This is a genomic window from Anabaena cylindrica UHCC 0172, from assembly GCF_034931625.1.
Taxonomy (GTDB): Bacteria; Cyanobacteriota; Cyanobacteriia; order Cyanobacteriales; family Nostocaceae; genus Anabaena; species Anabaena cylindrica_A.
In genome coordinates this window covers 115,344-155,911 of the sequence record NZ_JAYGGY010000002.1, presented here as the reverse complement: position 1 = coordinate 155,911, position 40,568 = coordinate 115,344, and the positions used below count along the sequence as shown (strand labels likewise).

The 40,568-nt window shown below is 40.3% G+C and carries 34 protein-coding genes and 2 pseudogenes (1 of these 36 only partly in view); 28 read left to right on the top strand and 8 right to left on the bottom strand.

Translation table 11 applies throughout. The features are described 5' to 3' along the window. Positions 1-466: 466 nt before the first annotated feature. The 26 genes and pseudogenes from VB713_RS01270 to VB713_RS01145 form a co-directional block, all read left to right on the top strand. Positions 467-1,006 (top strand): annotated as a pseudogene (locus VB713_RS01270) (oleate hydratase); the annotation flags it as partial. Further along, positions 1,003-2,559, top strand: coding sequence for an NAD(P)/FAD-dependent oxidoreductase (locus VB713_RS01265; protein ID WP_323309773.1), 1,557 nt, complete (start codon positions 1,003-1,005; stop codon positions 2,557-2,559). The pseudogene VB713_RS01270 and the gene VB713_RS01265, both read left to right, overlap by 4 nt. 146 nt (positions 2,560-2,705) lie before the next feature. Next, positions 2,706-3,980 carry an FAD-dependent oxidoreductase gene (locus tag VB713_RS01260; RefSeq protein WP_323309772.1) on the top strand — a complete coding sequence of 425 codons (1,275 nt, stop codon included), beginning with the start codon at positions 2,706-2,708 and terminating at the stop codon, positions 3,978-3,980. Between the two features lie 331 nt (positions 3,981-4,311). Continuing rightward, on the top strand, positions 4,312-5,913 hold the full coding sequence (locus VB713_RS01255; protein WP_323309771.1) for a pyruvate kinase: 1,602 nt from the start codon (positions 4,312-4,314) through the stop codon (positions 5,911-5,913). Between the two features lie 24 nt (positions 5,914-5,937). Continuing rightward, positions 5,938-6,924 carry a 2-hydroxyacid dehydrogenase gene (locus tag VB713_RS01250; RefSeq protein ID WP_323309770.1) on the top strand — a complete coding sequence of 329 codons (987 nt, stop codon included), beginning with the start codon at positions 5,938-5,940 and terminating at the stop codon, positions 6,922-6,924. A gap of 26 nt (positions 6,925-6,950) precedes the next feature. Then, positions 6,951-8,060, top strand: coding sequence for a ferrochelatase (locus tag VB713_RS01245; RefSeq protein ID WP_323309769.1), 1,110 nt, complete (start codon positions 6,951-6,953; stop codon positions 8,058-8,060). Between the two features lie 108 nt (positions 8,061-8,168). Then, positions 8,169-9,041, top strand: a complete 873-nt coding sequence (locus tag VB713_RS01240; RefSeq protein ID WP_323309768.1) for a hypothetical protein — start codon at positions 8,169-8,171, stop codon at positions 9,039-9,041. A 197-nt stretch (positions 9,042-9,238) separates the two neighbouring features. Beyond that, positions 9,239-9,865, top strand: a complete 627-nt coding sequence (locus VB713_RS01235; RefSeq protein WP_323309767.1) for a PspC domain-containing protein — start codon at positions 9,239-9,241, stop codon at positions 9,863-9,865. Between the two features lie 2 nt (positions 9,866-9,867). After that, positions 9,868-10,482 carry a hypothetical protein gene (locus VB713_RS01230; protein ID WP_323309766.1) on the top strand — a complete coding sequence of 205 codons (615 nt, stop codon included), beginning with the start codon at positions 9,868-9,870 and terminating at the stop codon, positions 10,480-10,482. Between the two features lie 175 nt (positions 10,483-10,657). Beyond that, entirely contained in the window at positions 10,658-11,320 is a 663-nt protein-coding gene (locus VB713_RS01225; protein ID WP_323309765.1) for a GIN domain-containing protein, read from the top strand. Positions 11,321-11,401: 81 nt separating this feature from the next. After that, the gene (locus VB713_RS01220; RefSeq protein WP_323309764.1) at positions 11,402-12,211 is read left to right on the top strand and encodes a type II CAAX endopeptidase family protein; all 810 of its coding nucleotides are present in this window, start codon (positions 11,402-11,404) and stop codon (positions 12,209-12,211) included. A gap of 75 nt (positions 12,212-12,286) precedes the next feature. Then, on the top strand, positions 12,287-13,096 hold the full coding sequence (locus tag VB713_RS01215) for a CPBP family intramembrane glutamic endopeptidase (RefSeq protein WP_323309763.1): 810 nt from the start codon (positions 12,287-12,289) through the stop codon (positions 13,094-13,096). Then, the gene (locus VB713_RS01210; protein ID WP_323309762.1) at positions 13,093-13,785 is read left to right on the top strand and encodes a DUF6064 family protein; all 693 of its coding nucleotides are present in this window, start codon (positions 13,093-13,095) and stop codon (positions 13,783-13,785) included. Before VB713_RS01215 ends, VB713_RS01210 begins: the two co-directional genes overlap by 4 nt. Positions 13,786-14,149: 364 nt before the next feature. Beyond that, positions 14,150-14,989, top strand: a complete 840-nt coding sequence (locus tag VB713_RS01205) for a DUF6920 family protein (RefSeq protein WP_323309761.1) — start codon at positions 14,150-14,152, stop codon at positions 14,987-14,989. A gap of 56 nt (positions 14,990-15,045) precedes the next feature. After that, complete coding sequence (locus VB713_RS01200) at positions 15,046-15,777, top strand: zinc/iron permease (RefSeq protein WP_323309760.1); 732 nt, start codon at positions 15,046-15,048, stop codon at positions 15,775-15,777. Between the two features lie 377 nt (positions 15,778-16,154). After that, positions 16,155-16,460: an ATP synthase subunit I gene (locus tag VB713_RS01195; protein ID WP_323309759.1), complete on the top strand. Its 306-nt coding sequence runs from the start codon at positions 16,155-16,157 to the stop codon at positions 16,458-16,460. Beyond that, a complete protein-coding gene (locus tag VB713_RS01190) occupies positions 16,450-17,133 on the top strand; it encodes a F0F1 ATP synthase subunit A (RefSeq protein ID WP_323309758.1) in 684 nt (227 codons plus the stop codon). Before VB713_RS01195 ends, VB713_RS01190 begins: the two co-directional genes overlap by 11 nt. Beyond that, on the top strand, positions 17,120-17,428 hold the full coding sequence (locus VB713_RS01185; RefSeq protein WP_323309757.1) for a F0F1 ATP synthase subunit C: 309 nt from the start codon (positions 17,120-17,122) through the stop codon (positions 17,426-17,428). The genes VB713_RS01190 and VB713_RS01185 overlap by 14 nt, the downstream gene beginning before the upstream one ends. A 4-nt stretch (positions 17,429-17,432) precedes the next feature. Then, the gene (locus tag VB713_RS01180) at positions 17,433-18,218 is read left to right on the top strand and encodes a hypothetical protein (RefSeq protein WP_323309756.1); all 786 of its coding nucleotides are present in this window, start codon (positions 17,433-17,435) and stop codon (positions 18,216-18,218) included. A gap of 191 nt (positions 18,219-18,409) precedes the next feature. Continuing rightward, on the top strand, positions 18,410-19,987 hold the full coding sequence (locus VB713_RS01175) for an alternate F1F0 ATPase, F1 subunit alpha (protein WP_323309755.1): 1,578 nt from the start codon (positions 18,410-18,412) through the stop codon (positions 19,985-19,987). A gap of 2 nt (positions 19,988-19,989) precedes the next feature. After that, positions 19,990-20,907, top strand: a complete 918-nt coding sequence (locus VB713_RS01170) for a F0F1 ATP synthase subunit gamma (protein WP_323309754.1) — start codon at positions 19,990-19,992, stop codon at positions 20,905-20,907. Between the two features lie 157 nt (positions 20,908-21,064). Continuing rightward, positions 21,065-22,462, top strand: a complete 1,398-nt coding sequence (atpD, locus tag VB713_RS01165; RefSeq protein ID WP_323309753.1) for a F0F1 ATP synthase subunit beta — start codon at positions 21,065-21,067, stop codon at positions 22,460-22,462. 146 nt (positions 22,463-22,608) lie between these two features. Continuing rightward, a complete protein-coding gene (locus tag VB713_RS01160; RefSeq protein ID WP_323309752.1) occupies positions 22,609-23,019 on the top strand; it encodes a F0F1 ATP synthase subunit epsilon in 411 nt (136 codons plus the stop codon). After that, the gene (locus VB713_RS01155) at positions 23,016-23,396 is read left to right on the top strand and encodes an AtpZ/AtpI family protein (protein WP_323309751.1); all 381 of its coding nucleotides are present in this window, start codon (positions 23,016-23,018) and stop codon (positions 23,394-23,396) included. Before VB713_RS01160 ends, VB713_RS01155 begins: the two co-directional genes overlap by 4 nt. A gap of 42 nt (positions 23,397-23,438) precedes the next feature. Next, entirely contained in the window at positions 23,439-24,383 is a 945-nt protein-coding gene (locus VB713_RS01150; protein WP_323309750.1) for a DnaJ C-terminal domain-containing protein, read from the top strand. Next, the gene (locus VB713_RS01145) at positions 24,380-24,676 is read left to right on the top strand and encodes a chaperone modulator CbpM (protein WP_323309749.1); all 297 of its coding nucleotides are present in this window, start codon (positions 24,380-24,382) and stop codon (positions 24,674-24,676) included. Before VB713_RS01150 ends, VB713_RS01145 begins: the two co-directional genes overlap by 4 nt. A 331-nt stretch (positions 24,677-25,007) precedes the next feature. Here VB713_RS01145 and VB713_RS01140 read toward each other — a convergent pair whose 3' ends face one another. From VB713_RS01140 to VB713_RS01105, 8 genes and pseudogenes are all read right to left on the bottom strand, one after another. Further along, positions 25,008-26,687 carry an ABC transporter ATP-binding protein/permease gene (locus VB713_RS01140; RefSeq protein WP_323309748.1) on the bottom strand — a complete coding sequence of 560 codons (1,680 nt, stop codon included), beginning with the start codon at positions 26,685-26,687 and terminating at the stop codon, positions 25,008-25,010. A 291-nt stretch (positions 26,688-26,978) separates the two neighbouring features. Beyond that, complete coding sequence (locus VB713_RS01135) at positions 26,979-29,009, bottom strand: alpha-amylase family glycosyl hydrolase (RefSeq protein WP_323309747.1); 2,031 nt, start codon at positions 29,007-29,009, stop codon at positions 26,979-26,981. A 248-nt stretch (positions 29,010-29,257) separates the two neighbouring features. Continuing rightward, positions 29,258-30,289: a class I SAM-dependent methyltransferase gene (locus VB713_RS01130; protein ID WP_323309746.1), complete on the bottom strand. Its 1,032-nt coding sequence runs from the start codon at positions 30,287-30,289 to the stop codon at positions 29,258-29,260. 62 nt (positions 30,290-30,351) lie between these two features. After that, a pseudogene (locus VB713_RS01125) lies at positions 30,352-31,146 on the bottom strand (polyprenol monophosphomannose synthase); the annotation flags it as partial. Beyond that, a complete protein-coding gene (locus tag VB713_RS01120) occupies positions 31,143-31,616 on the bottom strand; it encodes a GtrA family protein (RefSeq protein ID WP_323309745.1) in 474 nt (157 codons plus the stop codon). The gene VB713_RS01120 and the pseudogene VB713_RS01125, both read right to left, overlap by 4 nt. 39 nt (positions 31,617-31,655) lie before the next feature. Continuing rightward, positions 31,656-33,299 (bottom strand): glycosyltransferase family 39 protein, encoded by a 1,644-nt coding sequence (locus tag VB713_RS01115; protein ID WP_323309744.1) that lies wholly within the window; start codon positions 33,297-33,299, stop codon positions 31,656-31,658. Positions 33,300-33,494: 195 nt separating this feature from the next. Then, a complete protein-coding gene (locus VB713_RS01110; protein WP_323309743.1) occupies positions 33,495-34,835 on the bottom strand; it encodes an MFS transporter in 1,341 nt (446 codons plus the stop codon). Between the two features lie 96 nt (positions 34,836-34,931). Beyond that, on the bottom strand, positions 34,932-35,696 hold the full coding sequence (locus tag VB713_RS01105; RefSeq protein ID WP_323309742.1) for an SDR family oxidoreductase: 765 nt from the start codon (positions 35,694-35,696) through the stop codon (positions 34,932-34,934). Positions 35,697-35,968: 272 nt separating this feature from the next. Here VB713_RS01105 and VB713_RS01100 point away from each other — a divergent pair, with 272 nt between their 5' ends. Beyond that, positions 35,969-36,541 carry an aspartyl/asparaginyl beta-hydroxylase domain-containing protein gene (locus VB713_RS01100; protein WP_323309741.1) on the top strand — a complete coding sequence of 191 codons (573 nt, stop codon included), beginning with the start codon at positions 35,969-35,971 and terminating at the stop codon, positions 36,539-36,541. A gap of 155 nt (positions 36,542-36,696) precedes the next feature. Beyond that, positions 36,697-40,568, top strand: the start of a protein-coding gene (locus tag VB713_RS01095; protein ID WP_323309740.1) for a non-ribosomal peptide synthetase. Its footprint extends 5,290 nt past the window's final position; 3,872 of the gene's 9,162 nt are visible here — the first part of the coding sequence; the start codon lies at positions 36,697-36,699; its stop codon lies off the right edge, out of view.

Below are 40,568 nucleotides of genomic sequence, written 5' to 3'. Positions count from 1 at the left end.
AGTTTATTAAACTGGCACTTTAGTATTAATTCTCCATAAAAGAGACGCAAGAGCCAAAATAATTAGGCGATTGCTGTAGAGTATACTATATAAAAATTCATAAATACAAGAGTATTACCTTATCCAAATTTGTCATTTTTAGATGAAGTTTTCTTTGCAAAATTAGCCAGAGACTCATTCTAAGCAAAGCGCGAATTAAATTACTATTCCTAAAGGATTATCCTTACAGATATGCGTGACATAAATTAGTTTAAATCTGCCTAAATCGCAGGATTAAACCATTCAAAAGGTAGAGGTTATGTTGATCGAAATTTGTAACCATTAAATGTGCGGCTAAACAATATCAAGAGTAAATTCAATCTTAACTTGATAATATATAGAGCCAAGCTTAAAAAATTCAACATACTAGAGTAATTATCATGAGTGCTGCAATTGATAACTTCACTAAAAACGCAATGAAGCAGGGACTGGCGGACTGATCACGTTTAAAGACTCAAATTGGCTGATGTCCATTGTCCTCGCCTATCAACCCCACTTTATCAACCAGCCAGCTGATGTCCAAGTCTTCTGGGGATATTCCCGTTTAGGCGATCCCTACGGGGGGCTACGCCTACGCGTGGGTAACTTTGTTCCCAAACCGATGAGCGACTGCAACGGTGAAGAAATTCTGCGAGAACTCTGCGGTCATTTACGATTCGATTTGGACATTGTGGAATCGGCAAACTGCATTCCTTGCAGAATGCCGTACATCACAAGTATGTTTATGCCTCGTTTACGTAGCGATCGACCATTGCCGATCCCTCGTAGCTCCAAGAACCTCGCTTTCATCAGCCAGTTTGTGGAAATTGCTGATGATGTCGTCTTTACAGTTGAATATTCGGTGCGATCTGCTCAGATAGCAGTCTATGAATTCCTAAATATCGATCGCCAGATCCCACCTATCTCGCCTCATGATAAGTCACTGCAAGTCCAGTTTATTTTTATTGTTCTAGGAACTCTCTTATGAAACCGGATTACCTGATTGTCGGTAGTGGTTTATCAGCATTAGTCTTTGGCGCTTTGATGGCAAAATCTGGCCAGACTGTGCAAATTCTCGAAGCCCATGAGCATCCCGGAGGTTTTGGGCATACGTTTACAATGGCTAAAAAGTATACGTTTAACGCTCAATTTCACTACGTTTGGGACTGCGGTGAAGGGCAAACCGTCAATCGGGTACTCAAAAAACTAGGGTTAGAGCAAGAAGTAACTTTTGAACGTTATGACCCAGATGGCTTTGATCATATGCGATCGCCAGAGCATAAGTTGGATATTCCCTCAAAGCCAGAGGAACTAATCCAGCGATTGTCTAATCTGTTTCCGGCTCATGGCGTTGGCGAAGCCTCTCGATCAGAGAATCGCATTCGCAAATTCGTCAACGAAGTGGAAAAGACTGGTGAAGGTTTGAAAAAACTCTCTCCACCGATCAAGCCAATTGAACTGCTAAAACATCCAAATCAGGTATTTTCTGCCGTCCAGTATCTCAACAGCACACTTCAGGATGTCTTTGACAAGTTCCAACTACCCCAAGCTGCTCAAACCTTATTAGCCTTGCAATGGCCTGATTTTTTGCTGCCTCCCAATCAACTCTCTTTCTATGCTTGGGTGATATTGTTTCGAGGCTATCAAGCGGGCGCATTTTATCCAACTCAGCATTTTGAATATGTGATTAATTCCTTGGTTAAGATCATCGAATCACATGGGGGACAGGTATTGCTCAACCATGAAGTCACCAATTTTAGAGTCACAGACAGAACAGTTACGGGAGTCCAGGCGATGGATCTCACCACCCATCAAACCCATGAATTTACAGGCGACACCGTAATTTGCAATATTGACCCCAAAAAAGCCGCCAAGATGATCGGGGAATCGCAGTTTTCTAAAAGTGTACGCCGAAAACTCAACTATGAATATTCGGCATCTAACTACATGGCTTATTGCGTCGTCAAAGATATCGACCTCCGAGACTATGGATTTGGCAAGTGGAATCTCTTTCATACAGGGCATCACGATTTAAATGAAGCCTTTGCACAGATGTACGATCGCAATGACTTTTCTAATCCTAGTTTTGCGATCACAACGCCTACTTTATTAACTACAGCAAGTCGGGACTGCCCAGAAGACTGCCAGATTGTGGAATTTCTCACCGTTGCTAATTATAAATACTTCCAGGAATTACGGGATAATGACCGCAAAGCTTACAACCAGAAAAAACAAGAAATCTTAGATTCCATCCTCGATATTGTGGAAAAAAACTATGTACCCAACTTCAGAAAATACATGGTCTTCCACATCACAGGTAGCCCCACTACTAATGAGCGTTTTTGCTGGTGTCCCAATGGGAATTCCTACGGCTCTAGTATGACACCAAAGAATATGGGACTGGGGCGACTGAATCACGAAACCTCGCTTAATCATTTCTATTTCTGCAACGCCTCATCTGGCTATCCGGGGTTTGCTGCCACATTTTGGACAGGTGCATTGCTGTATCAACGATTATCAGGCGACGTGATTTTAGGCTAAGGCTAAACAGGCGATTTCTACAATGGGCTATGACGCTCATGGACTCGCTAACGCTTCGCACATTTCCGTTCTTTTCATTCTTTTCTTTGCGTCTTTGCGCCTTTGCGTGAGGCAAAAAAATATTTATGCAACTTGAGAGGTAAATCATGAGAATAGCGATCGTTGGGGGGGGAGCCAGTGGCATGGTGACAGCTTACCTGCTAGATAAAAAAGGGCATCATGTCACTGTGTTTGAACGGCAACCTACTTTAGGTGGACATATTCGGACACTCAACAAGAATGTTCAGCCGAACCAATCCGATTGTCAGGAAATTTTAGAAAATGGAGTTCTGGAATTTCCGACTGTGTTTCACAACTTCATCGCCCTCATGGAAGAGTTAGGGGTGGAATTAGAACCCGTCAAGATAGGTTCAGCGCTGTTTCTCAAAAATGGCAGTCATTATCTATCGGGAGTCACAATCCAGAAGAACTTCACAGGTATTCGCCGCCTGATCGAATATTTACGCCTCGATACCCTCTATGCCCGTTCTGCTGGATTATGGCTAAGAATGCGATTTGCTCACCAGCAAGATTTTTATAATCAACCTTTGTCGCAATACTTGAAACGCGCCTGTATTCGCAATACTTGGCTAAAATTGCTAGTCATGTATAGCTATTCAATGCCGTTGGAACTGATTGATGATTTTCCGGCAGAATTAGCGATGCCTGTTTTACGCAACGATGTCGCAGTCAACTGGGTCAGGATTAAAGGCGGTGTGTATTCTTACATTGAAAAAATTCTGGCGCGATTCCAGGGTGAGGTTGTGCTGAATGTAGAGATTGACCGGATTTTCAGAACCTCGGATGCTGTGAAAATTGTGCGAAGGACGGGTGAAATTCAGGAGTTTGATAAAGTCGTGTTTGCTACGCCACCAGACCAAGTAATGGCGCTGTTAGCAGATCCAACTGATGCCGAAATCAAACGGTTTTCTGCTTGGAAAGCCAATTATGCGACTACCTTACTGCATACAGATAGTTCCATATACAACCGCTATGGCATTAAACAACCATCAGAATTTGATTTTTTTCAAGCAAAAAGCCGGTGGGGTTATAACAGTTGCCTGAATCAGATTTGTGATATTTCATCGCCACCAAATTATTTTCTCTCGTTCCAACTAGAGGAGTTAATTTCTAGGGACAGGCTCATTCACATTGAAAAACATCACACCCCGTTATATACCACTGAATCTTTTAGATATCGAGATGAAGTAGTTGCTACTAATGGCGAGAACAACACTTACCATGCAGGAGCTTATCTTGGTGATGGCTTGCATGAAGGAGCTATAACTTCTGCCTTTCGAGTCGCTCAACTGGTTGGGTTAAGCCAAGGCTCGATTGATATCACAAATCCTAAATTGTTACCACAATTTGTACAAAATTGAACAATCAAATTCTTTATATAAATTTAAAAGGAGATGAACATGAGAGTTATTGAGTCTGAAATATCTCGTTCCTATGCAGAGCATGGGAATGCCCCTCGTTGAGGCTCTACCTCCAGTCTGGCATTGAGTCAGAGACTCAATGAATGCATTCCCATTCGGAGACTGGGAACGAGGAAAGTCTTACCAAGCTAGGGTTTTAGGACTTGTGTGTACACCGTAGCCTTTATAAGGGGAGGGTTAGGGTGGGGTAAAGAAATATTGGATACATCAATTATGACTTTTCAAACATCCTTTAAAGCTTTGAACCAACAAATAATAGGGAAAAACTTTAATGCAGCTTAAAACTTCAAACCCGAACGCTAAAACAGAAAGAGAAAACAATCAAGATACTCAAGAAATTCAGCCGTTTGGCACACTTCTCAATCTATCAAGTCCACAGAATTTGTTATCAACTCTGCAAGAACTTCGCCAGATTGTTAAAAACGAGGGACAAGCCACCTTTAATCAGTGGAAATTGCACATTCAGCGGACTGAGTTTCTTTCTAGTGCCTTGAATTTAGCTGAATATCTAGCTTTACGTCGGCATGATCTTCGCTCCGTCCAAGCTGCACTAATTCCTTGGGGTTTATCCTCATTAGGAAGAATTGAAGCACGGGTGATGCCTAATCTCGATGCTGTCATCACTACCTTGGAACTCATTTGTGGCTATGAGTTTGCCCAGTATCTCAACCGTCCACCCATCGAGTTCTTTTTTGAGGGCGATCGCTTACTACAACAGCATACCGAAGAATTGTTTGGTCAGTCTCCATCCCAGCGTCGGGTCAGAATTATGGTGACACTACCCACGGAAGCTGCCACTGACTATGAAATGGTGCGAGAAATTATCCAACGCGGGGCAACCTGTGTGCGAATTAACTGCGCCCACGATACAACCGAAGCTTGGGAAAAGATGATCGATCATACCCGTCGAGCCGAACAGGAAACAGGAAAGTCTTGTAAAGTCATGATGGACTTAGCTGGGCTGAAAATCCGCACGGGACAGGTACTTGCACCACTTGATAAAAAACGGGTATTTAAAGGAGATCATATCCTGCTGTCGCGGTGTGAGCCGGAACTCGAAAGTAAAGCAGGTACATCACCTGTAGACATTTTCCAAACTTGCTGTACGGTTCCCGAAATTCTCGATTTGTTAACGGTTGACACCCCCGTATATATCGACGATGGCAAGATTCGGACTTGTGTAGTTGATACCCAGTATCCAGTAGCCGATGGACAACCAGGGCTTTTACTAAAAGTAACGAATGCCAGCCCCAAAGGAGTTAAACTCAAATCTGAAAAGGGGTTGAATTTCCCAGAGACAGTGTTACCTCTTAGTCCACTAACTGAAAAAGATTTATCCGACTTGGATTTTGTCGCCCTCCACGCAGATATTATTGGCTACTCTTTTGTACAACGTGCTGCCGATATTGAGTTACTCCAACAAGAATTGGACAAGCGATCTGAGGGACGAGTAACCCGACCGGCGATTGTGGCAAAAATTGAAACCGCGATCGCAGTTTCTAATCTACCAGAGTTAATTATCTATGCCGCCGGGAAGCAATCATTTGGTGTGATGATTGCCAGAGGTGATTTAGCAGTTGAAATTGGCTACCAGCGTTTAACAGAGATCCAAGAAGAAATTCTCTGGATTTGCGAAGCGGCTCATGTTCCTGTGATTTGGGCAACCCAAGTTCTAGAAAGTTTAGTAAAAAATGGCACGCCTTCGCGGGGAGAGATGACGGATGCGGCAATGGCTGAACGGGCTGAGTGTGTGATGTTAAACAAAGGCAAGTTTATTGCCGAAGCGATCACTATTCTAGATGATGTTCTCACACGCATGGAAGCCCATCAATTGAAAAAAACGCCACAGTTGCGGGCGCTCCATTCGTGGTAATTTTTTTAACCAGCAATACAAACTATGAAAGTTGCTATTTTTAGTACCAAGTCATACGATCGCCAATTTTTCACAGTCGCCAATGAGCAGTATCACCATGAACTGATATTTTTAGAACCACGGCTGAATCGTCAAACTGCCCTTCTCGCCACAGATGCAATCGCTGTTTGTATCTTCGTTAATGATCAAGTCGATCGAGCCACGTTAGAGGTTCTTGCTAAAAATGGTATACGCCTCATTGCCTTGCGCTGTGCCGGGTATAACAATGTCGATGTACAGGCAGCAAAAACGCTAGGCATCAAACTAGTGCGAGTTCCAGCCTATTCTCCTTATGCCATCGCCGAACATACCGTTGGACTAATATTGGTACTTAACCGCAAATTGCATCGGGCATACAACCGCGTCCGCGAGGGCAATTTTTCATTGGCAGGATTACTCGGATTCGATCTACATGGACGCACGATTGGCATTATCGGTACAGGCAAAATTGGACAAGTCGTCGCCCAAATTATGACGGGATTCGGCTGTAAAGTTATTGCCTACGATATCCACCGCAATCCCGAATGTGAAGCGATCTCAGTCGAATATATGGATCTGCCCCAACTATTTTCCCAATCAGATATTATTACCCTCCACTGTGCATTAAATCCACAGACCTATCATTTAGTCAATAAGGATGCGATCGCTCAAATGAAGCCTCACGCGATGCTCATTAACACGGGTCGGGGAGCATTAATCGACACAGAGGCAATCATTACTGCACTCAAATCATCACAAATCGGGGCATTAGGGCTAGATGTATACGAACAAGAATCAGAACTATTCTTTGACGATCACTCAGATCAAATTCTTCTAGATGATACCTTTGCCCGACTGATGACCTTCCCCAATGTGATGATTACGGGACATCAGGCGTTTTTTACTGAGGAGGCGATGCACGCGATCGCTGAGGTGACATTATCAAATATCACGCAAGTAGAACAAGGACAGACCTGCGCCAATGAAATTTAGAATACAAAAGCGAATCAAGGAATCAAATGATTAGTCATCAATCTCAAGCGACGCAACCCGTCGAAAACCAAAATAGTGAGCGTGTTGCAGTTTTACTTGCAGGGTATGGTGAAGTCCAATCTTACCGCGCTCTGAGTATTTACAACCAAGCCGCAACTAAATACATTGCATCTCAGTTTGTGCCGATTCCAGAATGGCTATATCCTCTTGCTGGTTGGTTTCTTTCACTTCAAGATTTATACAATTTTGGAGTCAAGCATGATCATTTTATATCACCCGAAAATGAGATTTTTGAGAAACAACGTTTTGGTATTGAGGAACAGTTACAAAACCAATGGGGAAATCGGGTAGAAGTGTTCAAAGGCTTTTATTTCTGTCAACCCTTTGTGCAAAAAGTTGTCGCAAATATCATTGAGCAAGGTTTTCAGAATTTGCTAATTTATCCCATGCTTGTAGTCGATTCTGCATTCACAGGAAAAATAGCTGTAGAGCAAGTCAATGAAGTGATTGCTGCAAAAGTAACTCATAATGAGCCTCAATATTTTCCATTCCAAGAAATTCGATATATTCCAGCTTTTGCAACTGAACCTGCTTACATTGATTTGATGGTGCGTCGGATTAAGGAAACTCTGAATCAGCTATTTGTTGATCGCTTTATGAAGTCTCAGATTGGCATTATATTAACGGTTCATGGTGGCCCAGAAAAAGCGCAAGGACTGTTAACTGGAGTAATTGATGGACAAGCCCTTTATGATGCCGTGGCAGCACAGTTGCAACATGAATATCCCCTAGTCTCCATCGGTTGGGTGAATCATGACACACCTTTCATTAATTGGTCACAACCGGATCTAAAACAAGCCGCTAAAAGCTTGATTAAGGCAGGGGCTAAAACCATTTTATTTAAACCCCTTGGTTGGGCAACTGAGAATTTTGAAACCATTCTTGATGTCGAGGATGCAATTCAATCTTTACAGCGTCAATATCCAACGGTGACTTACACAAGACTCGATTGTGTCAATGATGATCCTGATTTTCTGAAAATAGCCGCAGAATGGGCAAATCCTCATATTGAAGCCATGCTGTCAGTGCCGCAACACCATGAGCATCTTGAAACGAGAAGACTTGATTTTGATTGAACTTGATCGTGATTCATCTAAAAAACAGGTGACAAAAATCCGGCGGAATTGTCCGTAATATCATGTCCGGTTAATCTCAGATGTTGATCGTTCTGGAGGATGAAATCTATGAAATGGCAACAATTAATTTTGGTTTTTATAGCCAGTATTTGCTTAATATTTGCAGGCAATGCCCTGGCGCAGACTGATATTAATATCAATAACACCAACCTGATTCGCTTTGGTGGAAGTGTAACTGTACCAGAGAATCAAGTTGTGGAAAACGCTGTGGCTTTTGGGGGGAATGTTACCGTATTGCCTAATGCGAGAGTTTTAGACACTGCGATCGCTTTTGGGGGAGATGTCATCCTCAAAAAAGGAGTGCAGGTAGAGGGTGATGTTTACTCCTTTGGCGGCAAAATCGTCAAAGAAGAAGGTGCGAACATTGGTGGTAGATATACAACCAATGATCGACCAGGGATGATGGATAGTTCCCATCGAGGTAGAGGTAGCTTTTCCTACACTATTTCTTTCAGTCCCATTTTTAGAATTGGTAACGCCGTACTAGCAGCTATTCTCGGACTGATTATTTTACATACCAATCCACATTTTCTGCCAAATTTGGCTACGAAATTGCGTCAACAACCCACTTTGGCTGTTTTCTGGGGAATGGGGGCGTTTGTCGCCATTATCTTTCTCACGGTGTTTCTGGCGATTACGCTTATTGGTATTCCTCTGATTCCACTACTAAGTCTGACTGTGATCATTACTTCTCTAGTCGGATCATTAGCCGTGGCACTTTCTGTCGGTCAACGCCTATTTAGTAATCGTAATTGGTCGTTACAGCAGCAATTTTTAGTAGGTTTAACAATCCTGACAGTTCTGACACTAATTCCATTTTTCGGAGGGTTAGTAATTTTCTTAGTCAATCTCTTCGGCTTGGGTGTCGTCTTGCTGTGGAAATTTGGTAAAGAAAAACCTCAAATAGTTATCACTGATTGAACTGATTTAAGGATTTCACGGAATGAAGCGCAAAGTGCGGTCTTGGGGTCTCCCCAAGAGGAGCAACTTTGTAAGACAGGATATGACAGTAAATGAAAAGGTTAAATCCCCATTACGTTAGCGTTCGCGTAGCGTGCCGTAGGTATAGCTCTCCCGAAGGGAGCATTACGAATTATTTAATGAATGAGTAGGGTGACATGAATATTCATCCTGCATTTGACCTTAATTTAAGTTTAAGAAAAGCCATGATTTACTTGCCTTTGATTTCAATCTTGTTCCTTGTTGGACCAGCACTTGCAGCGATCGCCATAACGCGATCGCTCGCCACCCGTGGACATTTAGTTTTGTTGGGCGTGTGTATCCTCTACGGAATTTTTCCATTCTTGGTCACTTGGGGAGGGATGGGTTTAGCTGAACGCTTTGGTTGTTCATCGGAAGCAGTTCGCTTTATTTGTCCTTCCTCATCTTGGCTGGGAGATGTGATTTCCGGGATGTTCTTAGCTCACTGGCTGGCGATTTTCACGATTCCATCAGCCATTTTAGGTGCGATCGGACTCCTGATTTCTTTGATTATTAAGGCCAAGCCATCGGATGCCAATACTCCCGTCATACCAAGGATTGTATTTCATCGCAGTCGTCATAAAGTTTTCGCCGGGGTGTGTTATGCCCTTTCTCAGCTATGGAATTTACCAGTCATGGGTGTCAGGATCGTTACCGTTATTTTAGCGATCGTCATCCCTGGATTTATTTTTCTGTACTTTTGGTGTTGGTTGGCATTCCCGATTGAGCAGCGATCGCAACAACAGCCTGTAGGAGATGCCTAAATATGAGTTTACGCAACGATCATCAAATATCCCACCTCCCAAAAACCACCTTTGCGGGAAAGTTAGTTTGCCCCCATTGCCAAACTGCTTTTCCCGTTACGTGGCGGCGATATTGGTCTGCACCGTGGGGAAATTACCGATGTCCTGAATGTCGGCAAATATCCCAGGCCACAGCAAATTTCTGGTGGGTATTGCCCCTCACGATCGTCGCCATGATGACGGGTGCAATCCTTGGTGTTGTGTTCGCCGCTTACGTTTTTCATATCGGATGGACGGGGATAGTTTTCCTCTTAATCGGTGGCTTGGCCGTTGGTTTACCACTTGATAAATGGATGGATGGGCATTTAAGACGGCTTGAACCAAGGGAGGCAAATTCTGCATCGGTACTTATTAAATATTTAAAGGCGCTTCTCTTTTTCCTGATAACGTATTTATTCGTTGCTATATTTTGCAGCCTCATCATCACTTCTTTATTATTCGGCAGACTAATAATCTATGTTGGTACCAGTGATGACTGGCGCATTTGGCCGGCAAACATCTTAGGTATCTTGGCTGGCATCTATGCGGCGGAAGCAGCACTTAATCCAAAACCAAGGAAAAACAAAAATAGAGGGTAAGGAAGTTTTATCATGGGTCACTTTATTTAGCTCCTGACAAGAAAGTTATATCGACTATCCAAATTGAAAATTGTGCGGACGTTGACGTAGCCTCTCTCTTGGCGGAGCGTTCCCCAGGAAAAGAGAATCGCGCCCAGTTATTTAAATTTCAGTTTGAACCAAGGGAGGCAAAACAATGAGATCAAAGCTATACAGTTTGGCTGCGTGCTTGGCAACTTTGAGTATGCTTTCAGGCTGCTATTTTAACTTGGGTAAGCTCAGAGGATCTGGAATCGTCAAAACTGAATCTAGAGAAGTGGCTGAATTTTCATCCATCTCCTTTAAATCTGTGGGTAGGGTCAAGGTGCAGCAGACGGGAAAAGAGTCTTTGACTATTAGTGCTGAAGACAATATCTTGCCGCTTTTAGAGAGTCGCGTGAAAGATCGCATTCTGTATCTGGGCATTGCAAATGATTCGTCTTTAGCTCCAACCAAGCCGATTGAGTTTGTTTTGCAGGTCAAGAGTCTGGAAAGCTTGAACGTGGATGGAGTCGGCAGTATTGAAGCTAAGGGTATTCAAGGCAAACAGTTATCAGTTTCTCTCGATGGCGTGGGTAGTACGACGATCGCAGGCAGCGCTGATGTACTAGACCTTACCCTTTCTGGGGTCGGAAGCTTTCAGGGGGAGAAATTCAAAACTAAACAGGCTACGGTTCGCAATAGTGGCGTGGGGAGTGCGGTGGTCAATGTGAGCGATCGCTTAGATGCAACTGTATCTGGTGTGGGATCAATCGAGTATATTGGTTCTCCCCAAGTTCAGAAGTCTGTGAAAGGGGTGGGATCAGTCAAGAAACGGTAGCTAAAAAATATTTACAGCCGAAGGGTTTGAACTCAGAAAATAATTATTACACCTGATTAAAAGTTCAGGAGAAATAAAAATATGAACCAAAAGAAGCAATCTTTAAAGCAAATTATACTTTTTCTACTTTACACTTTTTCCATAACATGGTTTTGTTGGTTAACTATTATCATCGGCAACAAATATTTTAATACTCTTTGGTATGGTGAGTCTTTATTTTGGATACCGATGTTAATTGGCGGTTTAGGACCAACCATTAGTTCATATATTATTTACCGCCAATTCAATGAAGATTTTAGTGAAAAATCTTTTGTGAAGTTTGTCTTTGGTAAAAAAATAGATACAAAAGTGTGGCTGATATTTGGATTGTTTTTAATTTGGCGTTTATTTATGGTTTGGATTGCTTTTGGCATCAAGAATCCTATATCCATTCTCTATATATTTATTAATTTACCAGGACTTATAATTGCAGGTGGATTAGAGGAATTAGGTTGGCGTGGGATTTTGCAACCTAAATTAGAAAAGGTAATTAATTATTTACCTTCTGTCCTGATTGTGGGAATTATATGGAGTATATGGCATTTGCCATTATGGTTTATAAAAGGGACACTTCAAAGTTCATTCCCATTTGGATTATTTTTATTTTCAGTCATAATTGTAAGTTCCAGCTTTACAACTCTCTATAAATACACAAATAACTTATTTTTCTGTGTATTAAGTCATGCCTGGTTTAATGGATGTATTGGGTTAGCTTTATATATAGGTAATAATGGAGTCTTGCAGCTAAATTTGAATTGGAAAGGAATTGTAGTTTTTTCCGTTGAGCTAATAGTGTCTATCATTTTAGGAATAGCATATAGTCGTAGAAAATCTCTTCGGTTTAATCTGTAATAAGTAATATTTGCAGAACGCAAAAAGATATTTTCTAATAAAAATTATCAAAAATATTGAAGGCAAAGCTCAAGTATGAACAACCTCAAAAAACCTTTTTCGCTGAGAACTTATTTATTGGTTGTTGTTGCGGTATCTTGGCCATTTCAAATCGCCTATTTGCTGTGGGCAAAAACACTATTTATGCGCTATGCCTTAAGCTCGTTACCAATGATTATGGTCGCAGTTGGTACATACATTGCAGGTCGCTATATATTCCGTGACGGTTTCTCTAAAGCAGGTTGGAATTGGGGTCAACCAAAACATTATGTAATAGTCTTTTCACTAGCAATCTTTGTCTGGGTTGTTCCCACAATCCTCGAATTAGTTTTAGGAATGCGGAGTATTCCTAAAGGAGTTATGGTTCTGGATATTCTCGGAAATTTTCTACTTCGTTTTGTCGGTACTTTAATTCCAGCCTTTGGTGAAGAGTTTGGTTGGCGCGGCTATCTGCTACCGCACCTGGTCAAACAATACGGACTAAGAACAGCACTGCTACTTCATTCATTTATTTGGTGGGCATGGCATTTGCCTGTACTGATTGGCATGGGTATAACAGAAAAACTTACTGATAATATAGGGACTTCAATCGCCATTATGCTGGCAGTAAGTCTAATTCCTAGCATGATGCACGCGATCATTTATGCCTATATTTGGACTTTTACGCAGAGCCTTGCTGTTGTAACTGTCTATCACGCTGCATTTGATGAAATTCGGGATGCGATCGAAACCTCAATTGGGTTTGGTTCTCTGGTACAGATCTGGCAGATGCTGACGTTGACAATATTAGGCGGACTGCTGCTGTGGAAGGGGAATTGGAAGCAGTTAACGGTGAGGAAAACATGAGAAATTTACTGCTTGCTTCTCCCACAAACGAACAACTGGGAATCCCTTTTACTACCGAACAATTTTTTCAGGTTTTCGAGAAATACAATCAAACTATATTTCCAATGCAGTTTGCACTAATTTTAGTAGCTATCGCATCGGTTGCACTAGTAGTAAGTCGAAAACCATTTGCAAATAAAACCATTTCGGGTTTACTCGGTTTCCTCTGGCTATGGGCGGGTGTTGTTTACCATTTGACTTTTTTTACAGAAATCAGTCCACCTGCTTATCTTTTCGGCGCGTTGTTCGTTTGTCAAGGCTGGTTATTTTTATACGAAGGTATAGTGAGAAATCGTTTAAGTTTTTGTGCTAACCAGAAAATTTACGGTATTCTCGGTGCAGTTTTAATTGTTTATGCCCTAGGGATTTATCCGTTAATCGGTTACGCGCTAGGACGAACTTTTCCTTCATCACCAACATTCGGCGTACCTTGTCCAACAACCATTTTCACCTTCGGTTTGCTGATCTGGACAAACAAAAAATTTCCGTCGAGTTTATTGATTGTTCCGATTTTATGGTCGCTCGTCGGAACTTCAGCGGCGTTAAATTTCGGGATTAAAGAAGATTTTGGATTGCTCGTTGCGGGAACGCTCGGAACGGCTTCTATCATTTGGCGCAATTTAACACCAAAGATGGAGAAATTATATTGAAACAATATGGAAAATGAAACTAAATTAACGCTGATTAAAATTATTCACACGTTGATATGGGTATTCTTCAACTTTGTGATTTTCTATATGCTTTATGCTGTAATCGCAAATAAACTCGATGTCTGGCTCTGGATTGGTTATGGATTTGTATTTCTAGAAGGTATAACCCTACTAACGTTTAAATTACATTGCCCATTAAATCTGCTTGCCCGAAAATATTCAAATTCCCAAAAGGACAATTTTGATATTTATCTGCCAAGTTGGTTAGCCAAATATACCAAGTCGATCTATACCTCTATTTTTGCAATCATTTTTATCATCACAATCTATCAAATTCTAAATCAACAACTATAGGATAAGTATCATGTGGATTGCAATTATTGGTGTTTTAATCATAGTATCCATTGGACTTGCTGCAATTTATGGTAGGTATCGCTGGCAGTCAGATACTGATAACTTACGAGCCAAATTAATAAATGGAAGGCGAACAATTAAGCCCCAAATGTATGACCAAAAAGAAATCGAAGGCTTACCAGAACCCGTACAGCGATTTTTTCGGACAGTACTCAAGGATGGACAAGCGATCGCATCTGCGGTCAAACTATCTCAGCAAGGACAGTTCAATCTGAATGAAACTGAAGATAAGTGGAGTCCGTTTACTGCCACTCAGCTTATCGTCACTCAACGTCCAGGGTTTGATTGGGATGCACGAATTCAGATGGCTCCAGGAGTGAATGCCTTTGTTCATGACACATACCTGTTAGGAGAAGGCAGTTTGCACGCATCATTGCTAGGTCTTTTTACTGTTGCCAAAATGCACGGTGCGCCTGAAAACAATCAAGGTGAATTATTGCGGTTTTTTGCTGAGGCTACTTGGTATCCTACTGCCCTATTACCCAGTCAAGGTGTGCGCTGGGAAGCGATTGATGATACCTCCGCTCGCGCTACTTTGACGGATGGTGCAACAACTGTTTCCCTAGTGTTTCAATTTAATGCTGAGGGAGCTATCGCTACTTGTCGGGCTGAGGCTCGTTATCGTGACAAGCTGACTGCTATGCCTTGGGTTGGTCGATTCTGGGAATATTCAGTTTGTAATGGGATGCTTATTCCCTTAGAAGGCGAGGTGGGATGGGAGTATCCAGAAGGCATTCGGCTTTATTTTAAAGGAAGAACTACAGAGATTCACTATGAGTTCGCGTCTTGATGGACTGCAATCGAAACAAACATCAAAAAGTATGTTACGACTAGCGGAGCATGACTATGCAGGAATTTCTATTTGCTCTCACATTATCAGCTTTGCCCGTTGTCAGCAACTTCATGGGAGCAATGATTGCTGAAGCTTTACCATCATCAAAACAAACATTAGGACTTGCACTGCACGCTGCTGCTGGGGTGTTGTTGGCGATCGCATCTACTGAACTAATACCAAGAGTTGTAATTGCTAAACCTGTTTGGGCAGCTATTCTAGCATTGTTTTTAGGTGGAGCTTTTTTTGTCTGGATTAATCAGCTTCTCAATTTAAGCAAAAATCGACTGCGTGGCGTTGATCATAATAGTGTTAGTTGGGTCATTTTTCTGAGCATTGCCATCGACTTATTTGGTGATGGCTTAATGATTGGCACTAGTTTGACAATCGCGCCTCATCTAGGTGTAGTGCTGGCATCGGGGAGAGTTGTGGCTCACATTCCCGAAGGATTTGTCACCAATGCAGAGTTTAAAAGTCAAAATATGCCGCGATCGCAGCGATTTTGGTTACTTGCGGCGTTTCTGATCCCTGTTTGGCTGGGTGCGACGCTGGGCTATTGGGGGTTGCGCGGACAATCTGATCTGCCCAAATTAATTGTACTGGCATTTACAACAGGCACTTTGATGGTAGCGATCGTTGAAGAAATTCTACCGGAAGCCCATCAAACTCAAGATACAAACTTATCTACATTGACGTTTATCGGGAGTTTTGCACTTTCAATGCTGTTCTCATCTTATCTTGAATAGCTAAAATTTGTAACGTAATTTATTTAACTTTTTAAGTATGCTTTCTCTACCTTCAGTAGGATGTTTAAGTTATAAAATGTATCAGAATATAAGTAGTCGTAATATATGTACCGCACATCTCACCCTTTTAATCAGGACATAAGGGATTTCTAAATAAAATAGTAGTGAATATTCAAGTGGGTGCAATAGGATTTGGTTAGCTAAAAATTGGTAATGATTCAGAATACAGAATATTTGATATAGCAGGGAACAGAAGAGAAAAATATTCTTCTTCCTTCTTCCTCCGTTCGGCTGACGCTCACGGCGAAGTCTGACTGGTCACTGAGCAGTTCGACAGGCTCACTGTATCACTTGTCGAATCTATTAGGAGATTTAATATGAACAGCCTCTTCTTTTTACCTGTTACTTTAGTGTTAGGAATTTTGCTGGGAAATCTCTACTTTCGTAGCTTGTGGATGACGGTGCAGAAATTACCTACAGCCGAAAGTCCAATTCTATTAACATTAGGCAGCTTTTTTGGAAGGTTTGCGATCGCCATCAGTAGCTTTGCTTTCGTGCTAGTGATCACCCAAGAAAACGCAATTTGGCATCTGCTCGTTTGCTTAGGTGGGTTCATTTGGGTACGCAATCGCACCATTGAAAAGTTGCCGCAGACATGGATAAGGAGACTCCATGCACATTAGTCTTAGTCCAGATGATATCGTGTTTTGGCAGTGGGAATTTGTATCAATTAATGCTACTTTGGTATTTACATGGTTAATCGTGCTACTGCTGGGTATTGGGGCTTGGTTAGTGACGCGCAAACTTTCCACTGATACGCAAATATCCCACTGGCAAAACCTGCTGGAAGTTTTAGTTGTCAATTTACGCGATCAAATTCAGGAAACTAGTGGACAAAATCCCGATCGCTATTTACCCTTTGTCGGCACTCTGTTTATTTTTATTGCTACCTCGAATATATTAGTAATCATTCCTGGTTATCATCCGCCCACCGCCTCACTTTCCACCACTGCTGCCCTCGCAATATGTGTATTTTTTGCCGTCCCCGTTTTCAATATTAGTGAGCAAGGAATCTGGAAATATCTGCACCATTACCTAGAGCCAAATCCTCTCCTATTTCCCTTTTATATAATTAGCGAACTCTCCCGAACTTTAGCTTTAGCAGTGCGTTTGTTTGGGAATGTGATGAGTGACGGAATGATTGCGGCAATTTTAATCTCCATTGCGCCATTTTTCTTTCCAGCAATTATGCAGGCTTTAGGTTTATTGACAGGCTTAATTCAAGCATATATTTTCGCAATTTTAGCAGTTGTTTATATTGGTTCTGCCAGGAATGAAAACTATGAATCAGAATGAATCGCTTTCACTTTTACTTGGCATTATTGGTCCTGTGTCAATCTTAACAGCAGGGCTGACTATGGCGGTTGGCTCCATTGCCCCATCCCTTGGTGAAGGTAAATCTGTTGCCCAGGCACTTAGCTCGATTGCCCAACAACCAGACGAAGCTAATACAATTACCCGCACCTTATTTGTAGGATTAGCATTTATCGAATCCGTTGCCATTTATTGCTTTGTAATCGCGCTTATTCTCCTGTTTGCCAATCCATTTTGGAACTATGTAGTTGGTGCGATCGCCAAAGTGGGAGTCTAATCAAGTGGAGATTAATTGGTTTACCTTCTCTGCCCAAATCCTCAACTTTTTTGTGTTGATCTTTGTGCTGCAACGCTTTCTCTATAAACCGATTACGAAGGCAATGGCACGCCGCGAGCAGACAATTAGCGATCGCTTGTCATCGGCATCTAAGCAAAAAGAAGCAGCACAACAGGAGGTTAAGCATTATGAAGAAATGCAGCAGAAATTCATAGACGAAAAAACAGAATTGCTCACTCAAGCAAAATCAGAAGTAGAGCAAACCCGCCAACGCTTGTTAAAGGAAATGCAGGAATCAGTAGCGACAGAGCGATCGCAATGGCAAACCAGTCTGCAACGCCAAAAAGATGATTTTTTCCACGATGTGGGCGATCGCACCATGCAGCAATTACAAGTAACTGTACGGCGGGTGTTGACAGACTTGGCGGAGTCAGAGCTAGAAACACAGATTGCCAGGGTGTTTTTGCAGAAGCTGCGCGATCTCAACGAAACAGAACGTGTCGAACTGGTGACAACTTTAACTGCTGCGACAAAAGATAGCATTCCCTTAACCTTGGTCAGTACTTTTACCCTATTGCCGGATATTTGTGCTGCGATCGCTTCAGTTTTGCAAGACTACTTTAACGCCGTAGGTTCAGGGAACATCGAATTGAGCTATGAAATTGAACCTAATCTAATTTGTGGGATTGAACTACGCGGCACAGGCTACAAACTAGCGTGGAGCATGGATGCTTACTTAGATAGCATCACCGAAAATTTGGTTACGGTTTTTGCAGAAGAAACTGGGTGAATGAACTACATTTTTTTGTCTCACGCAAAGGCGCATTAGCGAAGCGAAGTACGAAGTACGTTAGGCGCAAAGGAAGAAAGGAATATAGAAATCAGAGTGTGGTCTAAATACATGAAAATTGCTGTAAATTTTGAATCCTCAATCCAAAATCCAAAATTTAAAATCTAAAATTCGCTCAGAGGAAACATGATGTGAAGAAAGAAGAAGGTTTACAGACAGTTGTAGAAAATAATTTTGCACTTTATACTCAAGTTCTTGATCGGCAGGAAGCGAAATTGCGATCGCACGAGATTGGAATTGTCCAATCAATTGGGCAAGGAATTGCCAAAATTATTGGTTTGCCCAATGTGCAGTCAGAGGAAATTGTTCGTTTTACTGGCGGTAGTCTGGGGTTGGTGTTTAACCTCGATCCCGAAGAAGTTGGAGTAGTTTTACTGGATTCTAGCGATCAACTCCAGTCAGGTACTGAAGTGCGGCGGACTGGTAAAGTGCTTGATGTGCCTGTGGGCGAAGCACTATTAGGAAGAGTGATCGATCCTCTCGGTCGTCCCCTCGATGGCAAAGGTATAATCCGAACTTCACAACGCCGCCCCGCCGAGCGCAATGCCCCAACGATTATGGATCGTGCGCTCGTAAATGTGCCTTTGCAAACAGGTATCAAAGCCATTGATGCCCTGATTCCCATAGGACGCGGACAGAGAGAATTGATTTTAGGCGATCGCCAAACGGGTAAAACTGGTATTGCCCTCGATACGATTATCAATCAAAAAGACAAAAATATTCTCTGTGTCTATTGCGCCATTGGACAGCGTAGTGCGGCTGTTGCCAAGCTAATTGCTGACCTCGAAAACCAGGGGGCAATGCCATACACAACAGTTGTCATGGCAGCAGGAGAAGATCCACCGGGATTACAATATGTCGCTCCTTATGCGGCTACGGCGATGGCAGAATATTTTGCCGATCAAGGGCGCGATGTACTAATTGTTTACGATGACCTTACTAATCATGCCCGCACCTATCGAGAAATATCCCTCTTAATGCGTCGCCCACCTGGACGTGAAGCTTATCCAGGGGATATTTTTTATATTCACTCGCGCTTACTGGAACGCTCTACGCATTTTAATGATAAACGAGGTGGTGGTTCCTTAACTGCGCTGCCGATCATCGAAACAGAAGCGCAAAACATTGCTGCATATATCCCAACAAATCTAATTTCCATTACCGATGGACAAATTTATCTTTCACCAATCCTCTTTCAAAAGGGAGTGTTACCTGCGATCGATATCGGTAAATCGGTTTCGCGGGTAGGTGGCAAAACTCAACTTCCTGCTTATCGCGCTGTTTCTGGAGATTTACGTCTTTCCTATTCTCAATTTGAAGAATTAGAGGCTTTCTCTCGCTTTGGTACGCGCTTAGAAGAATCCACCCGGCTGACTTTAGAACGCGGGCAACGGGTGCGCGAGATGCTCAAACAAAAGCAATATGCACCAATGCCGGCGGCTGTGCAAATAGGGGTGATGCTTTCGGTGACAGCAGGATTGCTCGATGCCGTCCCCACCGCTAAAATTGCCATTGCCGAGCAAGCGATCGCTCAAGCCATATCCACCCAGTTAGCCGATCTTTGTCTGCAAATCGAAAACGGATCTGTATTAACTGATAGCGATCGGGATCTCTTATTAAAGACTGCCAAAACAGCAATCTCTATAGTTGTAAAAGATTTACCAAAAGATTCAAAAGATATAAAAAATTCAAAAAATATAAAGGAGTAGCTATGCCATCTATTCAGCTTCTCCAACGCAAAATTCACACTGCCCAAGAACTGCAAGCCGTGGTGAAAATGATGAAAGTATTAGCGGCGCTGAACATCCACCAATATGAACAAGCGGTTACTTCCCTGGCTGAGTATAACCATACAATCGAAATGGCTCTGCACGTCGTACTGAAGGCAACACATGAGAGGCAGGGGGCAGGGAGAACGGAGCAGGGGAGACAAATATGGGGACTTGATACCCCTACATTGCCCTCTACTTCCTGTGGTGTGATTATCTTCGGCTCTGATCAAGGAATGTGCGGTCAATTCAACGAACAAATTAGCCGCTATGCGATCGCAGAATTAGAAAAATTAAACATCTCACCCGAACAATTGGCAATTTTTGCTGTTGGATCAAGAATTATTTCCCATTTAGAAACCGCAGGTTATGCAATCAAGCAAACTTTCCCTATGGCAGGTTCGCTAACTGAGATTACATCAATGGTTCAAGAAATCTTACTACAAATTGCCGAATGGCGAGATAGCCAGCAAATTGTGCGAATTTTCTTATTCTACAACCACTTACATTCCAATACCTTATGTGAGCCGTACAAACTGCAACTGTTGCCACTTGATCGCCGATGGCTACAACATATCGAAAGCAAAAAGTGGCGATCGCGGACTCTACCAACATTTACAATGCCGAGCGATGTTTTGATTGCGTCTCTATTACGACAATATTTCTTTATTCTGCTATATCGTGCTTTTGGTGAATCCCTCGCCGGCGAAAATGCCAGCCGCCTCGCTTCCATGCAAGTTGCCGAGAAAAACATCGCAGAACGACTCACAGAATTTACTAGCCAGTTTCAGCAACAACGCCAAACTGCCATTACAGATGAATTACTAGAAATTACTTCAGCCTTTGAATTAAGCCATTAAAAAAGGGACTGGGAAAACTTGCAAGAGGATGTTCTAAATACATAATTTCACAAATTCCTAGCAAAAAGAATTGCCTTAATTAAACCTTTGCGTTCCTCTGCGTTAACCTTTGCGTTCCTTTGCGTTTAAATTTCCACCCTCAATTCGCCACGAATTTATGCAAAATTCTACATCTTCCCAAGAGCAAAATATTGGTTCCGTCCTCTCCGTGCGGAGTAGCATCATTGATATCCATTTTCCTAAATGGTTGCCAGATATACATACACAGTTACAAGCAGGGAAAACAGGTAATATTGCCATCGAGGTGGTTTCACATCTGAGCGCCCAAGTAGTGCGGGGTGTGGCACTTGTCCCTACCGCAGGTATGACACGCGGCGAGATTGTTATTGATACTCAGCAGCCATTACAAGTTCCCGTAGGCGATCGCCTTTTAGGGAGAATGTTAAACCTATTTGGCGAAGCAATTGATGAAAAAGAAGCGATCGCAGGTGGCGAATGGCGATCGATTCATGCCACGCCCATCGCTATGTCAGAGCGAGTCACCAAAGCCGAAATCCTCAAAACTGGCATCAAAGTCATTGATTTGCTCACACCTTTGGAACGGGGCGGCAAAACAGGTTTGCTTGGCGGTGCAGGTGTTGGCAAAACCGTGCTAATTACCGAAATGATCCATAACATGGTTAAGCAGCACCAAGGCGTAAGTTTATTTTGTGGCATTGGCGAACGCTGCCGCGAAGGTCTAGATTTATATCAAGAAATGGCAACAACGGGCGTTCTGGAAAATTCCGTCTTAGTCTTTGGACAGATGAATGAACCGCCAGGAGTCAGATTTTGGGCAGGACACGCAGCACTGACAATGGCAGAATATTTCCGCGATCGCTCCCAAAAAGATGTATTGCTTTTAATTGATAATATCTTTCGCTTTATCCAAGCGGGTTCAGAGGTATCGGGACTGATGGGAATTATCCCTTCGCGGGTGGGATATCAACCAACTCTCGCTACTGAACTTGCTCAACTAGAGGAGCGCATTTGCAATACATCGGCGGGGGCGATTACTTCCATTCAAGCGGTTTATGTCCCAGCCGACGACTTCACCGATCCCTCGGCTGTGGCTGTATTTTCCCATCTGTCAGCAGCAATTGTATTGTCACGCAAACGGGCGAGTGAAGGGTTTTATCCCGCCGTGGATTTGATGCAATCGAATTCCAAAATGCTGATGCCTCATATTGTTGGCGATCGCCATTATCAGATTGCCCAAGCAGTCCGCAAAACCATCACCACCTATGAAGAACTGAAAGATATTATTGCCATGTTGGGCTTAGAAGAATTATCGGTAGGCGATCGCCAAGTGGTATCCCAAGCGCGACGTTTAGAACGGTTTCTGACTCAACCTTTCTTTTCCACTGCTCAGTTTACAGGTTTGACAGGGAAATTAGTTGAATTAGACGATGTACTAGATGGATGCGATCGCATTCTCAATGACGAGTTTGCTGAGACACCAGAGCGATCGCTCTACATGATCGGCTCAATTGATGAAGTGGTAAATAATTCGTAATTAAGTTTTGTAATGGCTATTAAACCCTTTAATTTACCGTCATAATCCTGTCTTACAAAGTTGCTCCTCTTGGAGAGACCCCAAGACCGCACTTTGCGCTTCATTCCGTGAAATCCTTAAATCAGTTAAATCAGTGATCAAAAATCATGACTGAGCCATCCTCAGAAATGCGGTTCAAAGTTGTCTTACCCACCAAAATCCTGATCGAAACAGCCGCGATCAAAGTGATTGCCGAAGCGGAAAATGGGATATTTTGCTTACTACCTCGCCATATAGATTTTGTCGCAACCCTAATACCAAGTTTGTTATCCTTCGTCTCGCCACAAGGACAAGAACAATTTTTAGCGATCGACCAAGGAATTTTAATCAAACATGGGGATAAGGTAACAGTTGCCACTGAAAACGCCGTCCAAGGTGGCGATTTGGGAATGTTGAAAAAAACCGTTGAGGAGCAATTTTACTTAATTGATGAACGCGCAAAAACAGCACGTTCCGCTTTAGAAAAACTAGAGATAAACACCATTCGGCACTTTATTCAGTTAGGTGAAGATGTATGAAAACTCCCTCCCGCAAGTCACAATCGCAAACTCATCTTGTTGCTAAAGCGATCGCTAATAAAGAACGTCGCAAACTTTATGCCCGTCAAACGAAACCTTATGGTAGCGTTTTGCTTGGTTTAGGTTTTGCTGGCTTAGTCGGTTGGTCAATCACCGCACCAACTTTATTAGCGATAACACTAGGCATCTGGATCGATTTCCGATTTCCCAGTCCGTTTTCATGGACATTAGCCTTGATGCTGGCAGGTTTAACCATTGGTTGTTTGATTGCCTGGGAATGGGTATCGAAGGAGCAGAAACGTATGGCAAAATCTCAACCACCCGATGATTTTCCTCAATCTCCAGCAGATTCTCCCAACCAGGAAGAAGGAGAATAACAATTCAAAATTCAAAAATAACCTGCAATCGAGAGGTCACTGATGCCAACTGCAACAGACTTTAAAGACTACTATGCCATCTTGGGAGTGAGCAAAACTGCAACCCCTGAAGAAATCAAACGGACTTACCGCAAATTTGCCCGCAAATATCATCCTGACCTCAATCCTGGAGATAAGGAAGCAGAAACAAAGTTCAAAGAACTGAATGAAGCGAATGAGGTATTATCTGATCCAGAAAAGCGGCAGAAGTACGATCGCTTTGGTCAGCATTGGAATAACCCTGGTTATACTGAAGCACCCACACCTAGCGGAACTAATGTTGGTACAACTGACTTCGATCAGTACGGTGATTTTGATTCGTTTATCAACGATCTGCTAGGTCGAGCGAGACGTAAAAACTCCACTGGTGGCTATGATAATTTTAATGGGGGATTTCGTTCTCAAGCACCTGCACCGGATACGGAAGCTGCGATCGCTCTCACATTTTCTGAAGCATTTCACGGAGTCCAAAAGCGGTTAAAACTCGACGACGAAACCATCAACGTCCGCATTCCCGCAGGTGCAAAACCAGGTAGTAGAATTCGGCTCAAGGGTAAAGGTCGTCCTAGTCCGTTCTCTCAACAGCGCGGCGATTTATATTTAACTATTGAGGTTTTAAATCATCCTTTCTACCGATTTGAGGGCGATAACCTCCTTTGTGACATTCCCATCCGACCGGATGAAGCGGTTTTAGGGGCAGAAATTAGCGTGCCTACCCCCGATGGTAGCGTGATGATGAAAGTTCCTAAAGGGGTGCGATCAGGGCAATCGCTGAGACTGCGCGGTAAAGGCTGGACATTGCCAAAAGGGGGACGAGGTGACTTATTTGCCAAACTTCAGATTGTCATACCAAAAGACCTGAGTGCGATCGAACAAGAATGCTACGAAAAAATCCAGGCAAATACAAGTTTTAACCCACGTACCCAGTTAGAGGAGATTAAATTATGACCTTCAGCCTTTCAAAAACCGTCGTTTCCCTCGAAGGTGAACAACTTTACAGCTTTGAATATGCTGCGTTAATCACTAAGACTTCGATTACGGTTGTGCAGGTTTACGTTGAGTTAGGTGTAATCGAACCCATTGGTGATTTGCTGCATTCCCGCGAAATTACACGAATTGCTCAAATTCAACGCTTGCGTCAAGATTTGGGGCTAAACTTAGTCGGAGCCGCAATGGTGCTAGATATGACGGCTGAAATTGCCCAATTACGCGCACAGTTAAAGGTGTATCAGTCTCATTGAGAGAACTAATAGACGCGCTGATTTATCGGCTGACTAGTACCGCAGGGTGGAAGTCAAAAGTCAAAAGGAAGACAGCATAAGATTGTCGGAGATTTAGAATGGTTGGTTTATTTACGCCGTGCTGTACTAGAGGAACAATAAGGTATGACATTTGTATAAATCCTAAATTATACTAAAAACGGGTTAAAAGTGTCATTCTGTAGCTTGCTTCCCGCAGGGTACGAAGTGTTCGCGTAGCGTGCCGTAGGCTCTAGAATCTCCGAGATACTTCGCTGCACTACGTTACGCTCAGTATGACATAAGTCCAAATTTCACCAGTTTGCAGTATAGTCTAAACTTCAATGGCATAACCTGATGCTGAAAGATTAACAACAATTTGATGATATTTTTTGAGAGTCGGGCGATGTCCAACACTAATAAAAGTTGTCTCTATATCTATCAGCAAATTATAAAGTTTTTCTTCATTGTTAACATCTAATGCACTGGTAGCTTCATCTAAGATGGCATATTTGGGTTTAGTGATTAAAAGCCGAGCAAAAGCTAATCTTTGTTGTTCTCCTAAAGAAAGAATTTCACTCCAATCTTGCTCTATATCTAAACCATCAAATCTTGTGGTTAAGTCTGATAAATTCACTAACTTGATGATTTGCTCAAGTTCTTCATCACTAATATTAGCATTGCTATGAGGATAGATTAACTGCTCTCGCAGAGTACCTAAAATCATGTAAGGACGCTGAGGTAAAAATAGTATTTCTTCTAATTCTGGACGGACAATTACACCAGTTCCTGAATTCCATAACCCAGCTAAGACACGCAACAAAGAACTTTTCCCACAACCACTATCTCCCATAATGAGTAAGCTTTGACCAGATTGTAATTCTAGAGAAAGGTTTTGAAATAGGGTTTTTTCATGGTTAGGAGTCTGAATAGTGAGGTTTTTAAATGCCAATCTGTTTTCTTTTATTATCTGAATATTACTGTTGTCAGAAGTTGATTTTTTGGATTTTTGGAGATATTCATGAAAGACATATAACCGATTAATAGCCGCAGCAAATTTTGTAAATTTTTCAAATTGATACATAATTAAATTCACTGAAAAAGCAACTTGTCCAAAAGCTCCTCCGGCTTCGGTGACTTTGCCTACTTCAGTTTGTCCTGACAAAATTTGGTTTCCTAAAATTAATGCTGGGATAATCCAAGGGAGATAGCCAAACTGATATTTAAATACATTTAAATATACTTCTGACCAGAGAATTAATTTTTTGAAATTATTAAATACTTGATTAAATATAAATTTAACTTTATTCTCTTCCTGCAATATGCCATTATAGAAGGCGATAGATTCAGAATTTTCTCGAATGCGAACTAAACTAAAGCGAAAATTAGCTTCTTTTTTGAGTTGTTCAATATTGAGGTGTGTTAATTTTTTACCATAAAAAACAATAGTGATTGTATAGGCTAATATAGAATAAATTATTAAAGCAATCACTAAATTGGGAGAAATAGACCACAGAATAAAACTAAAGGCAATTACTACAAAAATTGATTCCAGACAATTGACCAAAAAAACAATAGATTGCTGGCAAAAGTTAGCAACATCTTCAGAAATACGTTGGTCTGGGTTATCAATTTCTTTATCGAAATTACTCAATTCATAAAAAGCCCGATTTTGAAAATATTGATTGAGTAAATCATGGGTTAACCATTTGCGCCAATATAGACCAATCATCTCTCGTAAATAGCCATAACCAGAGTTTAAGAACCCAAAGATCACAATTCCGATAAAAGCAACTATTATCCCTTGCCAAAATTCTGCACTATTACGAACCGAAAGAGCAGAAATCAGGTTTCCTTGTACGGTATTTAGAAAAACCTTAACTTGGGTATTAGCGAATAATAAAACTGCCAGAAGTACCAGTAGACTGATTGCACCTCGTTTTTCATTACCTAACCAATAGAGTTTAGCGATCGCCCAAAATTGGGATACTGCGCTGAGTTTAAATCTAGTCATCTTCGTATGGTTAATCAGTGCTAATGATTTTAGTTGACTCCAGGTTTTTTGGTGAAACCCAGATGTGTAGGGGTTTAGCAGTGCTATATCCCTTATATCGTAAGCAGGAGAGAAAAGAGTAAAATCTTAACTCAAACAATAGAACTCACATTTGGCAGGTATTTTTGGAATTATCCACAATCCAATAACAACAAGGCTTTCAGTTTATTAAACTCAACTCCATATTACGGTGATTACTGCCCTACCTAATCTAGATGTATAACTTGGCTACAATCATCAAAATCTTAATATTCAAGTAAGACTTCTGGATAGTTTCCCCACAATAAATGAGAATGCTGGAAGCTGAATTTGTATTTCCTCTGCTACCAATTTGAGTAATCCACCTGACGTAGTAATTAGGATATCAACTGTACAAAAATCTCCATAGCAGCTAGGAATCTTGACAACTTGCTCAGATACAGGATTAAGTCCCAAATTCATTACTATCAAAAATGGTTGTTGATCACCAGCACCATGAATTAGCACACACCACATACCATTATTATGAGAACATAATAGAGTTCGTGTTCCATTCTGAATCAGTTGATTTTGCCTACGAATTTCGGCAAGTTGATGAATTAGTAAAAAAGTTGGGTGATCTTGACTATATGGCTGAAAATTTTTGCGGTTAATTGACCCAAACTGCCAAACACAAGCAGGATTTTCAAACATATCCTCCCGCACATAGCAATCATGACCTAGCCAATTTCCTGTATTCTCACATTGATATAGTCCTAAAGCACCACAAAATTCTTGCTCTGTTCCTTGATAGATAAAAGGTATTTGTGGACCTAAGATTAAACAAGCTAGGGCAAAATGTAACCGAACTCGCGCTTCATCACGATTTTCCATCCGACATAAGAATTGATGAAAAATTCTGGTTGTGTCCTGGTTATCGAGGAACATCAGATTGTTTTGCCAACCATGATGATATTGGTACGATGGTTCTAGAGAACCGCAAAAATAATCTGCAAAACCCCCTAACCAATGACCATCAACCAGACTATTTTTAATAGAATAATAGGTGGGATAGTCAATCAAACCAGAAAATTTGGCACTATTATATGCAATTACCTCTGCGTGGGTACTTCCTGCGTGTTCTGCTATTTGTAGAAATTCTTTTTTCCCCAGATAGGTTGTATATCTCAATATTTCTTCTACACAAGATTCCCAAAAATCAACACCCACATGACGGGCTGAATCGTAGCGAAAACCATCAATATCTGTTTCGGCAATCCAGTATTTAAGGTGTTGAATCAGTAACTCACGGACATAGGTTGTCTCCGTGCGCCAGTCTTCGAGAAATCCAAAGAGTCTTTGATTCACCATATCGGTGTATTCTGGCCCGTGAAAAAGTGAGGTATTACGTGCCTCGATAGGAAAAGGCATGACGGCGGATTCTTCACCTTGCACATACTTGAATTCTCCCCCCGCTGGACCGCCATATTCTTCCCAATTAATACTATCTGCAATGTGATTGACAACTACGTCTAAAATAACAGCAATATCGACTTCATGAGCTTTTTTCACTAAGTCACGCAGACATTCAAGTGTACCCAGACGAGGATCAACCATTAATAAATGAATAGGATGATAGCCATGATAACCATCAGCCGCGTTGACATAGACAGGACTCAGAATAATGACTCTGATTCCTAGTGCTTTTAAGTATGGAATCTGGTCAGTGACACCGCGAATTGTGCCGCCATGACTGGCATGGGGAGAAGATGGATCATATTTAACGGCACTTAAACCAGTGTTATTTTTGTGGATACTACGAGCAAATCGATCAATGATGATTGAGTAAAATAAACGAGAATTCCAATTATCAGGACCAGGTGTGATGGGTACTGATGGTTTGGGTCCGTATAGGGGCTGATTATTGACAAATCCGAGAAATAGGGAGGGTATTTCTGCCATGGAACGTGGTGCTTCATCGCAGACAAAGAGAAATTGCGATCGCTCACTTGTATGTTCATTCCCATCAGTATCCACGTACCCCAACCTATATTCATATCCTCCGCCATTGCTAATAGACGGTAAGACGACTGAAAACATTTTAAAGCCATTTTCAATCATGCTTTCTGGTTGTGCGCTGATGCGGTCTACATCTCCATACCCTTGTCCATCATTTAACTCATAGGCTATCTGTCCAAAATCTGGATGTTTAGATAAATGAACACCAAATCTGATGCAGATTTTTTCGTTAGTTCTAAACACCCATGTATATGGTGCAATACTAGGATCTAAATGTATTTCACAGTATTCATCAAAATAGCGCATATAGCATTCCTATGAGTTAAATATGGTACGATGGAAAACTGAGTATCATCGGCATTGTCAGCAGTGGAAACGCATCTAATTTTTATTGGCAAAATACCGTTTTAATGTATGAACCAATAAATCCCAATTTATCGTTTGATTTATTTTTTCAGGGTCATAGTGATGGATTAAAAGTTAATGCGAATATTTTGGTCATTATTGAGATTTAATTGCCCTTGTCAGCATTTGTTGTTGACACTTAAAAAATATCAGGGTTCATTTTTATTGGCGACTACGACCATATCAATCAAGTGCATTTTCTTCAAAGTTTCATTTTGATTAACTTGATGTTCAAGTTCTAATATTTCTGCCACACTTTCTATTGGTTTAATTGGTAGATTAAGACGGGCTTGAATTTGTGGATATTCAATATATGTTCCTACTTCCATAGTTTTATGGATATAAAACTCAGAATGGTAAGCTTCCCATTGCTTAATGACAAATAGCGGTGTAGTGGGAAGTTGATAATATTCTGATTTGGATTTAAATTCATTTCCAAATGTCTTTTCTAATGTAGGATTAAACGGATTGTTTACGATAGTTTGGAACAAATCGAAGGGCATATATCTAACTCCTAAACCAGCAGAATGTCCACTTCTACAAATTTCCGTAAATTCTTTCTGACTAATTAAAATATATTGCCGATCAAACTCTTTAGGGGCATGAAAGTGGTAGAGCATGGGAGATTTACAAGCAAATATGACTAAAGTTCCCTTAGGTTTCAAAAATTCATAAAAAGCGGCAATACTTTCTTGGATAATGTCTAAAGAAATATGTTCAAAAATGTGAGAACAAACGATGAGATCAAACTTTCCATATTGCTCAATAACTGGACTTTGCATGACATCATTCAGAAGATGAACTTTATCACTTTTAACTGGTGATGTATTTGCTTCTTGGAGTAAACCATCATATTCCTCAGTTTGCCAAAACCCGTCATCTTTTAATTTTTCAAATAATTCTTGGTCTTCATTAAGTAGACATTTAGCTACTACGGAAGCGTGCAAAAATCTCTTGCGGTCAGGTTCGACTAAAACAATTTTTTTAGCTGACCAAAAACGAGGAAGTAATCTTCCTAGTCCACATCCAGCATCAAGAATGACTGCATCAGGTGTAATCAAGTCTTGAATGTTGTTAGCCCAAACCTCCTGATCTCTAGTTTTCCAAGCTTGATGAGCTATATCTGTCACCCATTGGTATGGGTCAACTGTGTTGTAGACTGTAGCGGTAACTTTTTTCATGATATATACCTGAATGAAACTAAAAGAAACAAAATTTATTTACAGTAGTTATACTATCAAAAACGCAGCCTTACTAGGTGCATTAAATACTCTATATATTGTCGCCAAGTGACTTTGCTCGATCCTTCTTGACGCTCTTGAAATATATAGCCAACTTCAGCGATGTAATTAATCTGACATCGCCCTAATATTTCAATTAAAATCTTGTAGCTCAGGGGATTCATTAATTGCTGGGCGATCGCTTCTCGACGGACTAAAAAATAACCACTCATGGGATCAGAAACACGACTAACGACACTGGGTAAAATCATCAATCCCAAGAATTGCGCCCCCCGTGACAAAAATCGCCGATGCCATTGCCAATCACTAGTGCCGCCGCCTTCTACATGACGACTAGCAACAGCAATATCTGCTCCCTGGGCGATCGCATCTAATAGCTTTAGTAATACCTCTGGAGGATGTTGTAAATCCCCATCAATTACTCCTAATATTTGCCCTTGCGCCACCTGCCAACCTCTAATCACGGCAGTAGATAAGCCTCGTTCTCCCTGACGACGCATCACCCGCAGATGAGGATAATCTCTTGTTAGTCCCTGAGCAATTTCCCAAGTGCGATCGGGACTATCATCATCAATCACAATCAATTCATAATTATTTGCTAAAGCTTTATCGAGTAAGTAACTCAATAAATGCACCACCGCTAAAATATTTTTACCTTCGTTATAGGTAGGGATAATCAGCGAAAAATAAACAGAATCATCAGATTGCGTAAGTTCTGATAATGCCGGAATTTTCAACACTCCTGAAGGCACTGATATTAACTCTTTTAAGCTATTAGCGATCCTATTAGCGATCATGATTCTGTCGTCTCCTTAACTTGCCAGTTCCATCTCAGATTAATGCCGAAATTCCAAAAAATTACACAAACAATTGCTACCAATTTTGCCAGATATTCATTCATTTCAAATTTATAAACTAAAAAATTTACAATTAAAATATTTAAAATTAGTCCGAAAAAACAGATGAAATTGAACTTAAGAAACCTTTGTAATTGCTCATCATCTAACTGTTGTGAATCAGATATGTCACCAAATGTCCATATATCATTCCAAAAAAAATTATTAATAATTGCCACTTCTGTGGAAAGCATTCCACTTGGAGTTAATACCCAACCTAAGAGTGTATGCATAAAATAAAATACTCCCAAGTCTACAAATACGCCACTTAAACCTACAACACCAAAACGAATCAGACGACTAAAAAAAATCCAAGAAGGACTTAATTGTAATCTATTAATTAGATTGTTAATTTCCAAAAAATAATTCATTTGCCTTTTCTTTGATAATTTTACTTTCAAAACTACCGTTTAAGATTGCTGATTTTTTTCAAATTCCCATAAACCTCCCGGTGGTATATCCAATACTATTATTGCTTTTTCAACATACTTTTCATCCTGTTCCATGTGATGGAATAAACTACTATTATTTTGTATGAAGAAAATCTGATTATAATTTTCAGAAATCTTCATAATTTGAGTATCTGCTACTGGCAGTAAAGAAACTTTCGGCGAAGAATGACTTAATGCTAAGATTCCTCCCAAATTTATAGGAGCATTATTAATTATCAGTAAAGGTTTTTCTGATTCGTTGATAGCTTGAACAGTTTGAATTATAAATGTACTGCTTGATTGTGTCCACCAATTCTTAGCTTTAAAAAATGTAACATCAGAAACTAATCCAGCTAAAAGAAATACAACCATCATCACTTGGGCTATTTTTATCCGCCAAGCTTGCTCTTGCAGAATTTGAAAAGCAAAACTTAGCAGATAAGCTACCGTAATTTCCAAACAAAGATATAAAGGCAATTGATACCGGACTTGAATAGATCGACTTCCTCCAGCAATTATGTCATATACCATCAACAATAAACTAGGAAATGCTCCCAATAGAAAAATAAATAAATAAGCTTTATTTTGATAATTCTTGACAAGAAGAGATAGGGAGTAGATAATTAAAATCAAGCTGAATACTAACGAAATACTACTATAGTAAAGAGGATTTTCATCATTTAAGCGACTTATCAAACTTAGACTTTTAGTAAGATTTAGATCAAAAAATATGCGGGTAACTCGAACTAGGAAAATAGCGATTAACTCGAAAGGATTATTGATATATTTTATTCCAAACCCTGTATTTAATGCTAATGCTGTGTGAAGATGGGTAATAAATACAATTAACCAAGGTAAAAATATCAAAAGGGAAACGATTATACTAATAAAATAATTAACGAACGTTTTGGTAAAGCGAAACTGTTGTTGAATAATTATATAAATGCCATGAGATATAATGATCAAAACCGTGAATAAATGGGTATATAAACCCAAGACTAAAGAGAGGCTATATAAAGCCCAATTAATTTTATTTTCTTGCCTCATAGCTCGCAATAAAGCAGCACTTGATCCAAGAATTTCCACCATCCATAAAGCATATTGACGTGCCTCTTGAGCAAAATATAATTGTAAAGGAGAAACAGCAATTATTGCCATTGCTATCCATCCCACAACGGCTGAATCAAATAACTCTAAACACAGCCAATATACACTAGGAAATATCAACAAACTGATCACTGCTGATAAACTCCTTATTTCTGTCGGAGAATCTCCAAATACTTCCGCCCATAATCTGACCATGACGTAATAAAAGGGAGGATGCTGTGGATCTGAGGTGATTAAATAATTTACTGTATCAGCCACACCGCGATCTGGATTAATATGTTGATATTTGTCAAAATTACTAATGGGAATTATGCTTTCGTTCTGAGAAAATTCCTGTTTTAACTCGTCTAATGTGTGTCCAGAAATTGCTACAGATGTCCAATTTTCATCACTGGAATAAATTTTTTGCCCTAAATTGGTAAACCGACAGAAAATGCTTAATCCGATGAGGATGATTATTGAAATTTTTAACCAACTGGGGGGATTTGTTTTTGTAATTGATTGTGGCTGGTTCATTTAATGATGTTGGAATTTTTTTCTGACTAGAAGCTAACGGTTTTTTAAGCGATCGCTCAGATGCTTACCCCAGGAGATTTCGCTGTGAGCGGCATTGGTTTCTAGGTAGTAAAAAAGGTCAATGTTAGGCACACAACCTTAAGTAAATAGCTCATCAAAAAATTCTCTGACTGGGTGGGTATAAATTCCTTCCGCTCATAAATTCTCTACAGTTTTTCCATCACCAACTAACAACTCCTCATCAATATGTCGAAAGTAAAAATAATTGAACAAAATGATGGACACAAATAATATCAGCACCCCTTCTATAATCATCAAAAACCCAATTCCCCGACCAGGTCCTGTTTCAATGAATCTACCAATACTGTTAGCAAGTATCCCATCAAAATCCAGCATAGGTTCTAAAATTGTGTCAGTGAGTGGACTAGCACTGAGAGTACCGAAAGCTGCCCCCAAGCCTGTAATAGTGTAAAATAGTGACAGTACACGCCCTTGAACATTTGGATGTACACTATTTTGCCAAATTGTGGCATTAGTGCTGAGAATAATTGGCAGGGTAAAAAACGAAAGCGATATACCCAGTGTGATGAGCAAAATCGAAGGTTTGAACCCAGTAATCATTAAAGCTATGCCATTTAAAGCAGAAAATATAAATAGGGGAGAAATAGATTTCTTCCCTCCTCCCCAGATACTCATAAAAATACTGCCAGCAAGCATTCCACAGCCAGCGATTGACATGATACTGCCATAGGTTGTTGCTGTGGAAAAGGATAAAATAAGGGGATTAATTAAAACTGTAGTCATACCATTCACAAAAGAATTCATTGTCATGAATGCCAGCATGATCATCAAAAAAAGGCGAGAAGAAATATTTTCCCAGCCGTAAAAGATGTTATTGAAGATAGCAGTTATTCCTGTTATTGGGATAATGCTAGGCTCAGGCTGAGGAATATCAATAATTAATAACGTTAAAAACCCAATCAAATAGCTGCATAAATCTATCATTAATAAACCTTGAAGTTGGAAATTAACGATGATGATACCTGCTAATACTGGTGCTGCTAATTGTCCTACCGCTGAACTAAAATGTATCAAACCATTAGCTCTCCCCATCTGATTACTAGAAACCATCATCGGTAAAGCAGCAGCCTTTGCCGTCATTTGAAAAGAACCGCAGACTGAGGTAAAAAATGCAGCAACATAGGTATGCCAGAGTTCTAGATTGCCAGTCAGTAGCAGTAATGCAAGCATGAGTATAACAGTGGCTGCACCTATTTCACTGATAATAATTGTTGATTTACGATGCCATTTATCTACCAATGCACCAACAAAAGGAGTAATTAATACACCTGGTAATGTCGTAAAAAATAAAACTAGGCTTAATTGGGCAACGGCGTGAGTATTTTGATAAACCCAAATACTTAAACCAAATCCTGTGAGACGATTGCCGATTTCAGACAGAGACTGCCCTAACCAGAAAATAATAAAGTTACGGAGTTCACGAATCGTTTCAATAAGTTGATTAAAATGTCTCATAGTTGGGACTTATATTTAGTGAGTTGTAAAAATTGGTTCTTTCAGTTAATTAAGGTCTACAAACTCTCTTCTCTACCCTTCTAATATATATGTAGCTTAAAATCGCGCCCCTCCATCCACGTCTATAATGCTACCAGTAAAGTAGTCGCATTCAATAATAAAACGTGCAGCTTGCCAGATTTCATAAGGTTCAGCAATACGCCCCAAAGGTATATTAGCAGTCATTTCCGCTAGAGCATCTGGGGATACCCGACTCAAAATTGGCGTATTTGTTAACCCTGGTGCTATACCTGCTACTCGAAAACCGAAAGCAGCTAATTCCAAAGCCCATGTGCGTGTATCTGCATCTAGTCCTGCTTTGGAAGCACTATAATTAGACTGACCAGGATTACCTGACCTAGTCACAGAAGAAATATTGATGATTAAAGCAGGGGAAATATTTTGCTCAATTGCTAAAGCTGCAAACTCTCGTGCCATGAAAAAAGCACCAGTCAAATTTACATCAATCACCCGCTTCCATTGAGCCGTTGGCAGTTTACGTAACCACCCCTCTTCATCTTGTGTAACTAGTAGACCATCCCTAAGTATACCTGCATTATTAACTAGGGTATTAGCATATCCAATTTTTTCGTATGCTAAAGGTATAAAATCTTTAACGCTTGATTCATTGGCTACATCAAGATGCAAGCCGTAGATTTCTCCGGGCAGTTCTACGGCTTCTGTTTCTAAATTTTTTAGCCCGTCCATATCTAAATCACCACCAACCACCTTAGCCCCAGCACGCGCCATTTCTAGCGCGATACAACGCCCAATACCACTGGCTGCACCAGTAACTATAGCTCTAATATTTTCTAATTTCATAGTCCATTTATTTCCATTTTTAACTACTTTTAACTACAGATGCCTTCCAGGTATACATTTCCTGGATTATGTATCAAGATTGATTGGATTTTTGTCAGGATTATACAGTGTCAACTGTACTTTATAATGAACCTGAGAGTTTCTGCTGTCTGGAAAATTTTCCAAAAAAATATTTTTTACACATCAGGTCAAAATTTTGAAATTTATGATATTCTGCTATCGAAGGAAATTTACTGGCATTATTGCAAACTAGAAAATTAAAATACTGAGATATGTTTTTTAAATCTAGAGATTTTGAATTTATTACACCTTTAGAGCATAACTGGTTGGTGGTTCGCACCGAATTAGAACAACTTCAGCCAAAGAATTTTATTGATTGGCCGGAAAAAAACATTTATAACCAAGGTTGGGAAGTTTTTGGGTTGTATGCCTTTGGACAAAGATTAGAGGAAAACTGTAGATTATGTCCTGAAACAACCAAACTAGTTGAGAATATCCCCGGTATGATGTCAGCCGGATTTTCTTCTTTAGCACCAGGGACATATATTGGGCCTCACTTTGGGGCTACTAAGGCTGTTCTTCGTTGTCACTTAGGTTTAGTTGTACCGGATGATTGTGCCATTCGGGTAGATAAAGAAACCAAAAGTTGGCAGGAAGGAAAATGCCTAATTTTTGATGATACTTATGAGCATGAAGCGTGGAACAAATCTGATAAAACAAGAATAGTTTTACTTATTGACTTTAAGAGGCCTGATTCAACTTTAACAGAGCAAATAACCAACAATCAAGAAATGGATGAAGAATATTGGTTAAATATTTTATCTCAAACCGAATTATCACAATAATTAATCATTCAGTTAGCTTTTAGTCTATTACACAATAACTATTCAAAATAGCCAGACAGCCCCAAAAAGCCTATTATATAAGGTTTTTCACCTTTAAACATTGCTGGCTATTGCTTCATTGAAATTGATGCTGCCTAACTTTGGTGATTTGATTTATGGAAGTTTATGTATTGCCTTTGTCTCTCTCTCAAAGACAACTATGGTATCAGGAAATATTATCTCCTGGCAATATAGCTTATAATATTCCTATTGCCTTAAAGTTAAGAGGAAATCTTAATCGAATAGCCTTAGAAAATAGCTTTCGGGAAATTATCAACCGTCATGAAATTCTCAGAACAACCTTTGCTGTAGAAAATGCGGAACCTGTTCAATTAATTTATCCAGAATGGGAATTTAATCTCGAATATAAAATCATAAAATCATCTGTAGATGAGCAATCTGATCATCTTAAAATCATCTTAGAAACAGAATCGCGTCAACCATTCAATCTAGCCAAAGACCAATTGATGAGAGTAATCTTGTATCAAATATCAATACAAGAGCATATTCTTTTAATAAATTTGCATCACATTATCAGTGATGGTTGGTCATTAGGAATATTTATTCAAGAAATAACTCAATTTTATAGTGCTGCTGTTAAAGGTTCACATATTTCTCTGCCAGAACTAGCAATCCAATATGGAGATTATGCCGAATGGCAAGAAACTTGGTTGCAAACACAGGCAATTCAACAACAATTAGCATATTGGGAACAAACCTTAGCGTCTCCTTTGCCAATTCTTGATTTACCTGTAGATAAAATCCGTCCAGCATCACAAACTTTTGATGGTGCAGTGTTGCGTGAACCGCTATCAGCATCTATTACTCATTCTTTAGAAGAATTAGCTAAAGCTGAAGGTGTTACCTTTTTCATGGTGGCATTGGCAGTTTATCAAGTTTTATTATTTCGTTATTCTGGTCAAAATGATATTGTCGTCGGTAGTCCTTTTGCTAATCGCCAACGGAGCGAAATTGAAAACTTAATTGGTTGTTTTGTCAATACTTTACCCCTACGATGTGATCTTTCTGGACAACCTTCATTTCGACAATTATTGCAGCGAATTTCTGGAACTTGTGTAGATGCTTACGCACATCAAGATGTTCCTTTAGAAATAATAATTGACAAACTGAACATCAAGCGTGATCCCAGTCGTTCACCAATTTTTCAGACACTTTTTGCTCTACAAAATGCCCCAATTGGCGAAATTCAATTACCAGAAATTACAATTACACCTATCTATCTGGATAATGGTGGTGCTAAGTTTGATCTGAGTCTAATGTTGGAACCTGCTGCTGAGGGATGGATAGTAGCACTAGAATATAATACTGATTTATTTACAGCCGAAACTGCCCAACAAATACTCACACATTATCAACAATTGTTAATTACTGTTGTTAGTATTCCTGATGTTGATATTAATGTTTTACCTTTATTGACAATCAGTGAACGACAAGAACTTTTAGCATTAGGCTCTAAATTAGAATATACAAAATCAGAGACAACAAATTTAGTTGAGCTATTTACTAAAAGTGCTAATATTTATAGTGATAAAATAGCTGTAATTGACTCAGAAAAAAAATTAACTTATCAAGAATTAGACGAACGTTCAAATCACCTAGCTGCTGCTTTACAAAACAAAGGAGTGGGTACAGAAACACGAGTAGGGATTTTTCAAGAACGTAGTGTAGAGTTAATAATTTCTATACTGGCAGTTTTGAAAGCGGGTGGAACTTATGTACCGCTAGATCCTCAATATCCACCAGAAAGACTAGGTTTTATTGCTCAAGATAGTGGAATTCATTTGTTGTTAACAGTAAAAAATTTACTATCTACAATTCCTAGAAATATTGAGGAAGTTCTGGTAATTGATAAAATAGAGTTGGCAACAAATGTAACCATTACTACTCAAATTCTCCCTCATCAAATAGCTTATATTATCTACACTAGCGGTTCTACTGGACAACCAAAGGGTTGTTTAGTCAGTCATAACAACGTTGTTAGACTCATGGGAAATACCCAAAAATGGTTTGAGTTTAATCACAACGATGTTTGGACAATGTTTCACTCCTTCGCTTTTGATTTTTCAGTGTGGGAAATATGGGGAGCATTGTTATATGGTGGTAAATTAGTTATAGTTCCTTATTTAGAAAGTCGTTCTCCCGCAGCTTTCCGCACTCTTTTACAACAAGAAGGCGTTACTATTCTCAATCAAACTCCTTCTGCTTTCCGGCAATTAATCCGGGCTGATGAAGAATTTGCCGATAAATTAAATAGCTTACGAGTAATTATTTTTGGTGGAGAAGCATTAGAATTACAAAGTCTTAAACCTTGGATTAAACGCTATGGTGATAGTTATCCGCGTTTGATTAATATGTATGGGATTACGGAAACTACTGTTCACGTTACTTACCGTCCTATTTTAGAAGAGGATATTTTAGAAAATCGCGGTAGTGTGATTGGTGTACCTATTGCAGATTTATCTTTGCAGATATTAGATTCTGCCTTTGAACCTTCACCTTATGGTGTTCCTGGGGAAATGTATGTGGGTGGTATGGGGGTATCTAGAGGTTATCTGAATCGTTCTGCTTTGACAGCCCAAAGGTTTATTCCTGATCCTTTTAGTCAACAACCGGGTGCGAGGTTGTACCGGACAGGAGATTTAGCAAGAAGGTTGAGAAATGGTGATATTGAATATTTAGGACGCTGTGATTTACAGGTAAAAGTCCGGGGTTTTCGCATTGAACTGGGTGAAATTGAGGCAGCTTTGTCTGCACTTCCACAGGTGTTAGAAGCTGTGGTTATTGTTTACTCAGAAATTGAGGATGATCAGCGTTTGGTGGCTTATATTGTCCCAAATGGTGAGATTGATCTGCTTACAGCAGCGCTTCGCTATCAAAATCAGTTGCGGACGGATCTAAAAGAGCGTTTACCAGATTATATGATCCCGGCGGCTTTTATGGTGGTGGATGCGATGCCATTGACTGCTCAAGGTAAGATTAATCGTCAAGCATTACCTAAACCAGATTGGAATAAAGCGGCGGTTAGACGCACTTTAATAGCACCAGAAACCGAGGCTGAAAAGGTAATTTGTCAGGTTTGGGAGCAGGTTTTAGGTATAGATGCAATTAGCATTGAAGATAATTTCTTTGATTTGGGTGGTGATTCTATTTTGGCGTTGCGAGTTGTTACAGAAATGCGCCGTCAAGGTTGGATATTAACACCGAAGGAAATTTTTCAAGAACAAACTGTCAAACGCCTGTCTACTGTAGCACAAAAGCAGAATTTGCCAGTAGAAACTACTGCTATAGTTGCCGGGGAAGTGCCTTTGACTCCTATTCAAAGATGGTTTTTTGATCTAAATATTCCTAATCCTCACCATTGGAATCAAGCCTTATTTTTGGAAGTTAATCAATCTCTAGAACCGTCCACAATTGCAGATGCAATTCAATTAATTTCCGAATATCATGATACTTTGCGGTTACGGTTTCAACAAGAAAAAGGTGTTTGGAAACAGTTTTATGTAGAAAAAACATCTATCCAAGGAGAGAATTTAACTTGGGAAATTGCGGATTTGGCTCTGAAGACAGAGTTAGAACAAAATACTATTATGAGAGAAGTTGGGGAGAGAGTACAGCGATCGCTAAATTTAACTGATGGACCTCTAGCTCGGTCAATTTGGTTTAATTTAGGAGAAAATCGCCCTTCTCGACTTTTAATAGTAATTCATCACTTGATTATTGATGGGGTTTCTTGGCGGATTTTATTGCAAGATTTAGTAGAAATCATTAGTGGTAGTCAACTTTCTCCTGCTACTTCATCTTTCCAAGAATGGAGTCACTTTCTGCAAACCTATACGAACTCTACAGATATGCAAGCAGAAATACCATTTTGGCTCAATACTATTCAAAAAGAAACAGCCAAAATACCCCTAGATTTCCCCCATGTGTTGACAGATAATTTAGAGTCTTCTGTGAAAACAGTTGCTTG

What these genes read in the sequence shown, in the direction of transcription:
- VB713_RS01265 (WP_323309773.1), top strand. Translation starts at nt 1,003, where the DNA reads ATGAAACCGGATTACCTGATTGTCGGTAGTGGTTTATCAGCATTAGTC.
- VB713_RS01260 (WP_323309772.1), top strand. Translation starts at nt 2,706, where the DNA reads ATGAGAATAGCGATCGTTGGGGGGGGAGCCAGTGGCATGGTGACAGCT.
- VB713_RS01255 (WP_323309771.1), top strand. Translation starts at nt 4,312, where the DNA reads ATGCAGCTTAAAACTTCAAACCCGAACGCTAAAACAGAAAGAGAAAAC.
- VB713_RS01250 (WP_323309770.1), top strand. Translation starts at nt 5,938, where the DNA reads ATGAAAGTTGCTATTTTTAGTACCAAGTCATACGATCGCCAATTTTTC.
- VB713_RS01245 (WP_323309769.1), top strand. Translation starts at nt 6,951, where the DNA reads ATGATTAGTCATCAATCTCAAGCGACGCAACCCGTCGAAAACCAAAAT.
- VB713_RS01240 (WP_323309768.1), top strand. Translation starts at nt 8,169, where the DNA reads ATGAAATGGCAACAATTAATTTTGGTTTTTATAGCCAGTATTTGCTTA.
- VB713_RS01235 (WP_323309767.1), top strand. Translation starts at nt 9,239, where the DNA reads ATGAATATTCATCCTGCATTTGACCTTAATTTAAGTTTAAGAAAAGCC.
- VB713_RS01230 (WP_323309766.1), top strand. Translation starts at nt 9,868, where the DNA reads ATGAGTTTACGCAACGATCATCAAATATCCCACCTCCCAAAAACCACC.
- VB713_RS01225 (WP_323309765.1), top strand. Translation starts at nt 10,658, where the DNA reads ATGAGATCAAAGCTATACAGTTTGGCTGCGTGCTTGGCAACTTTGAGT.
- VB713_RS01220 (WP_323309764.1), top strand. Translation starts at nt 11,402, where the DNA reads ATGAACCAAAAGAAGCAATCTTTAAAGCAAATTATACTTTTTCTACTT.
- VB713_RS01215 (WP_323309763.1), top strand. Translation starts at nt 12,287, where the DNA reads ATGAACAACCTCAAAAAACCTTTTTCGCTGAGAACTTATTTATTGGTT.
- VB713_RS01210 (WP_323309762.1), top strand. Translation starts at nt 13,093, where the DNA reads ATGAGAAATTTACTGCTTGCTTCTCCCACAAACGAACAACTGGGAATC.
- VB713_RS01205 (WP_323309761.1), top strand. Translation starts at nt 14,150, where the DNA reads ATGTGGATTGCAATTATTGGTGTTTTAATCATAGTATCCATTGGACTT.
- VB713_RS01200 (WP_323309760.1), top strand. Translation starts at nt 15,046, where the DNA reads ATGCAGGAATTTCTATTTGCTCTCACATTATCAGCTTTGCCCGTTGTC.
- VB713_RS01195 (WP_323309759.1), top strand. Translation starts at nt 16,155, where the DNA reads ATGAACAGCCTCTTCTTTTTACCTGTTACTTTAGTGTTAGGAATTTTG.
- VB713_RS01190 (WP_323309758.1), top strand. Translation starts at nt 16,450, where the DNA reads ATGCACATTAGTCTTAGTCCAGATGATATCGTGTTTTGGCAGTGGGAA.
- VB713_RS01185 (WP_323309757.1), top strand. Translation starts at nt 17,120, where the DNA reads ATGAATCAGAATGAATCGCTTTCACTTTTACTTGGCATTATTGGTCCT.
- VB713_RS01170 (WP_323309754.1), top strand. Translation starts at nt 19,990, where the DNA reads ATGCCATCTATTCAGCTTCTCCAACGCAAAATTCACACTGCCCAAGAA.
- atpD (WP_323309753.1), top strand. Translation starts at nt 21,065, where the DNA reads ATGCAAAATTCTACATCTTCCCAAGAGCAAAATATTGGTTCCGTCCTC.
- VB713_RS01160 (WP_323309752.1), top strand. Translation starts at nt 22,609, where the DNA reads ATGACTGAGCCATCCTCAGAAATGCGGTTCAAAGTTGTCTTACCCACC.
- VB713_RS01155 (WP_323309751.1), top strand. Translation starts at nt 23,016, where the DNA reads ATGAAAACTCCCTCCCGCAAGTCACAATCGCAAACTCATCTTGTTGCT.
- VB713_RS01150 (WP_323309750.1), top strand. Translation starts at nt 23,439, where the DNA reads ATGCCAACTGCAACAGACTTTAAAGACTACTATGCCATCTTGGGAGTG.
- VB713_RS01145 (WP_323309749.1), top strand. Translation starts at nt 24,380, where the DNA reads ATGACCTTCAGCCTTTCAAAAACCGTCGTTTCCCTCGAAGGTGAACAA.
- VB713_RS01140 (WP_323309748.1), bottom strand. Translation starts at nt 26,687, where the DNA reads ATGACTAGATTTAAACTCAGCGCAGTATCCCAATTTTGGGCGATCGCT.
- VB713_RS01135 (WP_323309747.1), bottom strand. Translation starts at nt 29,009, where the DNA reads ATGCGCTATTTTGATGAATACTGTGAAATACATTTAGATCCTAGTATT.
- VB713_RS01130 (WP_323309746.1), bottom strand. Translation starts at nt 30,289, where the DNA reads ATGAAAAAAGTTACCGCTACAGTCTACAACACAGTTGACCCATACCAA.
- VB713_RS01120 (WP_323309745.1), bottom strand. Translation starts at nt 31,616, where the DNA reads ATGAATTATTTTTTGGAAATTAACAATCTAATTAATAGATTACAATTA.
- VB713_RS01115 (WP_323309744.1), bottom strand. Translation starts at nt 33,299, where the DNA reads ATGAACCAGCCACAATCAATTACAAAAACAAATCCCCCCAGTTGGTTA.
- VB713_RS01110 (WP_323309743.1), bottom strand. Translation starts at nt 34,835, where the DNA reads ATGAGACATTTTAATCAACTTATTGAAACGATTCGTGAACTCCGTAAC.
- VB713_RS01105 (WP_323309742.1), bottom strand. Translation starts at nt 35,696, where the DNA reads ATGAAATTAGAAAATATTAGAGCTATAGTTACTGGTGCAGCCAGTGGT.
- VB713_RS01100 (WP_323309741.1), top strand. Translation starts at nt 35,969, where the DNA reads ATGTTTTTTAAATCTAGAGATTTTGAATTTATTACACCTTTAGAGCAT.